Annotated in this window: 52 protein-coding genes (1 of these 52 running past the window's edge); 36 read left to right on the plus strand and 16 right to left on the minus strand. The window is 55.8% G+C overall.

Annotation, left to right across the window (positions count from 1 at the left end):
- Window positions 1-313, plus strand: a 313-nt coding sequence (locus AAF465_11140; GenBank protein ID MEM7083278.1) for a hypothetical protein, incomplete at its 5' end; no start/stop codon positions are given.
- 39 nt (window positions 314-352) lie between these two features.
- Here AAF465_11140 and AAF465_11145 read toward each other — a convergent pair.
- Window positions 353-1,561 (minus strand): Bcr/CflA family efflux MFS transporter, encoded by a 1,209-nt coding sequence (locus AAF465_11145; GenBank protein MEM7083279.1) that lies wholly within the window; start codon window positions 1,559-1,561, stop codon window positions 353-355.
- Window positions 1,562-1,670: 109 nt separating this feature from the next.
- Between AAF465_11145 and AAF465_11150 the strand changes: the two genes are divergently transcribed.
- Window positions 1,671-2,012, plus strand: coding sequence for a hypothetical protein (locus AAF465_11150; protein ID MEM7083280.1), 342 nt, complete (start codon window positions 1,671-1,673; stop codon window positions 2,010-2,012).
- Between the two features lie 37 nt (window positions 2,013-2,049).
- Here the strand turns inward: AAF465_11150 and AAF465_11155 are convergent, their stop codons facing one another.
- Entirely contained in the window at window positions 2,050-2,835 is a 786-nt protein-coding gene (locus AAF465_11155; protein MEM7083281.1) for a hydroxyacylglutathione hydrolase, read from the minus strand.
- A gap of 26 nt (window positions 2,836-2,861) precedes the next feature.
- Window positions 2,862-3,794 (minus strand): farnesyl diphosphate synthase, encoded by a 933-nt coding sequence (locus AAF465_11160; GenBank protein MEM7083282.1) that lies wholly within the window; start codon window positions 3,792-3,794, stop codon window positions 2,862-2,864.
- A gap of 64 nt (window positions 3,795-3,858) precedes the next feature.
- Between AAF465_11160 and mvaD the strand changes: the two genes are divergently transcribed.
- The 4 genes from mvaD to idi all read left to right on the plus strand — a co-directional run bounded on the left by mvaD (window position 3,859) and on the right by idi (window position 9,076).
- Window positions 3,859-4,869: a diphosphomevalonate decarboxylase gene (gene mvaD, locus AAF465_11165; protein ID MEM7083283.1), complete on the plus strand. Its 1,011-nt coding sequence runs from the start codon at window positions 3,859-3,861 to the stop codon at window positions 4,867-4,869.
- A gap of 21 nt (window positions 4,870-4,890) precedes the next feature.
- Entirely contained in the window at window positions 4,891-5,940 is a 1,050-nt protein-coding gene (locus AAF465_11170; protein ID MEM7083284.1) for a hypothetical protein, read from the plus strand.
- 196 nt (window positions 5,941-6,136) lie between these two features.
- Window positions 6,137-8,407, plus strand: coding sequence for a hydroxymethylglutaryl-CoA reductase, degradative (locus AAF465_11175; protein MEM7083285.1), 2,271 nt, complete (start codon window positions 6,137-6,139; stop codon window positions 8,405-8,407).
- A 60-nt stretch (window positions 8,408-8,467) separates the two neighbouring features.
- On the plus strand, window positions 8,468-9,076 hold the full coding sequence (gene idi, locus AAF465_11180) for an isopentenyl-diphosphate Delta-isomerase (protein ID MEM7083286.1): 609 nt from the start codon (window positions 8,468-8,470) through the stop codon (window positions 9,074-9,076).
- A 21-nt stretch (window positions 9,077-9,097) separates the two neighbouring features.
- On the opposite strand, the gene AAF465_11185 is transcribed toward idi, so the two are convergent.
- From AAF465_11185 to AAF465_11215, 7 genes are all read right to left on the minus strand, one after another.
- A complete protein-coding gene (locus AAF465_11185) occupies window positions 9,098-9,634 on the minus strand; it encodes an SRPBCC family protein (protein MEM7083287.1) in 537 nt (178 codons plus the stop codon).
- 49 nt (window positions 9,635-9,683) lie between these two features.
- Entirely contained in the window at window positions 9,684-11,153 is a 1,470-nt protein-coding gene (locus AAF465_11190) for an FGGY family carbohydrate kinase (GenBank protein ID MEM7083288.1), read from the minus strand.
- The gene (locus AAF465_11195; protein ID MEM7083289.1) at window positions 11,150-11,926 is read right to left on the minus strand and encodes a glycerophosphodiester phosphodiesterase family protein; all 777 of its coding nucleotides are present in this window, start codon (window positions 11,924-11,926) and stop codon (window positions 11,150-11,152) included. The genes AAF465_11190 and AAF465_11195 overlap by 4 nt, the downstream gene beginning before the upstream one ends.
- An 83-nt stretch (window positions 11,927-12,009) precedes the next feature.
- Window positions 12,010-12,660 (minus strand): response regulator transcription factor, encoded by a 651-nt coding sequence (locus AAF465_11200; protein ID MEM7083290.1) that lies wholly within the window; start codon window positions 12,658-12,660, stop codon window positions 12,010-12,012.
- Between the two features lie 260 nt (window positions 12,661-12,920).
- Window positions 12,921-13,262: a histidine triad nucleotide-binding protein gene (locus AAF465_11205; GenBank protein ID MEM7083291.1), complete on the minus strand. Its 342-nt coding sequence runs from the start codon at window positions 13,260-13,262 to the stop codon at window positions 12,921-12,923.
- A 112-nt stretch (window positions 13,263-13,374) separates the two neighbouring features.
- Window positions 13,375-14,022 (minus strand): glutathione S-transferase family protein, encoded by a 648-nt coding sequence (locus tag AAF465_11210; protein MEM7083292.1) that lies wholly within the window; start codon window positions 14,020-14,022, stop codon window positions 13,375-13,377.
- On the minus strand, window positions 14,010-15,059 hold the full coding sequence (locus AAF465_11215; protein MEM7083293.1) for a DMT family transporter: 1,050 nt from the start codon (window positions 15,057-15,059) through the stop codon (window positions 14,010-14,012). Before AAF465_11215 ends, AAF465_11210 begins: the two co-directional genes overlap by 13 nt.
- A gap of 167 nt (window positions 15,060-15,226) precedes the next feature.
- Here AAF465_11215 and AAF465_11220 point away from each other — a divergent pair, with 167 nt between their 5' ends.
- The 3 genes from AAF465_11220 to bfr all read left to right on the plus strand — a co-directional run bounded on the left by AAF465_11220 (window position 15,227) and on the right by bfr (window position 17,544).
- Complete coding sequence (locus AAF465_11220) at window positions 15,227-16,639, plus strand: PLP-dependent aminotransferase family protein (protein ID MEM7083294.1); 1,413 nt, start codon at window positions 15,227-15,229, stop codon at window positions 16,637-16,639.
- 74 nt (window positions 16,640-16,713) lie between these two features.
- On the plus strand, window positions 16,714-16,938 hold the full coding sequence (locus AAF465_11225; protein MEM7083295.1) for a (2Fe-2S)-binding protein: 225 nt from the start codon (window positions 16,714-16,716) through the stop codon (window positions 16,936-16,938).
- 123 nt (window positions 16,939-17,061) lie between these two features.
- Window positions 17,062-17,544, plus strand: a complete 483-nt coding sequence (bfr, locus tag AAF465_11230; GenBank protein ID MEM7083296.1) for a bacterioferritin — start codon at window positions 17,062-17,064, stop codon at window positions 17,542-17,544.
- An 8-nt stretch (window positions 17,545-17,552) separates the two neighbouring features.
- Here the strand turns inward: bfr and AAF465_11235 are convergent, their stop codons facing one another.
- From AAF465_11235 to AAF465_11250, 4 genes are all read right to left on the minus strand, one after another.
- Complete coding sequence (locus AAF465_11235; protein MEM7083297.1) at window positions 17,553-17,747, minus strand: hypothetical protein; 195 nt, start codon at window positions 17,745-17,747, stop codon at window positions 17,553-17,555.
- A 271-nt stretch (window positions 17,748-18,018) separates the two neighbouring features.
- Window positions 18,019-19,611 carry a hypothetical protein gene (locus tag AAF465_11240; protein MEM7083298.1) on the minus strand — a complete coding sequence of 531 codons (1,593 nt, stop codon included), beginning with the start codon at window positions 19,609-19,611 and terminating at the stop codon, window positions 18,019-18,021.
- Window positions 19,612-19,632: 21 nt separating this feature from the next.
- Entirely contained in the window at window positions 19,633-22,065 is a 2,433-nt protein-coding gene (locus tag AAF465_11245) for a LamG domain-containing protein (GenBank protein MEM7083299.1), read from the minus strand.
- A gap of 9 nt (window positions 22,066-22,074) precedes the next feature.
- On the minus strand, window positions 22,075-23,178 hold the full coding sequence (locus AAF465_11250; protein ID MEM7083300.1) for a hypothetical protein: 1,104 nt from the start codon (window positions 23,176-23,178) through the stop codon (window positions 22,075-22,077).
- 454 nt (window positions 23,179-23,632) lie between these two features.
- On the opposite strand from AAF465_11250, the gene AAF465_11255 reads away from it, so the two are divergent.
- The 17 genes from AAF465_11255 (at window position 23,633) to AAF465_11335 (ending at window position 41,085) form a co-directional block, all read left to right on the plus strand.
- Window positions 23,633-26,272, plus strand: coding sequence for a hypothetical protein (locus tag AAF465_11255; protein ID MEM7083301.1), 2,640 nt, complete (start codon window positions 23,633-23,635; stop codon window positions 26,270-26,272).
- Window positions 26,273-26,275: 3 nt separating this feature from the next.
- The gene (locus AAF465_11260) at window positions 26,276-27,010 is read left to right on the plus strand and encodes an SH3 domain-containing protein (protein MEM7083302.1); all 735 of its coding nucleotides are present in this window, start codon (window positions 26,276-26,278) and stop codon (window positions 27,008-27,010) included.
- Complete coding sequence (locus AAF465_11265) at window positions 26,980-27,660, plus strand: outer membrane beta-barrel domain-containing protein (protein MEM7083303.1); 681 nt, start codon at window positions 26,980-26,982, stop codon at window positions 27,658-27,660. Before AAF465_11260 ends, AAF465_11265 begins: the two co-directional genes overlap by 31 nt.
- Window positions 27,661-27,713: 53 nt before the next feature.
- Window positions 27,714-28,172, plus strand: coding sequence for a TlpA disulfide reductase family protein (locus tag AAF465_11270; protein MEM7083304.1), 459 nt, complete (start codon window positions 27,714-27,716; stop codon window positions 28,170-28,172).
- Window positions 28,169-28,399: a DUF4266 domain-containing protein gene (locus AAF465_11275; GenBank protein MEM7083305.1), complete on the plus strand. Its 231-nt coding sequence runs from the start codon at window positions 28,169-28,171 to the stop codon at window positions 28,397-28,399. Before AAF465_11270 ends, AAF465_11275 begins: the two co-directional genes overlap by 4 nt.
- Window positions 28,400-28,417: 18 nt before the next feature.
- Complete coding sequence (locus AAF465_11280) at window positions 28,418-29,554, plus strand: DUF3570 domain-containing protein (protein MEM7083306.1); 1,137 nt, start codon at window positions 28,418-28,420, stop codon at window positions 29,552-29,554.
- 14 nt (window positions 29,555-29,568) lie between these two features.
- Window positions 29,569-30,546: an FAD:protein FMN transferase gene (locus AAF465_11285; GenBank protein MEM7083307.1), complete on the plus strand. Its 978-nt coding sequence runs from the start codon at window positions 29,569-29,571 to the stop codon at window positions 30,544-30,546.
- Between the two features lie 20 nt (window positions 30,547-30,566).
- A complete protein-coding gene (locus AAF465_11290) occupies window positions 30,567-31,094 on the plus strand; it encodes an AraC family transcriptional regulator (GenBank protein ID MEM7083308.1) in 528 nt (175 codons plus the stop codon).
- A gap of 8 nt (window positions 31,095-31,102) precedes the next feature.
- The gene (locus tag AAF465_11295) at window positions 31,103-33,100 is read left to right on the plus strand and encodes a hypothetical protein (protein ID MEM7083309.1); all 1,998 of its coding nucleotides are present in this window, start codon (window positions 31,103-31,105) and stop codon (window positions 33,098-33,100) included.
- The gene (locus AAF465_11300) at window positions 33,097-35,925 is read left to right on the plus strand and encodes a tetratricopeptide repeat protein (protein MEM7083310.1); all 2,829 of its coding nucleotides are present in this window, start codon (window positions 33,097-33,099) and stop codon (window positions 35,923-35,925) included. Before AAF465_11295 ends, AAF465_11300 begins: the two co-directional genes overlap by 4 nt.
- The gene (locus tag AAF465_11305) at window positions 35,906-36,526 is read left to right on the plus strand and encodes a tetratricopeptide repeat protein (protein ID MEM7083311.1); all 621 of its coding nucleotides are present in this window, start codon (window positions 35,906-35,908) and stop codon (window positions 36,524-36,526) included. The genes AAF465_11300 and AAF465_11305 overlap by 20 nt, the downstream gene beginning before the upstream one ends.
- On the plus strand, window positions 36,519-36,917 hold the full coding sequence (locus tag AAF465_11310) for a hypothetical protein (GenBank protein ID MEM7083312.1): 399 nt from the start codon (window positions 36,519-36,521) through the stop codon (window positions 36,915-36,917). The genes AAF465_11305 and AAF465_11310 overlap by 8 nt, the downstream gene beginning before the upstream one ends.
- A gap of 28 nt (window positions 36,918-36,945) precedes the next feature.
- A complete protein-coding gene (locus AAF465_11315) occupies window positions 36,946-37,593 on the plus strand; it encodes a MotA/TolQ/ExbB proton channel family protein (protein ID MEM7083313.1) in 648 nt (215 codons plus the stop codon).
- Complete coding sequence (locus AAF465_11320; GenBank protein MEM7083314.1) at window positions 37,593-38,132, plus strand: biopolymer transporter ExbD; 540 nt, start codon at window positions 37,593-37,595, stop codon at window positions 38,130-38,132. Before AAF465_11315 ends, AAF465_11320 begins: the two co-directional genes overlap by 1 nt.
- A gap of 1 nt (window position 38,133) precedes the next feature.
- Window positions 38,134-38,646, plus strand: a complete 513-nt coding sequence (locus AAF465_11325) for a biopolymer transporter ExbD (GenBank protein MEM7083315.1) — start codon at window positions 38,134-38,136, stop codon at window positions 38,644-38,646.
- A 106-nt stretch (window positions 38,647-38,752) separates the two neighbouring features.
- A complete protein-coding gene (locus AAF465_11330) occupies window positions 38,753-39,787 on the plus strand; it encodes a TonB family protein (GenBank protein MEM7083316.1) in 1,035 nt (344 codons plus the stop codon).
- Window positions 39,788-40,200: 413 nt separating this feature from the next.
- Window positions 40,201-41,085, plus strand: coding sequence for a CoA ester lyase (locus tag AAF465_11335; protein MEM7083317.1), 885 nt, complete (start codon window positions 40,201-40,203; stop codon window positions 41,083-41,085).
- A 14-nt stretch (window positions 41,086-41,099) separates the two neighbouring features.
- Here the strand turns inward: AAF465_11335 and AAF465_11340 are convergent, their stop codons facing one another.
- A complete protein-coding gene (locus tag AAF465_11340) occupies window positions 41,100-41,666 on the minus strand; it encodes an NAD(P)H-dependent oxidoreductase (GenBank protein ID MEM7083318.1) in 567 nt (188 codons plus the stop codon).
- Window positions 41,667-41,870: 204 nt separating this feature from the next.
- Here AAF465_11340 and AAF465_11345 point away from each other — a divergent pair, with 204 nt between their 5' ends.
- From AAF465_11345 to AAF465_11385, 9 genes are all read left to right on the plus strand, one after another.
- On the plus strand, window positions 41,871-43,091 hold the full coding sequence (locus AAF465_11345; GenBank protein ID MEM7083319.1) for an efflux RND transporter periplasmic adaptor subunit: 1,221 nt from the start codon (window positions 41,871-41,873) through the stop codon (window positions 43,089-43,091).
- Window positions 43,091-46,324 carry a multidrug efflux RND transporter permease subunit gene (locus AAF465_11350; protein ID MEM7083320.1) on the plus strand — a complete coding sequence of 1,078 codons (3,234 nt, stop codon included), beginning with the start codon at window positions 43,091-43,093 and terminating at the stop codon, window positions 46,322-46,324. The genes AAF465_11345 and AAF465_11350 overlap by 1 nt, the downstream gene beginning before the upstream one ends.
- The gene (locus AAF465_11355; protein ID MEM7083321.1) at window positions 46,324-47,709 is read left to right on the plus strand and encodes an efflux transporter outer membrane subunit; all 1,386 of its coding nucleotides are present in this window, start codon (window positions 46,324-46,326) and stop codon (window positions 47,707-47,709) included. The genes AAF465_11350 and AAF465_11355 overlap by 1 nt, the downstream gene beginning before the upstream one ends.
- Before the next feature lie 134 nt (window positions 47,710-47,843).
- A complete protein-coding gene (locus AAF465_11360; GenBank protein ID MEM7083322.1) occupies window positions 47,844-48,404 on the plus strand; it encodes a porin family protein in 561 nt (186 codons plus the stop codon).
- Between the two features lie 81 nt (window positions 48,405-48,485).
- Window positions 48,486-50,003 (plus strand): AMP-binding protein, encoded by a 1,518-nt coding sequence (locus tag AAF465_11365; GenBank protein MEM7083323.1) that lies wholly within the window; start codon window positions 48,486-48,488, stop codon window positions 50,001-50,003.
- Between the two features lie 80 nt (window positions 50,004-50,083).
- Window positions 50,084-50,791 carry a CoA transferase subunit A gene (locus AAF465_11370; protein ID MEM7083324.1) on the plus strand — a complete coding sequence of 236 codons (708 nt, stop codon included), beginning with the start codon at window positions 50,084-50,086 and terminating at the stop codon, window positions 50,789-50,791.
- 2 nt (window positions 50,792-50,793) lie between these two features.
- Window positions 50,794-51,435, plus strand: a complete 642-nt coding sequence (locus AAF465_11375) for a CoA transferase subunit B (GenBank protein MEM7083325.1) — start codon at window positions 50,794-50,796, stop codon at window positions 51,433-51,435.
- A gap of 26 nt (window positions 51,436-51,461) precedes the next feature.
- Window positions 51,462-53,414, plus strand: a complete 1,953-nt coding sequence (acs, locus tag AAF465_11380; GenBank protein MEM7083326.1) for an acetate--CoA ligase — start codon at window positions 51,462-51,464, stop codon at window positions 53,412-53,414.
- A gap of 318 nt (window positions 53,415-53,732) precedes the next feature.
- The gene (locus AAF465_11385; GenBank protein ID MEM7083327.1) at window positions 53,733-55,220 is read left to right on the plus strand and encodes an FMN-binding glutamate synthase family protein; all 1,488 of its coding nucleotides are present in this window, start codon (window positions 53,733-53,735) and stop codon (window positions 55,218-55,220) included.
- Between the two features lie 159 nt (window positions 55,221-55,379).
- Here AAF465_11385 and AAF465_11390 read toward each other — a convergent pair whose 3' ends face one another.
- Entirely contained in the window at window positions 55,380-55,778 is a 399-nt protein-coding gene (locus tag AAF465_11390; GenBank protein ID MEM7083328.1) for a response regulator, read from the minus strand.
- A 266-nt stretch (window positions 55,779-56,044) separates the two neighbouring features.
- On the opposite strand from AAF465_11390, the gene AAF465_11395 reads away from it, so the two are divergent.
- On the plus strand, window positions 56,045-57,671 hold the 5' portion of the coding sequence (locus AAF465_11395) for an ATP-binding protein (GenBank protein MEM7083329.1). The gene runs 1,064 nt beyond the window's last position; only the first 1,627 of its 2,691 coding nucleotides appear in the window; the start codon lies at window positions 56,045-56,047; the stop codon falls past the right edge of the window.

Consider the following 57,671-nt stretch of genomic DNA (forward strand, 5'->3'; position numbering starts at 1 on the left):
ACGTGATCGTGTCGCAAACCTGACCGATCTACGCTTTATCTACCAGTTCAGTGCGCGAAGCTTTCTTCGGCTGACGGCGCAGTATCAGGATGTTGAAAGCAAGCCCGCTGGGGATGCGCTTACGCTGAACGCGCCGCCTCGAACCCGGAGCAAGGACTTTAACAAACAGTTGCTTTATTCATACAAAGTGAACCCGCGCACCGTGTTTTTCCTGGGGTATTCAGACTTGGCTGACGCCAATGATGGCCGCCCTGATTTGCAGATTCAGGAACGCGGTTTATTTATGAAGATTGGATATGTCTTTGACTTCTAGTTGTGGTCGGTTACCGACGCTTCTTGACCGATGATGTGGCTACGTCGTGTTTGAACGGGAAAAAATGTCGCTTCGAGTACGACAGAGCGTAAACAGCACCAGCCCCATCAATGACGACGCGAACGTCAGTACGCCGAAGGTCTGTAGATTATTCGAGTGAAAAACAGACAGCGCTACGCCAAATATGCCACCTATTCCGAAACGTAATGCACCGATAATCGCGTTGGCTTTACCGGTGTGGTCCGGATGCAGTGCGAGGTACACCGCCAATCCATTCGCCGTGATAATCTGCGTAAGACTTGCGGTCAGCATGATGAGCGTGTACATGAGCCACATGTTGCTGGCGCCCAACAACGCGTACAGCAAAGTGAACGCGGCGCTGATGGAGTGTATTGGGATACAGTACAGCAGCAAACGCCTTGGCTTAAAAACCACCAACAAACGGTGGTTAATGCGGTGAGCGGCCGCGAGCATTAAAACGCCGGCGCCGAACAGCCACGCGAAGGCGGTGGGGGAAAGGCCATAGAATTTGAGAAAAATAAACGATGAGTCGGCCAAATATAAGAAGAAGCTGACTGAGCTAAAGGCGAGTGAAAAGGCCAGCACGTTGCTCCATAAGGACGCGAGCACGTGTTGATAACCCTTACTGGCGACGGGTTTGCGGCGCAAGAAGCGAGTCTCGGGCATAAGCACCGCGAGCAGCGTGCCGACCAGAATGCCGTAGAGCCCGAGAAATAGAAAAATGGCCGGCCAGCCAAACGCCTCCAGTAAATAAGCGCCGATCAATGGCGAAACTAGCGGCGCGATCATCATGACCACCGCGATGTTGGCGAATAGGCGGGCGCTCTCCACCTCATCAAACAGATCGCGGACAATCGCCGCCGCGTTCACCACAGCTACCCCGCCTCCGAACGCCTGGATAAAGCGCCAGACTGTCAACTGCGCATCCGTTCCCACGCGTGTAATCGCAAAGCTCGCAACGACAAAAATCGCGATGCCGCACAAGGTGGGTCGCATTCGACCGATGCGATCCGACACCGGCGCACCGAGCAGATTGCCCAGCGCCACGCCCAGAAAGAACGACCCCATTGACCGTTCCAAGGCGTGTACCGTCGTGCCAAATTCCAGCGCCATCGCCCCCATCGCTGGCAAATAGGCGTCGATGGCAAACGGCCTTATCGATATCAGCCCGGCAAGCAACAGGGTGGCGCGCCCTGCCGAGAGGGTTTCTTTGGCCTGGTTAGACATGTCAACTCTATGAAATATAAAAGAATGTTACGTAGGGGTTCGAAGATGGCGGGCGGGTGATAAATGCCTCTATAATGAGGCCCAGATTATCCACTTTGAGGAGTATTTTGTGGAGAAAATAATTCGATCTTTGCTTGCTGTTGCGGTCACCTCGATTGCTGTGACCTCGCTGGCCTGTGATTATCCTGGAGATGCGGATTTTGTGGTGCCCAATGGTGCCAAGGCCACGAAAGAAGAAATGATCGCGACGCAAGGCAAAGTGAAATCGTTCGTAAGTTCTATCGAGGGGTATCTTACCTGTCTAGACGAAAAGCAGGCCGCTGCTGGCGATGAGTTAACCGAAGAGCAGCAAAGCATTTACTCAATGCGTTACAACGCGGCGGTCGATGCCATGGAGCAGGTCGCAGACCAGTTCAATACCGCGCTCGGCGCGTACCGCGACGCACAGTAACCCACCGGTTTTGCCGCCATCCGGTGGCGATTGAACGCTACCAGTGATTGCGTAGTTCACGCAGCTTCAAAAACACGCTCCGTGGATCAGCGTGTGGCGACATCGTGGCGTCTTCTTCGCACAACTTGTCAATGATGGTGCGTTCTTCGAGGCGAAAAAAGGTGTTGACCTTGCGTTCGAGCGCAATGGTTGTCACCAACGGTGCGGTCGGGTCCATGTCTAGCGCAAGTTCGAGCAATACCCGGGCTTCCTCATTGTCCGGTTCGCGATCGAGGGTGAACTGCAGGTTGTTGGCCAGATAGTCGTGGCCAGGGTAGATGGACATGTGTTCGTCGAGACGATGCAGCTGCTGTTCAAACGTCGTGAACAGCGCATCGGGATGGCCGCCGTTATGGCAATTACCCGCCCCTGCGTTGAACAGAGTGTCACCGCAAAACAGGGCGGATCGATCGCCGTGTGCGGTGACGCACACGTGCGCCATGGTATGACCGGGGGTGTCCATCACCTCCAGTTCCACCGTCTTCCCCACGCGCAGCGAGTCGCCTGCGCGTAATCCCTCAGACTGACCTTGAATGTCGGCGTTGTGATGCGCCAATACTTGTGCGCCGGTGGCCGCGACAATGGCATCGTTGCCGCCAATATGATCCCAGTGTTCATGCGTGTTGAGTATTTGACGAATGTTATAACCGGCTCGCTTGGCAACCGCTAAGCACTGCTTGTGATCGAGCGGATCAATGGCCAGTGCTTCACCCGTTTCTTCACAAACAATGAGATAGTTGAAGTTGCGATAACGGTTGTTGACCCAGAGCGTCTCAATTTTCATGATGCAACGTCGACCGATGGAGTAAGTTAGTGATTGCGCCGGGTAATGTAGTCGGCCATGAAGCGCAAAGGTGCTGTGTCGAACGGCAAACCTTGCAGCGCGGCGAGGGATTCTTGGTAGAGTGACTCAAGATGAGATTTGGCGGCGGCCATGCCGAGCACCGAGGGATACGTGGCTTTGTTTGCGGCCATGTCTGAGCCTTGTGGTTTACCAAGAGTCTCGGTCGTGCTTTCCACATCCAGAATGTCATCACATACTTGAAACGCAAGCCCTATGCGCTCGGCGTAGCATTGAATCGCCTCGCGCTCGTCATCGCCAAGTGTTTCACTCGCATCGCAGGCCATCATCACGGCGGCTTGAATAAGGTAGCCCGTTTTGCGTTCGTGCATGAGCTGCAGTTCGTGAGGTTCGAGCTGTTTCCCTTCTGCCATGAGATCCTGCGCTTGTCCGCCCGTCATGCCTGTTGAGCCTGCCGCGCTGGACAAATTGCGCATCATACGAATGCGCGAATAGGGCTGATGGTCGAGTGCCGTCGAAGAGGCCAATAGATCAAACGCGAGTGCTTGCAGCGCATCACCAGCGAGTATGGCCGTGGCTTCGTCAAACTGAATATGAGTGGTGGGTCGTCCTCGGCGCAGGGCATCGTCATCCATGGCGGGCAAGTCGTCGTGTACCAGTGAAAACGCATGAATGAGTTCAACTGCGCCGGCCGGTGCGTCCAGTAAATCCGGGTCGAGACTGAGTGTTTCGCCGCAGGCGTAGGTGAGCAATGGACGGACCCGCTTGCCGCCCCCTAGCACGGAATAGCGCATCGCCTTGTGCAAATGTTCTGGAAACGTCGCCCCATTGGGGATGACCTCATCAAGATACCGATCGATACGTGATCGAAAGTGATCGACGCGTGAGGCAAACGGTGATACGGCGGTGGCGGTAGACGGGTCGGCATCATGTTCAGGCATGCCTGCATTGTCCGGGCAGGCGTGTTTTTTAGCAAGTCATAGGCGTTCGCGGTAGACTGCTCGCGTGAATGTCATCGACCCAATCCGCTTAGAAAACGGGCGCACGGCAACGGCCGTCGCCCATCCCAATATCGCGCTCGTTAAGTATTGGGGCAAGCGCGACGCCGAGCTTAATTTACCGGCCGTCGACTCACTGTCTATCACGCTCGACACATTGACCACCACCACATCGGTTATGTTGACCGACGGGCCAGACGTGTTAAAGCTCAACGATCGATCCGGCAGCAAGAGTGAACAGCATAAGCTACGCTCGCTGGCGGATGCCTTTCGAGAGGCCTCTGCTACCCAATTTGGGGTGGCGGTAACCAGTGATAACAACTTTCCGACCGCCGCAGGTCTGGCCTCGTCAGCGTCCGGATTTGCGGCGCTGGTGGTGGCGCTTGATGAGGCGTTTGCGACACGCCTGTCGATGGAGCGGTTGTCGGTGTTAGCGCGTCGCGGTTCAGGATCGGCGCCGCGTTCGCTGTTTGAGGGCTTTGCCCATATGCATCGTGGGCAGGCGGCTGATGGCAGCGATGCGGTAGCGTCACCTGTTTTGGCCGTCAACGACTGGCCGCTTGAAGTGGTCGTTGCCATTACGTCTGAGGAGGCTAAGTCGATTTCATCGACCGACGGCATGGAGCGCACACGCACGACATCGCCGTTTTATCCCACTTGGCTCGAGTCGCAGCAGGGCGATATTGAGCGCGCATTGGCTGCCGTGGCAGCACGAGATTTTGACGCGCTGGCGGCGGTATCCGAGCACAGCTGTCTTAAGATGCACGGCTTAATGTTGTCTGCTAGGCCCGGCTTGGTCTATTGGAACGACGCGACGACCCGCTGTGTGCACGCGGTGCAGTCGTTAAGGTCGTCCGGGCTGCCAGTCTTTTTTACCATTGATGCCGGGCCGCAGATCAAAGCGGTGTGTCTGCCGCAGGCGACCGAGGCCGTCGCTGAGGCGCTGGCCCGGACTGAGGGCGTGCACCGCGTGTTGAAGACAGGTCTTGGGCTGGGTGCCCGTGCCGCATTCGTGTAGCAGTATGTTAGGCGTGATGCGTTGACGATTCGATCCGCGGTGAGTGTGCAGTCGCCGGGCAAGCTGTTTTTGCTCGGCGAATACGCTGTGCTGTTTGGCGCACCGGCTATCGTGCGTGCGGTTGATCGTTATGTGCACGTTCGCGTTGAGCCGGTGCTTGACCCAATGGCCAGTGACATTGAGGTCGTGAGTCGCGGACTAGCGGTGCCCGATCTCAATGCGAACTGGGACGATAAGCTGGTGTTTGTTAACGCCCGGCCCGAGCATTCACTCGTTACTCTCGTGCTTGGTGGACTAGCGCAAACAGGCACAATCCAGGCGCGCATGGGCAAGTGCCGATGCACCATCGATAGTCGCGAGTTGTTCTATGGTGACCGCAAACTCGGATTGGGCTCCAGTGCAGCGGTTACCCATGCACTGATTCGCGCGTTTACTGACTATACACGCGACACCGACCTGCCCAGCGCGCAGCCTTTGGACGAATTGGCGTTCACCCTTCACCGTGCGTTTCAAAACGGTCGTGGGAGTGGTGCCGATTTGGGCGCCGGAGTGTTGGGCGGGCACTATCGATTTCAACGCGTGACGGGCAAACATCTACCCGACCTGCGCGCCGTCGCTTGGCCGGATGGCTTACATTGCGCCACGCTTTGGGTGGGTCGACCAGCTTCGACCGCCAGTGCGTTGGCGGTGTTGAGTCGTTTCGAGCGGCAAAATCCGGGCGCCTTTACTCAGGCCGTGTCACCGTTGTTGGCGCTGGCACAGGCAGGTAGCGACGCCTTCGAGGAGGGTGACGTCGGTACCTTTGTCCGTATCTGTCACGATTACGCCCATACTTTGGCCGAATTTGGCGCTAAAGTCGGTGTTGACATCGTGAGTGCCGAGCATCGGTCATTACAGAGGTTGGCGACCGAGCATCACGTCGTCTACAAACCCAGTGGCGCAGGGAACGGCGATTTTGGTGTGGCGTTTAGCCACGATAAGCGCGCCCTAAATCAGTTTGCCGCCGCGGCTCAGAAGGGCATGGGCAACGCTCTCAAACTGGGCGTTGGCCGCCCCTGTCACCGTCTCTGAGCGCGCCTACGCCGATCGATAGGCTCCGGTGATCAATTGGTCCAATCGATGCCGTATGCGACGTCGGGAGCCTTCTGCGGTGGCGATCGATCGCGTGAGATCGTGGAGCATGACCGGGAGCCGCTAGTGATTGATTCGGGCGCCGGTTACAATATTGCGGCGCGATTAATCCGCCGCCCCATCAGGACACAGTAATTTGGACAAGTCTCGTATACCTCGTTTCTACAAGATGTCGATGAAAGAGCGCGTCGAGGCGGTGCGTGATCGCGGCATTATTGACGAATCGGACTATCGTGCACTGTCGAGCGGAGAGCATACGCTCAAGCTCGATGGCGCTGATAAGATGATCGAAAACGTCATCGGTGTGATGGGCTTGCCGGTTGGCCTTGGGCTAAATTTCTTGGTCAACGGTAAAGACTATGTGGCGCCGCTCGTTGTGGAAGAGCCGTCGATCGTCGCGGCGCTGAGTTCCGCCGCCAAGACGGTTCGCGAATCCGGTGGGTTTCAGACATCCAGTACCGATCCTATTTTGATTGGGCAAGTGCAGGTGGTCGGTGTGCCTCATATTCAGAAGGCCCGCGCACGATTGCTGGAGAACAAAACGGAGATTCTTAATCTCGCCAACAGTATGCATCCGAATATGGTTGCGCGAGGCGGTGGGGCGGACGATATAGAAGTGTACACGCACGCAACTGGCAACGAGATCGGTGACATGCTGGTCATGCATTTGCTGGTTAATACGTGTGATGCCATGGGCGCTAACCTTGTGAATACCATGTGCGAGGCCGTTGCGCCGCTGGTCGAGAAAATAACCGGCGGCAAAGTGTTTCTACGGATCTTATCCAACTTAACCGATCGCTCGATGGTGACGGCGCGCGCTACGATTCCGGTGAAGGCGTTGGGGGGTAAGGACTTCAGTGGCGAGCAAGTGCGTGATGGAGTGATCATCGCCAGCGAGTTCGCGCGGGTTGATCCCTACCGGGCCGCAACGCACAACAAAGGCATCATGAACGGCGTGGATGCGCTGGTCATCGCCACCGGCAACGACTGGCGCGCGGTGGAGGCGGGAGTGCATGCTTATGCCGCGCGCGGCACGCACTACACGAGCCTGAGTTCGTGGAGCAAAAATCGAAATGGCGATCTGGTGGGCTCGCTGACAATGCCGCTTAAAGTAGGAATCGTTGGTGGGCCATTACAATCCAATCCGACGGTGGCGATGAATCTGCGCATGACGGGCGTCCGGTCAGCGACGGAGCTGGCCGAACTGATGGGGGCCGTTGGCTTGGCGCAGAACTTTGCCGCCATCAAAGCGTTGGCCACTGACGGCATTCAAAAAGGTCATATGACGCTTCACGCTCGAAGCGTCGCCATGGCGGCAGGTGCCGGTAGCGACATCTTTGATCGGGTGGTGGATGGGTTGTTGACCAGTCGAGAGATTAAGATCTGGAAGGCGCGCGAACTGGTCGACGCGGCGCGCCGTGAACTCGATGGGTCCGCCGACGCCTCGTTGCCGTCTGCTGTGGCTGCCCCGACGACGATTGCACAGGAAGGGGCGGTGGGACATGGCAAAATCATCTTACTGGGTGAGCACTCGGTCGTGTACGGTCGACATGCACTCGCGCTGCCGGTGCCGCTCGCAATACGTGCGCGGGTCAAGCCCGGTGACGATGGTGTACGGCTGAGTATTCCCAATTGGGGCGTCGACTACTATCTCGAAAAAGATCCCGATAAGCGTCGCTCGTATGAGAAGCCGGCTGCGCTTATTCTCGAGCGCTTAGGTCTGGCCGACGAGGACATGACCCTTGAGGTATCACCAACGGTGCCGCGCGCCATGGGTTTGGGCGGTTCTTCAGCAATCGCTGTCGCCATCATTCGAGCGCTAAGCGATTATTATCAGCTGGCGCTGAGCGACGAGCGGATCAATACGCTGGCGTTTGAATCGGAGAAGATCGCACATGGTAAGCCCTCCGGTGTCGATAATACGGTGGCGACGTTTGGCACGCCGATGTTGTTTCGTCGTGGCTCGCCGCCCAGTGTGCAGTCGGTTGAGATCGGGTCCCCGATGACGATTGTGGTCGGCATGACCGGTGTCGAGAGCCTCACCGCTACCACCGTACGTCGGGTCGAGGAAGCGTGGCAAAGTCAGCCTGAGCGCTATGAACGCATGTTTGACGAGATGGATGCCTTAGCACGTGAAGGCGCCGAAGCCCTGACGGCCGGTGATTGGCACACCCTGGGTGCGCTCATGAACGTCTGCCAAGGTTATTTGAACGGATTGCAGGTTTCGTGTGTCGAATTGGAAGAATTGATTCAAATCGCACGAGATCACGGCGCGCTGGGCGCTAAGCTTACGGGGGGCGGTGGCGGTGGTGCCATGATTGCCCTCGTAAACGATGCGACGAAGGTCATCGGCGCCATGCAAAAGGCGGGCTATCGTGCCCTCGCCTTCACATTGGGTGATGGATAATAGTCGATGCTCGGATGAAGTCGTGAGCGTCGCCGTAATCCTAGAAAATGGGTCATAAGATTGTCAGAAGCAAGTAAAAAGCAGCCGGTGTTCTCTAACGATCACGATAAGGTTGTGTCGTTTGACTCCGAACAACTCATTCTGGTTGACCCGAGCGACCAGGAGGTCGGCTTTGCGTCGAAGGGCCGCTGCCATGACGAGGCCGGTATTTTGCATCGGGCCTTTTCGGTTTTCGTGTTTAACTCAAATAGCGAGCTGCTGCTGCAGCAACGCAGTGCGACTAAGCGTCTTTGGCCACTTTACTGGGCCAACACCTGTTGTAGTCACCCGCGGCGTGGCGAGACGATGGAGCAGGCGACACAAAGACGCATGGAGCAAGAGGTTGGCTTCAGTTGCGAGGTCGATTACTTATACAAATTCGAATATCACGCGACGTTTGGCGATCTGGGCGCGGAGCACGAACTGTGTTGGGTATACGCGGGTGTGTGCGATCCGATCGTTAAGCCCAATCGCCAGGAGATTGCGGCCTGTCGCTGGGTATCGGTCGCGCAGATTGAACGCGAACTGCTCGATTCGCCCGAGCAATTCACGCCGTGGTTCAAACTGGAGTGGGCGCAACTGCGCAAACGCTATCCGCTCGTGCGCGACGCCAAGCGCGACCAATTCTAAGCGGCAACGCTCTGGCGCTGTCTAGCGCGACTCCATGTTCGTTTTCAAATTGGCCAAGCCATCCTCGTAGTTTTTGGTGATCTGTTCCTGGATGAACGGTCCCATGAAGCGCAGGAAGAACGGTGACGATATGTCGCTTGCGTAACCCCACGTCACTCGCGTACCGGCGTTCATTTCGTCAAGCAGATACCAGCTTTTTGCTTCGCCATCGAATCCGTCAAAACCGAGCGTCATGTCGATTTTGTCGCGCCCGGAAAGACCGGCAATCTGCATCCAACCATTGCCTACATTCGGGTCGTTGCTTTTCCAGCTCATTTTCGATCCGATGCCCGATTCGGGGCCCTCATACGAATACTGGGCATCCGGATCGAGGTCATACCAAGGAGAGAACGAATTGAATGAACGCATGCGAATGAGTTCGTCGAAGATCTGCGCTCGCGGTGCGTTGATGGTAGTTGAGTGCTCAACTTCGAGTGTGGTGGACACGAATTGCCCAGCGACAAATACGGCCGTTACCAGCGCGATGACTAAGGCTAGCATCCATTTCAACAGTTTCATGATGATTCCCCAAACTGAAAGCACTGAGTATAAACCACTGCGACGGTGCTCACGTCGCGCGCGTTGCGTTTTGCATGGCGTCAACCCACAGACTATGACGGTGACGCAGTGCCAGATGATCGCCCGGCTCGAAGGTCGTCAGATCCGCCGGCCCCGGCCATTGAGTGTCACCGCTTAATAAAAACCCGACGCCCTTGGCCGTCGCTTCTCGCAGCGTCGAGCGTGCCGTTGAGCTGCCACTAATATCGGCCAAGCTCTGACACAAATAATCCACCGTGGCGAGGCCACCGGTCAGAATCAGCTGCTGCAACGCGCCGGTATGCGCTGCCGCCGCCTCGAGATTGGCGTTCAACAAAAACACAATGCTGTCGAGAATGGCGATCACGCCGCTTTGCGCGTCGGGGGCGCTCAGTACGTCACCGGACTGCGTGTCGATGAACTGCGAGTTAAACTCACTTAACCAGTACGGTGAGCCGAGTCCGGACACGCCATTTAGAAATACCGGCACTCGCGCGTGGAGGTCTGTGTTGTGTGTTAGCGAGTCCAGTGCGGTACCCACTAATGTTTTTGGGTCAGAGCCATGGCGTTCACTCCACCAAGACAGCGCACGCCCCGCACCGTTGACCGTGCCCTCTAGCACGTACTCGAGTTGCTGGTTGCCCTCAAAGACCACACTATTGAGTAGGCCAGCCACATCAGCCGTTTGGGCACCGATCGGCACCTGCATAAAGGCGCCAGTGCCTAAATTTATATAGGCGGCGCCATCCGTGTGGGCACCAAACGCGTAGATTGCGGCCGACTGGTCGCCGGTTAAGAGTGCCAGCGGTACGCGGTGATCGCCAAGCGATAGGTCACCATAAGGATAGCGAGTTGGTACGCTCGAAGGCAGTAAGGTCATGTCGATGTCGAAGAGCGCGCAGAGGCGTTTAGACCAGCCGCGGGTGTGCCGATTCCACAATAAGGTGCGACTGGCGTTAGCCGGATCGCACACGTCGTCTCCGCCGGTTAACGCGCGCGCGAGAAAACTGGCTAGCGGCCCTATCGTGAGGTTCTGTTCACGATAAGCCGTTTTTACGCTTGGCTCGTTATCCAGGCACCAGTGCAATTTGCTCGCGCCATAGTGAGGCGACATGGCGAGCCCCGTGAGTGACTCGATTAGAGGCCGATGATCCGATAGGCGCGCGATCGTGTTGGCTGCGCGGCGGTCTTGCCACGACAGCACCGGCGTGAGTGGCTTGGCGTCTGATCGCTGCCAGCACACAATTGATGAACGCTGTGTTGCCAGCCCGGCTTGTTGGATGCGCCGCGTATCGCTGCCAAGCGTGATCGCAATGGCGTTGCAACACGCTTGCAGCGAGTCGACCAACTCCTTTGGTTTGTGTTCGATGCGCACGTCGCTGAGCGCGTTGGTATGAATGGGTACCTGGGCTTTGGCAACGGTGTTACCGATGGCATCAAGTACCAGTGCTCGACTGGAATGACCGCCTTGATCCAAGGCTAAATACAGTGGCTCGCTCATGGCGCTCCTAGTAGGGGGCCGGCCAACAGTTTGCCGACGTTCATCGACTCGATCATTGCCGCGCCTCGGGCTCGCCAGTGTGCCGCGGTTGCGTCGTCCGTGATCTCATAGAGCACCCAATGCCAAGGTCCCTCCGGTAACGTAAGATCCGCGGGGATCTTGGTGTAATTACAGTAGACAAATTCCGGCTTCAGTGTGTCGAGCTGCGCTAGACTGTCGGCATTCCAGTCGCGTATCACCCAACCGGTACTAAACGCCGTGTGGGCGTTAGTGTAGGTCACCACATCGTTTCGAAAGGACAAAATAGTGAAGGGCGCGACGAGGGTTTGAATTGCGTCGAATACACGGCTCATCACCGTCTCGAGGCCAAAGTGTTCAACGCTCTGGCGCTTGATTTCGATAAACGTGTGCACGTTCTGCCATTGATTGAGATGCACGCACAATTGTTCGAGTGTCGTGGGTCGCACGTTGAACCGCCCACCCAGACGTTCGGGCTCGCCGACGTTGATCGTTGCGAGCTCCTGCATGGTGAGATCGAATACCGATTTATCGATGCCTGCCGTGCGCATCAGATCGGCATCGTGCATAAGAAAGGGCACGCCGTCTTTCGATAGCTGGATGTCACACTCGAGAAACGCAGCGCCGGCATCGACGGCCGCCGCCATTGCGGTCAACGTGTTTTCAGGAAACCACTGTGCGAAACCGCGATGGGCCACCAGTGCAGGTTGGTGGCGAAATTGCCAAGGTAACGGCGGGTGCGGCTCGTTGCTCATTGTGACACTCCTGAAAAGGGGGTGTCAGGAGTGTACCCCGAACGCGCCGCGTGCGAAGAGGGGGCGACGGGGCGGACGGGCGCTTAGCGTTCGGCGCGTGAGAGCTCGACCAGTCCGTGTCGAATCGCGTATCGGGTTAAGCCGGCCAACGTGTGGATGTTGAGCTTATCGATGATGTTCTTGCGATGACTGTCCACGGTCTTGCCGCTGATGCCGAGCTTCTCGGCTATTTCCCAGGTTTTGTAGCACTCGCCAATGAGCGTCACGATTTGGATTTCGCGCTTGGTGAGGACATTCGCTGGTGGCCGATCGGTTTTCTTGTCTTCTTGATGAATCTCAACCGAATTGAGTGATTTATCGATGTAGCGACCGCCAACCGCTACCTGGCGAACCGCGCTGGCCGCTTGTTCGCCCGAGCTTTCCTTCAACAGAAAGCCACGCGCGCCAGAGCGAAACGCCTGCTGCGCTTGCCACGGATCGGAGTAGGGTGACACCGCCATGATCCTGACGCCGGGCATCTCTTTTGATATTTGCCGAGTTGCGCGTAGGCATTCGTGTCCCGATTCGGGCACTTCCATAACGAGCACGTCGGGTTGATGCTCGCGAACGAGATTAATGGCTTCGGTGGTAGATGATCCGCGACCCGTGACCTCGAGATCGCTCTGTTCATTGAGGATGGAGGAGAGTCCATGTCGGAACAGTTTTTGACGGTCGATAATAACAACAGAATACATAGCGAGTCCTTTGCAACACCTGTTTTACATCGTCATCGCCTAAGTGGATTCGAATTCCTTATGCTTTGAATCGGGCAATGACGGATTAGGAACTACGCTTAGAATATACCTCAACTAATCCCTGTGTTACACAATTTGGGATATTTTTACCGCAAAAAGTTCGCGGATTAAGTTAAACGAATTACCTGTCTAATCAAGTAAGTAGGTATTTTCCCTGACGCATCGCGCGGGTTCTTCGGCATGCAGCCCGCGGTACAATGCTAATTCCAGCCGGTGTTGCCGAGCGGGCGGCCGCCGATCAGATGCAAATGAAGGTGATAGACCTCTTGGCCGCCGTGTTGGTTGCAGTTGAAGATCGTACGGAAGCCGTCCTCAGCAATGCCTTCCTTTTTCGCTAGGTCACGTGCGACCGTAAACATGTGGCCGATTAGCGGCGCATCGTCATCCTGGATGTCATTTACCGTTGGGATAGGTTTGCGTGGCACGATCAGAATGTGCGTGGGTGCCACCGGGTTAATGTCGCGAAACGCGACAACCTGATCGTCCTTATGAACAAAGTCACCGGGAATGTCGCCCGCGATAATTTTCTCGAACAAGGTCATGCGAATCTCCAATTGTGATGCGCCTAACCTAGCAGTTTGTGATCGACTTGAACACGCCCTCGGCCAATACTCGCCGCGCGGGCAAACGCTCGTAAGGCCCAGCCAAGGTCGATCAAAATTCCACGATGTCGCACACCCAAGGTTCGTCCGCGCCGTCTTTCGCCCACTGCTGCCAGGCGGGTAACGCTTCGATGGCATCGCAAAAACGCATCACCGCCGGGTGGCGAGTGAGTGCGTACGTACGCACGCGATTCACAACCGGTGCCAACATCGCATCGGCAATTCCGAATGTGCCAAACAGATAGTCGTCCTGATGCGACGCATAGCAATCGTCGATGAGCGATTCGATGCGCTTAATGTCGCGGTGGCAGTCGTCGCTGAGCGCCAGTGCGCCGACCGGACGCGCAAAATTCACGGGGCATTCCGTGCGTAGCGCCAAAAACCCACTGTGCATCTCATTGGCGACGCTGCGCGCCACGGCGCGTTGGGTGCGGTCGTTAGGCCATAGCGCGTGCTGAGGAAACAGCTCCGCAAGATATTCGCACATGGCCAGTGAGTCCCAGATCGTGAGCGTTTCATGCTGCAATACCGGAACCTTCTTGCTGGGCGAGAACGCACGGAAGTGTGCGTGGTTGGTTGAATGATCAAACGTCTCCAGGCGCTCCGTAAATGGAATACCCAGTGTTTTCATCACAAGCCACGGTCGCAGCGACCACGAAGAGTACTTTTTATTGCCGATAATGAGCGTCAATGACGACATGGTGAGGTTCCTTTTACCGTTTGACGATGGCGTCGCTGAGACCAACACTGCAGCGTTCCAATCAGGGATGGCTGAACAAAGGGCAGGTGTCGAATCGGTGTGCGGCCGGTGATCATCCGTTGATGCAGATTGCGACGAATCGCGGGGTTGATGCAGCAGAGTCCGACGAAGATCACGAGCATTCCCGCTAGTTGGTTGAGCTGCAGTCGCTCATCAAGAAACAGGGCGCTGAGCGCAATTGCGCTGATCGGAATGAGAAAAGCGACGAGTGAGGTAGTGGTCGCGCCGCTGGCGGCCAGGATGCGAAAATACAAAATGTAGGCAAGCCCAGTGCAGGCGATGGCAAGCGCTGCCAGCGCGAGCCAGGACGACACGCTGGGTATGGGCAGGGCGATCGGTTGATCGATCAGTAGTGCCACGGGCGTCATCATCACCGAGGTGCCAGCGAGTTGCCCGAACGCCACCTGCAGTGGCGTCATGCCCATCGCGTGGAATCGACGGCCGTAGACGGCGGCCAAGCCGTACGACGCGGCCGCCACAATGCAGGCGATCATCGCGATGAACTCGAGCGTCGTGCTCTTCCCGTGCGTTGCGTCTGGTCCACTCACCAGTAGCGCCACGCCGATAAACCCGAGCATCACACCGCCAAGGCGATATCGGTCAAGCGGTTCATCGCGCGTGAAAAAGTGCGCCGCCACGACAGTAAAAACCGGTACTAACGCATTAAAGATGGCGGCCAAGCCCGCGCCGATATGCAATTGGCCGAAGAACAGCAACGAGAATGGCACCAGGTTGTTGAGCAAGCCCATGGCGAAGCACGCCAGCCAGAGCGACGGGGATCTGGGGAACGCATGACCCGTCAGGCGCATAATGAGCGCGAGCGTGATGCACGCCAAGATCACCCTGAGCCACACAAGCGTCAGGGGCGGAAAATCCGCCAATGCAATCTTGGCGAAGAAAAACGAACCGCCCCACAGCAGCGACAACAGCACAAGCTGAATCCATACGGCGCGTCCGGTGTCATGGGTATCGTTCATAACAAACTCCTGCATCATCATCGACCAACAAGCGGGCTCTGGCGACCCGAATCTTGACCTCTGATTGGGTCGAGTCTCGGGGTGATGGACCGCAGTATGCGATTTAATTGGTCTATAGTATTGGTCCACTTTGATGATATATTGGTGATCCACTTAAGGAGGAAACAGTGGAAGAATCGCTCGTTTTTGAGCCGTTGGTCGATGGTGATCTTGGAGCGGGCCTTTGTCGTCAGCTACGGCAGATGCTGCGCGACGGGGTCATCAATCCGGGCAACAAGTTGCCGTCGACGCGCCGCTTGGCTAAGCAGCTGGCGATTTCCAGGGGCACGGTGGTGTCGGCATTGGAGACGCTGATTGCAGAAGGCTATCTGGAAACGCGGGCGGGATCGGGTACCTATGTGTCGTCGGGGTGTGCGCGACACCCTGTGATTCGTTTGGACACCGAGCCGCGACGGTTTAACTTGAACGTGCCACCGGCGGATGTCGACCCACCGTTTGAGGGTCGGATTAACTTTCAGGCGTGTCAGCCCTCCGTCGAGTTGTTTCCGCGCATGGCCTGGCGGCGAGCGATGGCCGATGCGGCGGGGCGGGCGCCGACCTTCGATTACGGGGATCCGCAAGGCGAGTTTCCCCTTCGAAAAGCCATTGCCGCCTATTTGTGTCGTGCTCGGGGCATGGATGTCGAGGCCGAGAACATTCTGATCTCCAACGGCGCTTTGCACGCGATGAATGTATTCGCCGGCGTGTACCTACGCACAGGCGATCGAGTTGCCTTTGAGGACCCCGGCTTTCCGCTTGCTCGCCAGACCTTTGCCGCGCAGGGCGCTGAGCTCTATGCGGTGCCCGTTGACGCCGATGGGCTTCAAGTCGACCGCCTGCCAACGCGTCAGGCCCGATGTGTTTACGTCACCCCCTCGCATCAGTTTCCGACGGGTGAGCGACTGACGCTGGCGCGACGGCAAGCGCTGATTCGCTGGGCGCATAAACACGATGCGATTATCGTCGAGGACGACTATGACGGGGAATTTCGCTATGACGTGGCGCCGTTACCACCGATGGCGGCGATGGTGGACGATGGTTCCATTCTCTATTGCGGTACATTCTCCAAATCACTGTTTCCCGCCTTGCGTATTGGTTATGCCGTTGGTGCTCGACCACTTATTCAAGCGATGACGGCGTATCGTCATGCCACCGACTATCAAACCAATACCCACACGCAGCTCGCGCTGGCGACGTTTATCGAAGACGGCGAATTCGAGCGCCACATTCAGAGAATGCGTAGACGATATGCCCATAAACGCCAAATGCTATGCGATGCGCTAAACGCCACTGCATTACCCGGGCAATTGACCGGGACGGATTCGGGGCTAAACGGCGTGGTGAGATTGCACCAGCCTATTGCGGCAACTGTGTCCGCCATGGCCCGGGAGGTGGGGTTAGGCGTCACGCCAGTATCGCGGTATGCGATGCGCTATCGGGACGACCATGCGTTGGTGTTGGGCTATGCTTCGATGTCGGACGCGGCCATTCGCGAGGGCGTGTCGTTGCTCTCAAACGTCGTTCAGCGTGCGAGCCAATGAGCGGTTTTGCATAAGAAAATGGATTATTGTTAATACAATTGACAATCATTCTCATTATCGTTTATCGTCACTCTATGTACGTGTGTTTATGCAATGCGGTAACGGAATCTGAGGTGCGGGAAGCCTGCGACCAAGGCGCCGAAACCCTGTCCGATCTCCAGGATTCATTAGGCGTCGCCATGGGCTGCGGTCAGTGCGCGCCCACCTGCTGTGCCATGCTCGAAGGCAAAGACGCGATGGCCGCGATTCCCGCGTCCGCCAGTACAGCGGTTTCTGGCAGCGTCATTCGACGCGCCTGACGCGAACGCAAATACTTCGCGTTAAGATTATAATTATTATATAAATCAATCACTTATTGATGTCATCAATAAGGGTGTCTATACTTGCCTCCCTGATCAAATCTCGCAATCGAGGAGGTAGTCGTGAAAGGCGACAAGCAAGTCATCCAGCATCTCAACGTGATTCTCAGAAACGAGCTCACCGCGATCAACCAATACTTTTTGCATGCCAAAATGCTCCAGGACTGGGGGCTGACAAAACTGGCGGCTGTTGAGCACCATGAATCGATTGACGAGATGAAGCATGCCGATACGCTCATCGAGCGCATCCTGTTCCTCGAAGGCATTCCCAATCTGCAAGACCTTGGACGTCTTATGATTGGTGAGAACACCGAAGAAATTCTCAACTGCGATCTGGCGCTTGAATTAAACGGAGTCGACGATCTCACCGCAGCGATCGATCATTGCCAAGCGGTAAAGGATTTTACGAGTAAGGAAATACTGAAGCGCATTCTCGAGTCGGAAGAAGAGCACATCGACTTTTTGGAAACGCAGCTAGGACTGATTGAAAAGGTGGGTATTCACAACTATCAGCAGTCTCAAATTGGCAGCTCGGAAAGTAGTTAGGCCCGTGCCTAACCCCGATCACCGCATCGGCCCAGCGCACTTGGTCCGGAAGACAGCAACCACGCACGACTGACCGAGAAATAGCACAGAAGGCTGATGTCATCGCCGTTGAGGTCGAACAACGCTGGACCGGCTGTCGGTGCCGTTGGCAATACGGGGGTTGAGTTTGAGCCAACATCGTCGGGCGTCAATATTATGGGCATCGCGGCATGATCGTACGCTGCCGACTAAAGTGCGATCAGGCGGGTTGATAGGTATCGCGTTTTCCACGTGTTTTCCCCGAGCCATCAGGGCGCTAGGGTCACACCGGTAACGAGTGAACTCGCGTGTTGAATGCGCCGCCTTGGGGGTTCGGCGTGGGTGAGCCGGTCAGTGGCTCACTATCGCGTCTCGACGCAAACCGCGCCGAGTGAAATCGTCCCGAGCCCGGACGGACGGCGCGGGCGTGATGACGAGAATGGTGAAATAGGAACGCTAACCGATCGTGCCGTTCACAATTGGATTGAACGCCGTCAAACTGTCTTGCAGCATGCTATTGCCCAGTCCATTGGTGGGGAACAGCGTAGAGAAACTGCCCTGATCTCCGTGTAGCGCCATGTAGTTGAGAATAACCGTTTCAACCAGAAGGTTGACGTTGTTGGCAGCCGGCGTCGCCGCCGTTTCGACCGAGGCATCCGGGCGCATGTAGCCAATTTGTTGATGTTGTTCAGGCGTGCGGTTGTCGCCTGAAAATAATTGCGGCCGACCGTTGGGGCTGTAGACCATAAAAAACGACGCGGCGGTGGAGGAATTGTCGCCGGTCCACTCTCCCTTGCCTCGACCGTCCACCGAATCGTCAATGCGACCGTTGCTGGCCACCGAGCCGTCACTAAACACGTACAGCATGAGAGGTGTGTTTAGACGTGCTGCGTATTCAAGACAAGCGCCCATGCAGCGTCCCGCGAGAAGATCGCGGATTTCGCCCGTGGCGCGTTCGCCTGTGTGGTAGTCGTAGCCGCCCATCTCAATAGTGCCCGCTCCGGCGAATCCATTGAGCACCAGCTTCATAACCGACGCGGTTTTTCGGAAACGACTCTCGTTATCCATTTCAGCCTGGGTAAAGATGCCGTTCGGTCCGACGATCTCTGGGTCTAAGTTAGGGTCCAGGGTGCTCGGGTCGCCAAATCGATCGCTCAGGTCAGCGGCTTTGACGTAGCCACAGCGAACGAGGTCCTTTAACACTTCGTCGGACGAGACCTGAGTATTGACCCGATCGAGTTTCATGTCGGAGATTCGTTGAATCGACTCCATGACCGCCACCGCATCGCTTTGGTCGAGCAAGCCCACTAGCTTGCCGGTGTCGACCAAGCCGGTGACGTCACTGGGACGATCGACTTTTGTGGGCCGCACGGTGGCGTCCAGCATCATGTCGGGTGCCATCGAATTGCCGCCTGAGTCTGAGCTTCGCGTGCCAATCAGCGTGAGCAGTTCGCCGTCGGCGCCCGCTTTATTGATGCCGTACATGGGATTGTGCGGATTATTGCCGGTGTCGTTTTCTGAGCGTGCGGGCAACACTGCGCCATTCATGTTGGCCAAGTTCGGCAGACTGATCTTCTCCAGCATGCCGCGCAAAAACGCGCTGTCCGTGTGAAACGCCAGGCCAAGATCTGTGTTAACAAAGTCGTTAACACCCGTATCGGGATTGGGTGCGCCGGGCACCATATCGCCGGGAAGACCCAATTTGCTGTAGCCCTGGGTACTGAGAAAATCGAGTTGGCCGTCTGCGCCGCCAACCAATACGTTCGAGCCGGCGATGTTGGCGCCGCCTGCCAAATCAATTGAAATGAATGGGATCTTACCGGCGCCCTGTACCGCGATGCCGCAGTCTTGGCGTAATGTTTCAAGATCACCCGACAGCGCGGCCCGCGCGCTGCGCGGATTGGCAAACAACGAATAGAGCGTGGTACCGGCTAAAATACCGGCGCCGCTCGTAAAGCCCTGAGCCAAAAACTCTCGCCGCGTTCGTGGTCGGCTGTGATCAGCGTGGCGAAGCGGTTCATGGCGTTTAAAATGTGTGCGTTTTTTCATTTCAATTGGACTCTTACAATTTTATTGAATAACCACCGCTGCGTTACCGAGCATGGCAGCGCAGGCGGCCTTGGCCACGGTTTCGGTTCGGTCGGCGCTACAGCTACTGCCGCAGGTCGTAAGTCGGTCAATGAGCGCATTGAGCTCACCGCGAGCGGCGGCTAAGTCTGGTTGGGATGTCACGGCGACGCCAAACACGTTGTCGAGCAGTGGGTCGAGCATCACATTTCGCGCTGTGGCGTTCGCAAACGCGCTCGCCGGGGGGGCGCTGAAATCAAAGCCTGGGAAAAACGCACTGCGCGCGGCAGTGGAGTTGACCAGTTCATTACAGTATTCGATCGACAGCTGTGCAATAGCCACTTGGTGGGATGCCAAAAATCCTTCGATGGACTCCACAGTCGGCAATTGCTGGCGGATGGTCGTGTACGTGGTCGCAACGTTGACATTACTTTGCGCGATACCCGTTATCACTGACATCGACGCATTGATTTCATCGAACGTACGCAGGCCGATAGCTGGGTCGCGTTCGACATCGGGCGGTGTGCCCGGCTGCAGCGGCGTCGGCTCGGTAAAGACATTGGCGTTGTCGCCCAATAGCTCAAACGTTAAGAAGAAGCTATCGCTCTCCGTGCCCTTTTCAAGTGGCACCAACGTGCCGAGGCGAGACAGTGACTGCGTGCTGGCGACAAAGTCGTTTTCATTGAGCATCACATCAAGATTGGCATACGCCTGGCTGATGTCTACCTCGGCACCGTTCAGACCGATACGCATGCCCTGTAGTGGGATATCGCTGGGGCTCGCCGTGGGGTCGAGCGAAATAAACCGCGGCTCCTCAAACAAGTAGCTGTAGTCATCGAACTGACTGACTTGGAAAAGCACGTAGCTTTGTGGCACATCGATTAGATGCGCAACACTGAAGAGCAAGAAGAATTTCTCGCCGACACCGGCATCAAAATTCTGCTGAATCTGAGTGTCGGTGAGCGCTCGGTTGTGTACCGAAAGGAACCGCACAGATCCTTGCCACAGACGATCGTTAGAGACTTCGTTGCCCACGACGAATGCGAAGCTGTCGTCCCAGTCGGCCAGCGAGCCGCCGCCGATGTCGACATCGTCAGTGAACACGCCATTTACATAGATTCGTCCACCATTAACCGGGTCATAGGTGGTAACCACATGTTGCAGGGTCGCCTGTAGGTCTTCATCGGCGTCGGCAGTAGACAAAGCGGGCATGCCGTTTCCATCGGTCTGAGAACTGCGCACCGCGAGGTCATAGTTATAGAGCGTTTGGCCTAATGTGAAGTTGCGGGCATCCACGCCGGCCGAGTAGCTGATGATGCGTGCCTCTTCTTGGCTCACGTTGCCAGGTACCACCCATGCTTCGAGTGAAAATTCACCGGTCGCTTTGATGAGATCATGCAGTTTCTTGCTCGAGGCGGTTGAGGCTTGGGCTTTACCGTCGTTTATCTGGAGACCAAACGCACTCAGCCACGCAACATTGCCGGATAAATTCAGGTTCATCGCGGGTTCCACGCCGCTCGTATCAAACGCAGTGAGACCGGTGCGGGTTTTGAATTCGTACGTTGCAATGGCGTTATTTTCATAGCGATTGCCGCCACTCGCAATCGTGCCATCGGCAAGCGTGAGTGCTTTGGACGTCACGAGCATCGGATCCACTTCCGTTGGCACGATTTGATTCGCAAACGCGTTAACGGCCGCAAGCATGTCGCCAGAATCAGAAGGACAGTCGCTCCAACAGTTGTGGAACTCGCTACCTAGGCGCACGACAAATCGTGACGCATCGGGATCATCCAATTCTATTTTCGTGCGTGCGGCCGCATAGGCTACGTCAATACTGGCTTCAGCAAAATATGGCTGCTGCGGAAATTGCGACTCGGAGCTGTGGCACTGCGCGCAGTAAGTGGTTACCAACGGGTAAATAGTCGATGCATAGAGCGCAGGGTCGTCTGGGAAACTCTTCGAGTCACCTGGGTCGCGAAGCGTCGGTGCGTCGAGGTCAATCTCACGACCACCGCCCGCGATGGCGTCACCGGCCCACGCGGTGATCCAGGTGGTCATGATGTCAGCACACGCGGCGTCACTGCTCAACCAGCAGTTATGACCGCCGCCCACTTTTGTCACGATCTGCGATTGGTCGGGGATTTGAAGCGTGACCAATGTGGTGGCTTCGGCATAAGCAAGGTTGACGTCGTCCTGGCGCACAAACATCGGGGCTTGGCCACCTTCCTCGGTATGGCAAGCACCACACCGGCTCGTGGATTTTAGGTTGTCCCAGACGTTTATGCGAAAGGACTGCACATCATCTGTGGCCGGCGGAGGGCCGGTGTACTCGGAAACCTGAGGTGAGTCAATTACAGGCGTAGGAACGGTTTCAGCACCACCGCCGCATGCTGCGACAAACGTAATCAAACCAATGGTAAAAATAAGTCTTTTCATCATCTACTCCTAGTCGCCCATGCAATACACAGCGGATTCAGCAAATACTTGCTTCAAGCTGTAGTTGGAGTTCTTGAATGAATTGACCATCAAGTCGATTTGATTCCGATCCTGCGTGTCGGCCGGCGCGCGGAAGCAGACATTTCGAAAAACTTTGGTTACCTGACACTGGGCAAAGGCATCGCTATTGGCCATTTCCTCGCCCAGCGACTTCGCGCCATTACCACTGCCTGGCAGGGACGCGTCCCAGCCTAGTATGGCGTTTTGTCCTTCGCGCCAATAATTTGACCAACTATCGTCGGGCGTGATGAAGCCGCGCTCAAAATTCGTTGAGTTAATGCCGTACTTCGGATCGACCACACCTTCTCGATACACCACGCGGTCGACCGTTTCGTCAAAATCGTAGTAGGCAAACGCCTGTGCGAGGGGGTCCATGCCGCTGTGGCAGCCCAGACAGCGGTTGAGGAAGATGCGACTGTCTCCTCCCGGACTGCGCGAGACATCTTGCCGAATGCGATCCGGTGGTCGCGTGCTGTCTTTCACTTGTTCCAGATCGTTGCACATGTGATTCATGAGCGTGAAGCGGAACATGGCACGGTTGGTGCCATCGATAAAAAACGCCTGCGCTGCGGCGCGCGTTGTCATGACGCCCGCCGTGGCGTTGGCAGGCAAATCGGTGATCTGACTTTGAGTTCGTCGTTGCAGAACGCTACTCAAGTCGATGTTCTGATTTTCAAGCGCCTCGTAATGCGCATTGTCTGTCATCGAATAGGCCGGTACGCCAGCAGACGTGCCGACATACAAAATGTCGGCAGACAGGACGGTATTAAAGGGTTCATCGTCACGCACCATGCCGATCACGGTGGCGGTGTAATCGTTCAACGGCACAAAGACGGATTGATCGCGGTTGGTCCATGGCGCGGCAAAGTTCTTGAGTGTGACGTTGTAGAAGTTGGGGTTATCGATCGCGGTAAATGCCGCATTAAGGGCGTTTCCGGCCGCGATATCCGCTGCCATATCATTGAGTACCGTAGCCGTGGGTGGAACGCCAGCCAGTCTGTCGTGCAGCGTTTTTGCTTGTTCGCGTTCGCCAGCCGTCGTGGCGACGTTCATTCCAATCGCGATAAGCAATGCACCTGCGCGCACCGAGAAACGTATTTTTTTAAGATTTGCTACAGACATCTTTGCCCTCTGTCGCGTTTCGAAAAGTTTCGGTGTGATCAGTCACCGTCGAAAGTTGAGTCGAGTATAGGACACACTTTTTTCGTTCTGCACATGTCGCGATTCAGCGACAATTGTTGCGTTTCGCAAAACAAGTAAGCTCACTTTGAGCGCGATACGTCGGGCGTTATCGAGTTTCGAAAACGCAGTTAGACGCAAGTTGCAGAATCCACAATATCTAACTGGGAGCTGCAAAAATATGTGATCAAGTTCACAGACTATAAAAGCGGCTGCTTCATGATGTGGAATTCCTGTGCAGCGTTTAACGCTTTTATTACAGTACTTTTAGGAACTTTGTGTAATTTTTCCAAGCGTTATGCAATATCCGCTGCAGGAATTTTGGGCGATGCAAAAATATTCTTTAAACAAATTTAATTCGGTTCGTTCTGTTGCACTTGTAACGCTTGTAGTGGTGTTGCTTGTTGGCTGTGGCGGCGGAGAAACAGGTGGCAATATCGGTTTTGCGGATGGGCAGCAACCAGATCCGGTTGTCATAGATGTCCCCATCGCGTACATCAAGCGACCGGTGCCAACCGACGAAGACATGATGCTTACGTTCGATGACGTGCGTGAGCCGGTGACGTTTAATGGGGGTGCCGATTTGTTTGTGCGCGAGCGAGCGTCGCCTACCGCACTGGAATCAAACGTCACGTTCGAAGTGACGGGTGGGGAGGGCGACGTTCAAGACGTCAGCATCAATGCGGCAGGCACGCGCATTGTCTTTGCGCTGCGCTTGCCCTTGCTTGAAGACGTTGATGACGACGAACAACCTACCTGGAATATCTGGGAGTACAGCCTCGAAACACAGGAGCTGCGTCGAATTATTACGTCCGATATCAATGCCGAGGCGGGGCACGACATCGCGCCGGCCTATTTACCGGACGATCGCATCGTATTTTCATCTACACGCCAACGACAGTCCAAGGCGATTTTGCTGGATGAAGGTAAGCCCCAATTCTCCGCGCTGGATGAGGACGAGAATGTTGAGGCCTTCGCGCTACACGTCATGAATGATGATGGCACCGAGCTTCGTCAAATCACATTTAATCAAAGCCACGATTTGGATCCGATGGTGCGAAGCGACGGACGGATTGTCTTTAGTCGCTGGGCGGCCAAGTCGGGCAACAACTCGATCGGCTTGTATTCCACGCGTCCTGACGGCACCGATGAGCAGTTACTGTATGGTGCGAACAGCAGCAATACGGGCAGTGATGGTACGCCAGTGCACTTCTTGAAGTCAGAAGAAATGCCCGATGGGCGGATCGGTGTGATGATGCAGCCGTTCGAAGCACCGCGACTTGGCGGACAGTTGACGCTCATCGATACCGATATGTATGTCGAGAACACGCAGGCAATGGCCGCCAGCGCCGGCGCACCGGGTCCGGCGCAGGAAGCCGCGACGGTCAATGACGTTCGCACCGACGAGGCGTTGTCGCCGGGTGGCCGCTACAGCGATTTCTTTCCTTTGTGGGATGGCTCAGACCGAGTGTTTGTCAGTTGGAGTCAGTGCCGGCTGGTGGTTGAGGAACAGATCGTGGCCTGCACAGAGGAATTGTTGGCCGAGCCTGGCGCAACCGAAGCAGATCCACTCTACGGTTTGTGGGTATACGACCGAACGGACGACACCCAACTACCGGTTGTGCCGCCGGAAGAGGGAGTGATGGTGACCGAAATGGTGGCCGCGCAGCCACGCCCCCTACCGGCCATCCTGTTTGATCAGGTGGCGGGCGTGGATCTCGACGTTCAACTGGTTGAGGAAAACGTCGGCATACTCAATATAAAGAGCGTATACGATGTAGAAGGTGCCGATAGCACGAATCCAGGCATTACAGCCCTTGCCGATCCGGCGCAATTTACAGCGGATGAACGCCCCATTCGGTTTGTGCGGGTGGTCAAGGCGGTGTCGCTGCCGGATGACGATTTAGTGGATCTCAATGGCTCCGCGTTTGGACGCGCCCGAGGACTTGGCATGCGTGAAATTGTCGCCTATGCACCGGTTGAGCCCGACGGATCGGTGCAGCTTAAGGTGCCGGCCAACACAGCCCTTGAGGTCAACCTGTTGGATGGCAATGGCCAGCGTGTGCGGCCGCGGCACGGCGCGTGGATTTCTGTTCGACCGGGCGAGGTCAAAACCTGTAATGGCTGCCATGACGGTACAAGCGGCCGGTCCCACGGTCGCAGTGGTGCGTACAATCTTGTCAACATCGGGGCGCAAACCACCAGCCTGCCGTTTCCAAATACAAACCCGGCGCTGTTTGCCGAATTCGGTGAGACTATGGCAGAAACCCGTGCTCGCATTAGCTGTGCGACAGGCTGCGAATCAATAACACCGTCGGTTGACATCAAATTCGAAGACGTTTGGACCGATGAGGTCGCGGCGGGCAGGGCGGCAGACGCTGCGTTCGAGTGGACGTATTCGGACCTGACGACACCGCAACCTGTGTCGAATGGCTGTGTGTCCGAGTGGAGCGCACTGTGCCGCACAGTGATTCACTACGAAGAGCACATCCACCCATTGTGGAGCGCCCCGCGTGTTGAATTGGATGTCGACATGGTGACTGTGCTCAGTGATAACACCTGCACCACCTGCCACACCCCTAACGACGCCATGGGAGCGATTCAGGTGCCGGCGGGACAGCTCGATCTCACCGACGGACCTTCTCCCGATAATGCCGACCAGTTCAAGGCATATCGCGAATTATTGTTTAACGATAACGAGCAGGAAGTCGAGATGGACGCTCTGCAGGACCGATTGGTGGAGATCGGTATAGACCCGGACACGATGGAACCCATTTTGGTAACGGTCACCGTAGCACCCTCTGTAATCGCCGGCGGCGCTCGCGTCTCGTCTAACTTTTTCTCACGTTTCGCCGAGGGCGGTAGCCATGCTGGCTATCTGAACACGGCGGAGCTCAAATTGATGTCTGAGTGGATCGATATTGGTGCCCAGTATTACAACAATCCGTTCGAGGTTCCCCCAAATTAGGCTATGAAACGCTTTGTATCGCTATTCTTCGCTGTGTTAATGCTGGCCACGCCCGTGCAGGCAAAGTCGGACGTGAAGCTCGTGGTCGAGGAACCCTTCATTGAAATGCGCACGGGCCCCGGACGTGGCTACCCTGTCTATCATGTGGTCGAGGCGGGCGAGAACATCACCGTTACCCGTCGACGCACAGAGTGGTTCGAGGTGATTGCTCCACGCGGTCAGAAAGGTTGGGTGCATCGTGACGAGCTTGAGCTCACGCTCGATCCGGAAGGGTTTGCCGTGCGAGTCGAGGATAGCTCATTTGGCACGTACTCGAATCGCCGCTTCGAGTTCGGCGTGCTGGATGGCGAATTTGGTGGTGCGGATGTCATTTCCGTCTATGGAGCCTATGCACTTACCCCAAATCTGTCGACCGAGCTATCGGTATCCCAGGGCATCGGAACCTTCGCGGACAATGTGTTCGCGACGGCGAACGTGACACACCAATTTTTCCCTGACAAACGCATTACACCGTTCTTTACGCTCGGTGGTGGCGTTTTGCGCACGTCGCCCAACGCCACGTTGGTCGAGGTCGAAGACCGCAATGATGAAATTGCCTTTGCAGGAATGGGCCTGAGACTGTACGCCACGCGGCGTATGGTGCTGCGGGCGGAATATAAAACGTATGTGATTTTTACAAGTCGCGATGACAACCAGGAGATCGACGAATGGAAAGCCGGCTTTTCGTTCTTTTTCTAAGCAAGCTGCCGCTACTCGCCCTCGGCGGGTGTCTACTGTTGCTTGGTGGCTGCAGTGTTTTCCAGCAGTCGGCCGATGAGGCGGCTGAGGAATTGCCGCCCGTCATTGATCCGGAAGTGGAGCGACGCGACATCAAGGTGCCCAAAATCGACTCGGAGAACTTTGAGGTGGGCCTTTATGGCGGCCTCATGAGTATTGAGGATTTTGGTTCAGATAGCGTGGTGGGAGCGCGCGTCGCGTTTCACGCGACCGAAGACTTCTTTTTGGAGGCGGTCTACGCGCAAACACAGGCTGGAAGGACCAGCTTTGAAGAATTAAGTGGCGCGGTTGAGCTGCTCACACCCGAGGAGCGCGACTACACCTACTACAACCTATCGTTGGGTTACAACGTGTTGCCTGGAGAGGCCTTCTTGGGGCAAAGCTGGGCGTTCAATACTGCGCTATATGCGATTGCGGGCGTTGGAAGCACCGAATTTGCCGGTGACGATCGGTTCACAATCAATGCGGGTTTTGGCTATCGAGTCATTCTCAATGACTTTCTGGCGCTGCACCTCGATGTGCGGGATCACCTCTTCGATATCGACTTGCTCGGCGAAGAAAAGACTACCCACAACATTGAATATCACTTTGGTTTTACGATCTTTTTTTGAGGAATATATCGATGAAAAGGACTGCAATTATCGTTGCTGTGATGAGCCTGTTGATGGGCGTGAGCGCCTGGTCGGCGAAATCATCGCTCATGCAAAAGTCAGCACCCGACTTTACGCTCAAGAGTCTTGAGGGTCCAAATGTGAAGCTCAGCGAGCTTCGGGGTGATGTCGTGCTGATCAACTTTTGGGCGTCTTGGTGCGGACCGTGTCGCCAAGAAATGCCACTGCTTGAGGAACTCAGCACGCAATACGCACCGATGGGCTTCACCATGCTGGGTGTCAACGTGGAAGAGGACAGCTCGGCCGCCAAAGCCATGCTCGACGAGCTTGGCGTGAGTTTCCCCATTTTGTTTGATAACGAAAATTCGGTGAGCGAAAGCTACGACGTGATCGCTATGCCGACCACGGTGGTCGTCGATCGTGACGGTAAGGTGCAGTATGTGCACCACGGCTATAAACCGGGTGACGAAGGGAAATATCAAGACGCCATCCGACGAGCGATCCGCCAATGAGAACGGCCGCTCTGTTATTGGCAATGGCGGTGCTCGGTAGTTCGGGTTGTGCCTCGGTGGAGGTGGAGCCCTGGGTTAAGCCCTATGAACGGGCGAACTTAGCCGATCCCATTATGTCTTTTGATCGCGATCCACTCGCGGCCTCTTATCTGCAACACGTATTCGAATCGCGTGAAGGCGCCCGCGGTGCCGCTGGTGGTGCCCACGGTGGCTGTGGTTGTAACTAATTTAACAAGCGTGAACGCATGAACGACTTACAATTTAAGCGGTGGCTTATTCTTTTTATGTGGGGCGTGATGGCATCGCCCTTCGCGGCGACCCTGCCTGAGGATCGCACCGATATTCTCTATCACGGTTATGAGGGTGGTGGTGCCGATATCGATGGCCCGGCGATCGTGGTCCGCAAGTCATTTGGCGATAAAGTGTCACTGAGTGGCAAGTACTATGTGGACAGCGTCAGCAGCGCATCGGTCGATGTAGTGACCACGGCGAGTCCGTATACCGAAGAACGCACCGAAACCAGTTTCGGTGCAAGTTACCTGTATGACGCCACGCAATTTAGCCTCAACGTAACAAACAGTGATGAAAACGATTTTCAGGCGAGTTCGTACTTCTTTTCGATCAGTCAAGAAATGTTCGGCGCGCTCACGACGGTGTCGCTAGGCTATGGCCGCGGAGACGACACAGTGGGTCGCAACGGCGATGCCGATTTCACCGACGAGGTCGATCGCCAGCACTATCAACTTGGCCTTACCCAAGTATTGACGAAAAATTGGATTGCGAGCCTCGACTATGAGGCCATCACAGACGAGGGGTATCTCAATAACCCGTATCGATCGGTCCGGTTCTTAGATGGTTCCGCGCGCGGATACGCGTATGAAAGTGAGATCTATCCGCGCACACGTACAAGCAACTCGGTGTCCCTGAAGTCGCGGTACTTCCTCAAGTATGGCGCAGCGCTGACGTTCGATTATCGTTTTTTCTCCGACACTTGGGATATACAAGGTCACACAGCTGGTATTGGCTACGTGCATAAATTTGGCGATGACTGGACATTCGAAGTTGGCTATCGCTTCCATACGCAAACCCAAGCCGAGTTTTACAGTGATTTGTTTGAGCGACCCCAGGCACAGAATTTTCTTGCGCGCGACAAAGAGTTGAGTTCTTTTTCCGATCACATGGGCCGAGTGGGCGTTACCTATGCGTTTCCGAGCAAGATTCTCCCGTTTGTTGATCGGGGTACAGCCAATTTGTATTTCAACCGCTTCCGATTTGATTACGACAATTTTCGCGATCTCACCGTCGACGCTCCAGTCGGCGAAGAGCCATTGTATGGCTTTGACGCGAACGTGATTCAGTTTTATTTGTCGTTCTGGTACTGACCCGGAGACCATCAATGACCCGAATAATTATTGCTGCCGCGTTGATGCTGTCTGTGTCGTGGCCTCTGTCTGTATCCGCCGAGTGGTATGGACGCACGGAGGGCATCATGGGCACCGAAATCAGCGTTCAGCTTTGGCATGAGAACGAAGCGTATGCGATGGCGAGTATCGACCGGGTGATCGGCGAAATGCATCGCATCGATCATTTGATGAGCACCTATAAAGACCATAGCGAAATCTCACAGATAAATGCCAACGCGCATGAGCAAGCGGTGGCGGTGAGCGACGAACTGTTCGAACTCATTAAGCAGGCGCTGGATTTAGGTCACGTAACGCGTGGCGCATTCGATATCACTTATGCAAGCGTTGGAAAGCATTACGATTTTCGCACCGGAGAAAAGCCCTCTGACGCACAAAAACAAACGGCGGTTGAGGTCGTTAATCTCGATAATGTGGTGTTGAACACATCCCAAAAAACGGTGCGGTTTCTGCGTGAAGGTGTGCGGATTGATTTGGGCGGAATAGCCAAGGGGCATGCCGTAGAAAGCGCGGTGACGTTGCTGCGCGAACGCGGTATTGAAAATGCCATTGTGACAGCGGGCGGAGACAGTCGCGTGTTAGGGGACCATCGCGGGCGCCCTTGGGCAGTTGGAATTCGCGATCCCAGGCAGCGCAACGGCATCGCGGCGCGTATGCCGGTGCAAGAGGAAGCGATTTCGACGTCTGGCGATTATGAGCGCTATTTTGAAGCGGATGGCGTTCGCTATCACCATATCATTGAGCCAACCTCTGGCGATTCTGCGCGGACCGTGCGCAGCGTCACCATCATAGGCCCGAATGCCATTATGACCGACGCACTGTCGACAGGTGTATTCGTACTCGGCAAGCAGCGAGGACTGGCGCTAATCGACTCACTTGAAGAATTTGAAGCCATTGTTATTGACCAGCAAGGGGAGATGCATTTCTCCCGTGGTCTTGAGCCTGACGCGTAGTTGTTGGGATGGGAAATCTTATGAAAACGAAGAAACTGTCTGTATGCCTCACCGCAATAGGTTGTCTGGCGATGGTGGCCCACGCTGAAGAACGCACGTCGTTTACCAATCTCGACGGCGAAGTACAAAACCTCAAAAAAGAGCTGATGAGTCTGAATCGAGATTTATTTATCCTCGAAGAGGAGTTGTTGTTTCCAGCGAACACGCAGGTGTCGGTTTTTGTTTCGATGGATGTTGGCGAGTACTTTGCGCTGGATTCGGTTGAGCTAAAACTCAATGGAAAGAAGGTGTCTAGCTACCTGTATACGGAGCGCGAAGCAGAGGCGTTGCTTCGAGGCGGCGTGCAGCGGCTGTTTGTGGGCAACCTCAAAGCAGGCGACCATGAGCTAGTGGCGGTGTTTACCGGTATGGGTCCCAATAATCGCGAGTATCGTCGCGGCGCTACGCTCGAGTTTGAAAAAACGCTTAGCCCGAAATTTGTCGAACTTAAGATCGAAGATCAAACGCGCAACATGCAGCCCGAATTCGCCGTGCGAGAGTGGGATTAAGTCCTTTTATGAGGCACTCATCGCTCCATTTACCGCTGCGTGATCGGTCCCGTCATCGCCTGTACTCGAAGGGTGCAGAATGGCTCAAGTGGATCAAACTTTGCAGTTTGTTGGTGTTGGGGTTTGTACTGCTGATTGCAGCATCTCCAAATGTAACGGCCGCTGAGCCCGTTAAAGACTTAAGCTACGGTGATGCGCTGTTCGAATTTTATCGGGGTGACTACTTTGGTTCGGCGACAAAGCTCTTGGTGGCCAAGCAGCAGCAAACACTCGAGCACCATCGCGATGACGCGGAGCTGTTGCTCGGTGGACTCTATCTGTCCTACGGTCAACAAGATCAGGCCGCGACCGTGTTTGAAGCGCTGCTCGATAAGGCTGAACCGAATGTTCGAGATCGGGCTTGGCTCTACTTGGCGGAAATTGCTTGGCAGCGGGGCAACAACGTGCGCGCCAAAATGGCCCTCGACGGAATGGGAGATAAACTCGACGATGAGTTTGTCGCGCGCAAACAATTGCTTGAATCGCGTATTGCCATTGATGAAGAGCGTTTCGACGATGCCATTACGCTATTGGAAGAATGGCAGGGCGGCGATCAACTCGCGGCCTATGCGCAATTCAATCTCGGCGTGGCGATGGTGCGCCATGGCAATGTCGATGAGGGCAGTCGACAGTTAGCACGAATCGGGAAGGGCAAGATTCGTCCACCCGGCTCATCGATTTTCCGTCTTCCCGAGCGCTGGCGTTTCTGGTCCGCGGGAAGTCGCAAATCGGTCGAAAAACATAGTGAACACCAGGCGCTGCAAGACAAAGCGAATCTAGCCTTGGGTTTCGCGCAGCTTCAAAAAGAAAATGCGGCGCAGGCTGGCGAGTATTTGCGGCGCGTGAGTAGCGCGAGTGCACTCAATTCAAAGGCGCGCCTCGGCGCCGGATGGGCGGCGGTCGAGCTCGGAAATTACACCACGGCACTCGGACATTGGAACCGTCTCAAAGGCGAAGATCGCCTTGATCCGGCCGTTCAAGAGGCGTTGCTGGCCATACCGTTCGCGCATCGCCGATTAGGCAAAGATCAGCAGGCGATCAGTGAATATCATCAAGCGATTTCGCAGTTTGAGAGCGAAATCGAGCATCTTAATTCGTTTCAGCAAAGCTTGGACCACGGTGATTTTCTCAACGCACTGCTGGCGGACGACACCGCCGGCAAAGTGGGTTGGTTTTGGCGCTTGAAAACCGTGCCGGATTCTCCGCAATCCCGCTATCTTTATCATTTGGTTGCCGATCATGCGTTTCAAGAAGGTCTCAAGAATTATCGCGACGTGCTGTATCTCAAGGAAAACTTGCTGGAATGGAAAAACAACCTGGGCGCCTTCCACACAATTGTCAATGCACAACGCGATCGATATACCGAGCAAATGAACCGCCAGCCTGGCGAAGGCCTGGACGGACAGCTACAGACGCTCACTGCGCGTGTGGCGTCGGCGCGTACAGAATTGAATCGCATTCAGCGAGCTAACGACGTAGTGGCGCTCGCGACGGAAGAAGAAATGACTACTTGGGCGCGACTAAAAGCGGTTGAGCAGAAACTGGCCGGTCTCGATTCGCGCGCCGATGAGGCGCGCCGCAAACACGCGTTCTTAAAAGGTGTTATGCAGTGGAATTTGTCGCAGGCCTACCCGGCGCGTGCTTGGGAAAAAACCAAGCAGATACGCGCACTCGAGGAACAATTGTCATTGGGACAGGAACGGCTCGCCCGTTTGGATTTGGCGAAGACGCTATCGCCAGAGCGCTTTGATGGATTCGATCGGCGAATCGAGCTGGCTGTGCCTCGGATCGACCATCTACTCACGCAGGCCGATAGAGCGTTAGGCGCGCATCAAGCGTATCTTGCGGGACTCGCCGGCGAACAATTTGATGCGCACCGTCAACGCTTAACCGCTTACCTAACCGAAGCGCAATTCGCGCTCGCCAGCGCATACGATCAGTCTGCGCTCGCACAGGAGGGACCATGACGCCCTTCCGTTCTTTGCTCGTTCTTTCGTTGCTGATCATGCTGATGCCGCTCAGTGCGGCGCAGTCCGATGAGGATGCCTCGGCGAGCCCGGCGCGAATGACGGTGGATGCCAAAGCCCGCGCGCGGGCGAGCTATGAGGCGTTTTTGGCGCTTGCCGCGCTCGATGACCCACGCCGGCCGGGCGCTTTGCGCCGACTCGCGGACATGGAGCTCGAACAGGCGGAGAGCCTATTGATTGACGGCGCGCATGACGAGCAGGCCAAAGGTCTTTATGAGCAGGCCATTCGTTTATATCGTGATTTGTTGTCTCAGTATCCAGGCCACGATGGTAACGATGCCGTCTATTATCAGCTGGCGCGCGCGCAAGAGGCAGTGGGTGATATGGATGCGGCGCGCGACACGCTGTCGCAACTCGTAAAAGAACAGCCTGAGTCAACGTATGCCGAAGAGAGTGAGTTTCGGCGCGGCGAGACATTGTTCTCACAGGGGAATTATGAGCGCGCGGCAGAGGCCTATGCGGCGGTCATCCGACGCAGTGGCGAGGGCAGTCAGGGCGCGTTTCTTGAGCAGTCTTGGTACAAACACGGTTGGTCGCTGTTCAAGCTTGCGGACTACCCTGAAGCGCAAAGTGCTTTTTTGAATTTGTTGCGTCACCAGCTGCTCGCGCAGGGGGACTATCAACGCGACGCTATTAATGGCCTGTCGCCCGGCGGGCGCGAGATGTTGCTCGATGCATTACGGGCAATGAGTCTCTCATTCGCGTATGGCGAAGGCGTAGCCGATCTCAATGCGTTGCTCGACCGCGATACGGCACCTGGTTTCGAACATCTACTGTTTACGGATCTCGGCGAGCTGTATCGCAAGGAAGAGCGCTATCAAGACGCGGCCGCCGCCTATCGGGCGTTTGTCGCGCGACTCCCCAATGCGCGTCACGCTCCGCATATGCAGCTTGCCGTAATCGATACCTACCGTGATGCGGGTTTTTTCGAGCAAGAGATGAGTGCGAAAGAAGCGTTTGCACAAGAGTATGCGCTGAATCGCGGCGGTGATGATTATTGGTCCCAGCATGCGATTGATGACTCCGACGATATTGTGGCCGCACTAAAACTCCACTTGACCGAACTCACTCAGTTTTATCATGCCGGTGCGCAAACACTTAAATCAGCCCCATACACTACCGAACGCGACGCGGCCTATGATAAGGCGGTGCACTGGTATCGCGCATGGCTGAGTTCCTTCCCCGCAATCGACGAAACACCGGAAACGCACTTTTTGCTGGCTGAACTGCTGTTCGATCAAGGTGAATTTGAGGCAGCGGTTATCGAGTATGAAGCCACTGCCTATGGGTACGAGGCGCACACGCGATCGGCTGAGGCTGGCTACGCGGCGTTGTTGGCTTACGCGAAACAGGAAGGCCAGATCGACGATCCACAAACGCGCTGGAACGTAGAGCGCGCGTCAATCGATAGCTCGCTCAAGTTTGCGGATTCGTTTAGCGAGCATGCCGAGGCCACACGCGTGCAAACCGACGCCACCGAGCGACTGTATGCCCGTGGCGATCTCAATGATGCGTTAGCCGCAGCCAACGACTTGCTGGCCTGGCAGCCTCCGGCTGCCCTTGAAGAGCAGCGTATTGCCCTTCTTGTCGCGGGCAATACACACTTTGATCAAGATAATTTCAGTGGCGCCGAAGCCGCATTCAGTCGCACGCTGGCACTCAATGTCGAGGGTGGTGCGGATGCCGCTTCCCGTCAGGATGTGGTTGAGCTGCTGGCGGCCTCGGTGTATCGGCAAGCCGAAGCGGAACAACAAAACGGTGAACTCGCTGACGCGGCTGAGCACTTTTTGCGGGTCGCTCGGGTAGCGCCTACCAGCTCGCTGATCGCCACCGCCGAATACGAGGCGGCGTCAGTGTTGATGGACGTCAAAGATTTCACGCGGGCGGCAAGTGTACTGCAGGCCTTCCGAACCAACTATCCGGATCACGAACTGCAGCGTGATGTCACACGAAACTTGTCGGTGAGCTATCTTGAATCGGGTAATAAAGAAGGGGCGGCCAGTGAACTTATGCGGCTGGCGCGGGATCCGCTCAATGACAGCGACACGCGATTGTCGGCCAACTACCAAGCCATCGATATTTATCGTGAAAGCAACGATCCCAGTCAATTACTCGAGAGTTATGTTTACTTGATCGAGGCTCAGCCGCTGTCGGTCGATGAAAGCATCGATGCTCGTGAGGAGATTGCCGGCGTTTATCAAAAAATGGGCAATGAGTCGCAATATTTAGATTGGGTTAGGTCGATCATAGAGGTTGATAAGGCGGCCGGCTCGAACGCCACGCCACGCAGCCGTACTGCCGCAGCACGCGCGACACTTATGTTCGCGAAACAGGCTTGGCAGCCGTTTGCCGACGTGCGACTTGAAGAGCCACTGCAGGACAATCTGAGGCTCAAAAAGTCGCGCATGGAAACCCTGCTTAGTCAGTTAGGCGTCGCCAGTGGCTACAACATTGCGGATGTGACGACGGCAGCCACTTATCAGATGGCCGCGGCTTATGCCGAGATGGCGGATGCGCTGATGACCTCGGAACGACCGGGCGGACTCAACGCCGATGAATTGGAACAGTACGAATTCTTGCTCGAAGAGCAGGCTTTTCCATTTGAAGAGCAGGCTATCGAGATACATGAGACCAATATTAACCGCATTGAAGACGGTTTATATGACGCCTGGATGCGACAGAGCTTCAAAGCGTTGGCGGAACTGATGCCGGGTCGATACCAGAAAACAGAGAAGGGAGTCACCGTTGCTGAACTCAATCCCTAAGCACCGCCGATTGGTCGGCGTGATGGTCGCATCACTGTGGCTGGGCGCCTGTGCAGGCACCGGTCCGGTTGCGAAGAAAACGGCGCCGTTGTCAGAGAGTGTCGATCCAACGTCGACCCTCTATTCCGATCAAAAACCGGCTGCGCCGGATGCTGCTGATGTCATCGCCCTACTCGAGAAACAGGTGGCGAGTGCGCCGGGTCAAGCAGAAGGCTATCTGCGGCTGGGTGTCGCCTATCGCCACATTGAACAGTTTGATCTGGCGGCACAGATGTTTGAGCAAGCGGCCGCGCTCAGCGAAACACCGTTTGTGGCGCGCAATGAGCTCGGCATTTTGCATCGCGTAAAGGGCGAGTTCAAAGAGGCCGAAGCTGTTTACCAACGCATTTTGGCCGATGCACCTGATTTTCACGATGCACACTTTAACTTGGGCATTCTTTATGACTTGTATTTGCGCCAGCCGCGCGCGGCACAAAAGCACTACCAAGCGTACATTCAGGCGGCGCCTGAAGCCGACGAACGGGTAGAGAAATGGTTGGTTGACCTAGAGCGCCGACATCAGATTGACGCCAGTGCGTCGGCGGGAGTGGTTGGTGATTAATCCCCTGCTGCGGGCGCTGTGTGTGCGTCTAATGCGATGGACGACGTTAGCGGCGACTGGCTGTCTACTGCTGACGCCGGCGATGGCGCAGGACGCAGCAGAGTCCGAGACAGCAGAAGAGATTCGTCCGCTGTCGGCCAATAACACCTCAGAAGCACGCTCCAGCATTCAACTGAAGACGACGTCTGTGACGGGCAGTCGCGAGTTACCCAAAGTGCTTGTGATTGTGCCTTGGAAAACGTCCGAGGCGATTGGGCCCGGCGAGCGCCCGCTGTCGAGCCTGGTAGAGGACGCACTGACTCCGGTCGATCCTGACGTGTTTCGTCGGCAGCTTGACTATTACACCGATTTGAAAGAAGCCGCGGCCGAAAGCCGCGGTGATGCTCAATAACCACGACCATACTGACGAGGAGAGTAACGTGGACGCTTACAACACAATTGTCCGGTTTTTTCAGGACGGGGGTTTGTTTATGTACCCCATCATGCTGGTGCTTGGCATCGGTCTAGCCATCGCAATTGAGCGCTGGTTTTACTTGTCGGCCAGCAAGACCCGAAACCGCATGATCTGGAAAAAACTGTCGCCGCTTTTGAAAAAAGGTGGCTATAAAGAAGCCGCGAACATCACGAGTCAGTCGAAGTCGGCGATTGCGACGATTCTCTCGTACGGTTTCGCTCGCATTGAAACGGCGCGTCGTCGCGACGACATCGAAAAAGCCATGGAAGAGAGTCTCATGGAAGTGATGCCACGCCTAGAAAAGCGCACGCACTACCTGGCCACATTTGCCAACATTGCAACGTTGCTGGGTTTGCTCGGTACCATTATCGGTCTAATCCGCGCGTTTACCGCGGTGGCCGCCGCCAACCCCGCAGAAAAAGCCGACTTGTTGTCCGCGAGTATTTCGGTGGCGATGAACACGACCGCGTTTGGCTTGATGGCAGCCATTCCACTACTTCTCATGCACTCTGTCCTCACCACCAAAACCACTGAGCTTGTCGACAGTCTGGAGATGGTGTCCGTGAAGTTTCTCAATAGCGTATCGGAACCTCGTGGTAAGCAGGTAGCCTGATGAACTCACGTCGCTGGCGTCGTCGCCATAATACGGAAACCGCCGAACTCAACATTACGGCCTTTATGAATCTTATGGTGATTCTAGTGCCTTTTTTGTTGATTACCGCCGTGTTTTCGCGGCTTACCATTCTGGAGCTGACCTTACCTGGTCCAGGTGACGGCGCGACCGATGCAGACACACCTTCCCTGCAGCTGGAAGTCATTTTGCGTGCAACAGGGGTTGAAGTGGCCGACACGAAAACCGGACTGCTCAAGGTGCTGCCAAAACGTGACAATCAGTCTATGTACGATCTCAATGCACTCAGCGATTACCTCAAGCAAGTGAAAGCCAATTATCCGGACATTACCGCCGCGACGATTCTGCTGGAGCCGGATATCGACTACAACACGCTGGTTCAGGTGATGGACACCGTGCGTGTGTACTCAGCCCCTGGGCTTGTGATGACGCCTGCTGAACTCTTTCCGGATATATCGATCGGTGATGCAACGGTTGCGCCGTTAAGTGCACCGGTCGCCAGTCTTGAGGGAGGTCAATAATATGTCCATGTCCCGTCGCGCTGTGCGCATGGAGCGTAAGCACAAGAAATCGAAGATGCCGAGCCTGAACCTCGTCTCGCTCATGGACATCTTTACGATTCTCGTGTTTTTCTTGCTCGTGAATTCCTCTGATGTGGAAACGCTTCAAGCCAATAAAGGCGTGCAGTTGCCGGAATCGGTTGCGGAGCAGAAGCCCCGTGAAAACGTGGTTGTGATGATCACCGCCACCGATATTTTGGTTCAGGGCGAGCCCACCATATCGCTGTCGGCCGTCACTTCTCGTGACGACACGCTGATTCCGGAGCTTAAGAACAAACTTCAGATTCAGGTCGACAAACTCATCGCTGAGGCGGGTGAGGATGAGCGAGCCAATCGAGAAGTCACAATCATGGGTGACAAAAGCGTGCCGTACAGCGTGCTCAAAAAAGTCATGGCAACGTGTACCGATGCGGATTATGGGCGGTTGTCGCTTGCCGTGATGCAGCGAGGCGCTCCCGACGGGGGCGAGTCCTGATGGAGTCTGTATTGATTGCGCTGACCGTGGTGCTCTTCACCGCTCATTTTCGCGACACACCGCGACGCCAGAAACTACCCGTGCGCGTGCATAGGAGAGGCCAGCCGTGAGCGTAACTGCCAACATATTCTCAATGCGCGATCCAAACTATCGACGCTATGACCTGCCGTGGACGCGCGAAGCGGAAGAACACACGCGACTGCGAAAAATCACGACGGGTGTCATGGGCACACTACTGGTGCTGTCCGTTGTTATTCCGTTCTTACCGGTGAGTGATATCGAGCGAAACGCCGCTACCGATATTCCCCCGCGCTTAGCCAAGCTCGTGATCGAAAAGAAAGAGCCTCCTCCACCACCACCGCCAAAAGAACCTGAGGTGATAAAAGAGGAAGTGGCTAAACCCAAACCCGAACCCAAACCCGAGCCGCCACCCGAGGTGAAGCCTCCCCCCCGTGTTGCAAAGGTGATCACGCCGCCTAAGCCTGAGCCGAAGCCAGTCGAGCCTGAGCCAACCCGCCAAGAGGTGGTGGAAAAAGCACGCGAGAAGGCGAAAACCGTGGGGTTGATGGCCGTCGCAGACGATCTGGCCGACCTACGTCAGAACAGTGCGGTGCAAAATACCAGCGGTCGCAATCTGTCCGCATCGGTGTCGGATGGGGATGTGACACAACGTTCGCTCATCACGAGCAAGAGCAGCACGCGAAGTGCGGGCGTGAAAACGGCTAACCTCAGTCGCAGCACCGGTGGTGGCGGGCTGGCTGGCCGAACCACGACCGCCGTGGCCGCCCCGGTCTACGCCACAGCAACAGGCCCGACCGGATCGGCGTCAGGTGGTCAGTCCGATTATGCTGGGCAGCGAAGTCAAGAAGAAATTGAGACTATTTTTGATAAGAACAAAGCGGCCATTTACGCGCTGTACCGTCGCGCTCTTCGCAAAGACCCGACGCTGCAAGGCAAGCTCGTTTTAGAGCTAACGATCGCGCCTTCTGGGAAAGTGGTCAGCGTCTCGGTGGTGTCATCGGAACTGGGTTCGGATGACTTTGAAAAGAACCTTCTCCGCCGGGTCAAGATGTTCGATTTTGGTGCCCAGGATGTGGATGAGGTGACGACCACTAAACCGATTGATTTTTTCCCAGCGTAATTTGACGCCCGCGTTGTTGTTGGTCCCGCCGCTGTGTTCGCCACTCGCGCCGCGGATTCACAGGGACCACTGACGCGGCGAAGGCGCATATTTGCGTCGAAACCATGGCAATCACCACACATTTCGTTCACCCGGCGCTGTCGTCGCCCATTGGGTCTGAAATGAGCTGCCTAAATCGCATCCCGCCTCGATGGCGTCAGAGTGCGTTCACCCGCTAAAGCCGTTCCGTCGGTCGGCCACGACAATCAGCCAGGTGTTGTGCCCACCTCCCAATTTTAGGCACTCCGCCATGCCCAAGCACCTGCGTCGCTGTGGTTAATCCGTTCCGCCCGTCCGCCGACGTTACGCGTGATAGACTATCGATCTGATTGTTTGATTATCGCTGCAAACGTGACACCACCTGGGGAAGCCTGATGCTGATGCGTTCCGTACTGTTCGTGCCTGGCGGCAATGACAAGATGTTGGCGCGCTGTGAGCAGCTCACCGCCGATGTCATCATGCTCGATTTGGAAGACTCGGTAGTGCCGGCTCAGAAAGCCGCGGCGCGCGATAAAGTGGCCGGACTCATCGACAGCGCTGATGAACGCTTGCGCCCCAGACTTTGGGTGCGAATCAACGCCTGGCAGAGTGGGCTGCTGGAAGAAGACCTCGAGGTTATTGCGCCATTGATGCCGACTGGCTATTTGTTGCCCAAAGCCCGCTCTGCCAAAGATGTATCGGATCTGGATCGCCTACTGGATAACCTCGAGTTGGCCGATGGCTACCATCGCTCGCGCATTTTGGCGATGGTGACCGAGGTGCCGGAAGCGCTCCAAACTCTAGACTCCTATCGCACGGTGCTGCCGCGATTTGAAGGCATGTCGTGGGGTGCTGAAGATTTGTCAGCGGCGCTGGGTGCCAGTGCCAATCGAGATGCCCAAGGTGAGTGGCTGCCGATCTATGAGCAGGCGCGCACGCAGTGCCGTATTGCAGCGGCGAGTGCCGGTGTGAAAGCACTGGATACGGTCTACACCGATTACAAAAACCTAGACGGACTCAAACAGTACGCCGCGAACGCCGCGCGCGATGGGTTTGACGGTATGCTCGCCATTCATCCAGCACAGGTTGAGCCGATAAATTTAGCCTTTACGCCGAGCGAGCAGCAGGTGGCCCACGCGCAGGCCGTGGTGGCGGCATTTGCCGACAATCCTGAGGCGGGTGCGATCGGACTCAATGGCGTGATGCTCGACTTGCCGCATCGTGTGCAGGCTGAACGCGTTCTGTTGCGGCATCGGACCATTACCGAGCAGACTGCGTAACGACGACCGTTCAGCTAGCTCGATGTTTCTTTCCGCTCTAGATGGGCGAGCAACGCCTCCACGGCCTCGCGGTGTTCGCCGTTAAACGTCGGATCGGAAATCACTTCGAGCTGTTCGTCAAAGTGTTCCGTAAATTTTGGCAATGAAAAGGTTGCGATCACCTCACCACCAAAACGAGGTGCAGCACTCGTGGCGAGATCCAGTACGCTCTTGCCGCCTCGACCTCCGGGCGATGTGGCCATGAGCAGCATGGGTTTTTGTTGATAGACATAGCGCTCGAGCCGCGATGCCCAGTCGAACAGACTCTTGTACGCCGCCGTATAGAGGCCGTTGTGCTCAGCAAACGAAATGACGATCGCGTCAGCACTGCCCAATTTGTCAAGAAATGCCTGAGCGGCCGCCGGCACGCCGTCGCGCTCCTCCAGATCGATACTGAAAATCGGCATATCGTAGTCGGAAATGCCAATGACCTCGACGGTGGCCGCGTCGTGGGTGTTTTCGATGAGCGACGCGGTATAGCTCACCAATCGGGCGTTGATCGAACGGCTGCTGTTACTGGCCGCAAACGCGATGATATTCAATGGTACACTCCGGACTGTGCCAGGATGGTAGAAAACTCAGGCGTGTGCCCGAAACGGATGCGGCCAAGACTACACGACCAACGCGTTCATCGTCTACGGTAATCAACAGTCTCTTCGATATGGCGGTCTCTAGCGTTTACCCGCGTGGCCGGACAGACTGTGCGTCCTATTGGGCGTCACCCATGCTCTCTACGGTTGGTAATCATGCGTAAAACACATCCCTCTATAACTCGACGTTTCGCGCCGCCGTCGCTGGTTTTGGCGATGGTGCTGATGGGCATGCCGACCGGCTGTGGCGGCGAAGCGAGCGATCAGAATGGTGCCGCACAAGGTCCGCCACCCGCCGACGTCAGCGTCGCGCCTGTGGTTCGTCGTGCGGTGAAAGACTGGGATCAGTTCAATGGGCGCATTGAGGCGGTTCATCTGGTAGATATTCGACCGCGCGTGGCGGGTTATTTGAATACCGTGCATTTTCAAGAAGGCGCATTGGTTGAGAAGGGTGACCCGTTGTTCACTATCGACACGCGCGAGTACCAAGCGGTGGTCAATCGCGTGCGGGCGAGTCTGGCGAGTGCCGAAACGCGTTTGACGCTCGCTCGACAGGAAGCTCAGCGCGCGCAAAACCTGATTGACGTGCAGGCGATCTCCGCCGAGGAGTTCGATCAACGACAAAGCGATGTGGCTCAGGCCAAAACACAGATTGCGGCGGTCAAGGCCGAGCTTGAACAGGCCGAGCTCAACCTCGAGTTTGCTTTGATCACAGCGCCGATTGCCGGACGTATTGGCGAGGCACACGTCAAGACGGGGAATCTTGTGCAACCGGGCGAACAATTGGCCACACTCGTGTCAGTTGATCCGGTGTATGTCGTATTTGAAGGCGATGAGAATATTTATTTGAAATACCAAGAACAAGCGCGTCGTGGCGATCGACCCAGTTCTCGTGAGTTTCGTAACCCGGTGCGCGTGGGGCTGGTCAATGAAGAAGGCTATCCGCATCATGGCGAGATGGACTTTGTCGATAATGTCCTTGATCCGAGTACCGGGACCATCCGAGGACGAGCGGTTCTACCCAATCCGAATGGGAAATTCACCCCGGGGCTCTTTGCCCGCGTACGACTGCTCGGCAGTAGTGAGTACGAAGCGTTGTTGATAACCGATTTGGCGGTACTGACCGATCAAGACCGCAAATACGTTTACGTGCTGAGCCAAACCAATACCGCCGAGCGACGCGACATTGTTCTCGGTCGGGAAGTCGACGGACTGCGTGTCGTGTTATCTGGCTTGTCAGAGAACGATCAGGTGGTGGTCAATGGTGTTAGAAAAATATTTTTTCCAGGTGCACCACTCGCGCCGACCACGGTCACGATGGATGATCCGTTGGCGTCGGGTGCGATGTCGCGGCCTTCTGAGACGACTGAGCGCTGATGGACTTATCACGAGTTTTTGTTGATCGTCCGATTTTCGCGGCCGTATTATCGATCCTGATCTTTGTCGCCGGATTGATCGCAATCCCCAATTTGCCGATCAGTGAATACCCCGAAGTGGTGCCGCCATCGATCCAAGTAACGGCCACCTTTCCGGGCGCGGACCCAAAGACCATTTCTGAAACGGTAGCCGCGCCGCTCGAAGAAGCGATGAACGGCGTCGAGAACATGATTTACATGAAGTCCGCGTCGAGCTCAGACGGCGTCATGTTGCTAACCGTGACGTTTGCTGGCGGGACCGATATCGATCTGGCGGCCATCAAAGTTCAGAACCGCGTGGCACAAGCGCTGCCGCGCTTGCCAGAGGCGGTTCGGGCGCTGGGTGTGACCACTGAAAAAGCCTCGCCGAATCTCACCATGGTGGTGCATTTAAAAGCTGTGGATGGGCGTTACGACAGCCTGTATCTGGCCAACTATGCGGATCTTCGTGTGCGCGATGAAATCGCTCGCATAGCCGGAGTTGGCCAAGCGATCATTTTCGGATCGGGCGATTACGCGATGCGCATCTGGATTGATCCGGAAAAGGCGGCCTCGCGTGATCTGACAGCCGGCGATATCGTGCGCGCGATTCGCGAACAGAATGTACAGGTTTCCGCCGGGGTAATCGGTGGGCCGCCGATGCGTCAAGCGTCGGATATACAGCTGTCAATCAACGCGCAGGGACGCTTGTCAACGCCCGAAGAGTTTGGCGAGATTGTCATTAAAACGGGCGACGACTCGGCATTGACACGATTGCGCGATGTCGCGCGTATTGAATTGGGAGCCAGTGCCTACGCATTGCGTTCGCTGCTCGACAACGAGCGCGCTGCAGCGATTGCCATTTTCCAAACGCCGGGCGCGAATTCGATTGCGCTGTCCGATACTGTGCGCGCCACGATGGCTGAGCTTTCAAAACAGTTTCCTCAAGGCCTGGAATGGCAAGTGGCGTATGACCCGACGGTGTTTGTCCGCGACTCGATCGCCTCGGTGGTGACGACACTACTCGAAGCTGTGTTGCTGGTGGTTATCGTGGTGGTGATTTTTCTACAAACCTGGCGCGCATCGATCATTCCTCTGCTTGCGGTGCCGGTGTCGATTGTCGGCACGTTTGCGGTACTTTGGGTGCTCGGTTTTTCGATTAATGTGCTGACGCTATTCGGTCTGGTATTGGCGATTGGCATTGTGGTGGACGACGCGATTGTTGTGGTCGAAAACGTCGAGCGACATATCGAGGATGGAGAGACACCGCTGGTCGCGGCCCATAAGGCCATGGCCGAAGTGTCGGGCCCGATCGTTGCGATTTCATTGGTGCTTGCCGCGGTGTTTGTGCCGCTGTCCTTTATCGACGGTGTGACCGGTCAGTTTTATCGGCAATTTGCGGTGACCATTGCGGTATCGGTGCTGATTTCGGCGATCAATTCTCTAACGCTATCGCCAGCGTTGTCGGCCATTTTGCTAAAACCGCACGGCGCTCCTAAGGACCGGTTAAGTCGGCTGATTGATCGCGTGTTTGGCTGGTTTTTCCGTTGGTTTAATCGCCTGTTCCAGCGGCGCAGCGATCGCTATTCAAATGGAATCGCGGGTGTCATTGGGCGCAGTCGCCGTTTCTATGTTATGTACCTTCTGCTCATCGGGCTCGCCTTTCTCAGCTTTCGTTCGGTGCCGGGCGGATTTATACCCGAACAGGACAAGCAATATTTATTCGGTGTGATGTTACTGCCTGAAGGGGCGTCGATCGATCGCACGGAAAAAGCGATTAATGAGATGTCACAACTGGCAATGGCTGTTCCGGGTGTCACCGATGTTGTGGCGTTCCCGGGGCTGAACGCCGTGCACTTTGTCAATACACCCAACATTGGCACTGTGTTTTTAGGCATCGAGCATGCGTCTAACCGAGAGGCGACGGCAGCCGAACTGGCGGGGGAGTTGTCCGGTCGCTTTTCGACGATTAAAGAGGGACTGGCGTTTGCACTCATGCCACCGCCGCTTATCGGCATAGGCAACTCATCGGGTATTGAAATGTATCTGCAGGACCGCGGTGGCCTCGGGTTCGGGGCGCTGTCCGATGCGGTCAATCAGTTCAGCGGTGAACTTCGGCAAACACCGGGAATCGACGGGTACTCGGTGTTGAGTTCGTATCAACCAAACGTGCCCACTCTCAATGCCCGCGTTGATCGCACTAAAGCCAAAGAGCAGGGCATTGTGCTGACCGACTTGTTCGACACGATGCAAGTCTATCTTGGGTCGGCCTACATAAACGACTTCAACATGTTTGGTCGCGTATACAGTGTGTATGCTCAGGCCGACTCAGACTATCGCAATGAAATCGAGGACATTGGCCGACTCAAAGTGCGCAATGGCACCGGCAATATGGTGCCGATTGCAAGTGTTGTTGACATCGAGCAAGCGTTTGGCCCGGATCCGGTTGTGCGCTATAACGGTTATCCAGCGGCGGATCTGTCGGCCGGCATTATTCCTGGACAGCTCACATCAACCGAGGCGGTGCGCGAAGCTGAGCGCATCGCCGGCACCACGCTACCACAGGGCGTGTCGCTCGAATGGACCAACCTTACGTATCAGCAGGTGACGCAAGGCAATGCGTCTCTCGTGGTGTTTCCGTTGGCGGTATTGCTGGTGTTTTTAGTGCTCGCCGCGCTCTACGAAAGCTGGTCATTACCGTTTGCGGTCATCCTCATCGTGCCGTTGTGTTTATTGTCGGCGATCGGTGGCATCTGGCTTCTCAATACAGCGCGAGGCGCGTGGTTTGGTCTGAGCATCAGCCAAGGATGGATTCCACCGCCACCGATGTCCATTCCACCGACGTTCTTAGATAACAATATCTTTACTCAAATCGGTCTGGTGGTGCTAATGGGATTGGCTTGCAAAAATGCGATTCTCATCGTTGAGTTTGCTCGCGACCTTGAAAAGCAGGGGCGCACGATTGTTGATGCCGCGGTCGAAGCCTGTCGGTTGCGTCTTCGGCCGATTCTCATGACGAGTTTTGCCTTCATCGCTGGGGTGCTTCCGCTGGTGTTCGCCAGCGGTGCAGGCGCCGAAGTGCGGCATGTTATGGGTGTCACCGTGTTCTTTGGAATGCTGGGCGTCACAGTCTTTGGCCTGTTCTTTACGCCGGTGTTCTATGTCGCAATTCGCAAACTCGCTAGCCGAGCGTCGTCGACGGTAAGGGAGGTGTGATGGATTGGCATCGACTCGTCGGTTTGCTCCTGCTGTGGTTGACCGGGTGCACAGTGGGTCCCGACTATGTGCAGCCAGAGGTCGCGGTGCCAGAGCAGTTTGGCGAAGGCGGCACGCCGACTGTTACCCACACCGCGGCACTTTGGCGGGACTTTGAGGACGACGCGCTGTCGGCGCTGATCGACCTTGGATTGGCGCGCAACTTCGATATCCAGTCGTCACTGGCTCGCCTCGACGAATCGCGCGCGTTGAGTGGCTTGAGTAAATTTAGTCTGTTCCCCACGGTCACCGCGTCGGCGTCTTCCGAGCGCAACCGCCAAAGTGGACGTGATCCGTTTACCTTTGAAGGCCTGGGTGTGTCCGAGGTACACCAATTTCAATTTGATAGCGTGTGGGAAATCGATTTGTTCGGTAGCCTCAAGCGCCAAAATCAGCAGATTGTCCGGCGGGTTCAAGCTGATCAAGCTCGCGCGCAAGACATGCGTCGCATCATCACCGCTGAGATTGCGCAAAGTTACTATTCGCTGCGAGGGGTTGAGGCGCGACGGTTAGTGCAGCAGCGGGCGGTCGACACGCAACAGGAACGTGTGGCAATAATTGAGCGCGCGTTGTCCGCGGGCCGAGGTACGGCGTTGGATCTGGCCAGAGTGCGTACTCAAGAAAGTGTGCTTCGAGCCACCCTCCCACCGCTTGAGGCGGAACGCGAACGCGCGCGGCAGCGCCTAGCTGTTTTGATCTCGGACAATGTGTTCAAAGTAGACGAACTTTTGGCGCTCAGTCAGGTAGCCAATGACATGGTGTTTCCAGAGGCGCTGGCAATCGGAACGCCAGAGGAATGGCTTAAGCGACGACCAGATGTACGCGTTGCCGAACGAGAGCTTGCTATCGCCTCGGCAACCATTGGTGTGCAGACCGCGGAGTTTTATCCGAAACTCAATTTAGTGGGCAATTTCGGCTATAGCGGCACGGCCTTATCCGACCTTGGCGAAAGCGACGCAACGAAGTGGCGCATTGGTCCATCTTTGCAGTGGCGGTTTCTCGACTTTGGTCGCGTACGTCAACGCGTGATGGCGGCCGAAGCGGCGGAACGCCGTGCCTTAGCGGATTTTCGCGTGACGTTACTGCGCGCGCTCGAAGATATGGAAAATGCACTCACTGCGTTTCGCACGACGAGCGAGTCGGTTATCGCGTTAGAACAGGCCTATCGGCACAGTCTAACGGCCACTCGTTTGGCTCGCCTTCGTTTTGATAACGGAGCATCCGGGTTGCTTGAGGTGCTCGATACCGAGCGTACCGAAGCGGATATCGCCAATCAGCTTGCACAAGCGAAAACGGTTCGGGCGACCGCGTTGGTGGCCGTCTATAAAGCGTTAGCGGCAAACTGACCGCAAGTCCTGTTGTTCTGCCTATGGGGCATATTGGCCACAGCCAAATCCGTAATGGTTCAGTCTTCATTCAGCTAGTTGATGTCAGCATAACGTTCAACTTCCTTACACTGCTTTGAGCAAGGAGATGGACGATGAACGCAGCCATTACTCTATCCATGAAAACCGTCCGAATAGCATTAGCGACGGTGTCGATCATGTTGGCAACCGCTCTGGTCTATGCCGACGAGACCATTTATGCGGGTACCTCGTTTGGTCGCATTGATCTGAATGAATCAATCGATTTTCCAATTGACGATGATGGCAGCGCATTCCGTTTCGACGTGGGGTACGGTTTTGCTAACAACATAGCAATCGAAGGGAGCTATATTAATCTTGGTGAATTCACCGGTAATAGCGGTCTTGACTCGATCGGTGTGAGCGGCGACGTCGAAGGGTTGGGGTTGTCGGCGGTTTTTACGCTGCCGCTTAGCGATCATTGGTCTGCTCAGGTTAGCGGCGGGCTGTTGGCATGGGAGTCTGAGCTAACAACGCCACTATTTCGCGAAAAACGGGACGGAACCGATCCGTATTACGGAATCGGTGTAGAAGGCCGCTTCAACGACAACCTGGCCATCACGGCGGATTATCAACGCTATGACTTTGATGGTGCCGAAGCCAACGCATTGTATTTTGGCGCACGCTTTCGTTTTTAATTCATTGGAGCGGCCACTGAGGAGCCCGCCACACACTTCACTGGTTTAATTCCCCGTATAAGTTGCGTAAGCTGTCGCGCGATGAATCTCTTCGCCCAGTTTACCCAGCACTATCACGCTCGCCGCGAACACGTGATGTTCGAAGAGGACGACGGTCGCCGGTGGACGTACGATGACGTGATGCGGATCAGTAACCGATTGCTGGTCGCATTGGATGATTGCGGGCTTAAACACGGCGACCGACTGCTCGTGCAAACGGGCAAGTCGGTTGAGGTGGTGGTGCTGTATCTCACGTGTTTGCGTGCCGGCATAGTGTTTGTGCCACTCAACACCGCTTATCAACGCGAAGAACTGACGTATTTCATCAACGATGCCGATCCAGCGCTGATCGTAGTTGACTCGCCCGATGTGTTGACCACCTCAAACCGACCGGTCCGCACGCTAATGGGCGATACGAACAGTCTGCTCGGCACCAAACGGCCACGTGGCGATGTCGATTGGGTGACGGCTGAAAATGAGGAGCCACTATCGGCGGCGTCTGTCGCTGACAAATCGATCGACGCCACCACGGCTGCGGTGATTATTTATACGTCAGGCACGACCGGCCGCTCGAAAGGGGCGGTGTTGTCTCACGGTAATCTCTTTCATAACGCCAGTGCGTTAGTCGAGTCATGGGGTTTTTCGACCCGTGATACGCTGTTGCACATCCTGCCCGTATTTCATGTGCACGGGCTCCTTATCGCGCTCAACACGGCGTTTCTAAGCGGTGCGAGCGTGCGGTTTTGTGGGCGATTCGAACCGGAGAGTGTGTGCCGATTGCTGCCAGCGTGCTCGGTCTTGATGGGGGTCCCCACGCACTACACGCGGCTTCTCGATGTGTCGGCATTTGGTCCCGCCTGTTTACCGTCCATTCGCGTTTTTATCAGCGGATCGGCTCCTCTGCAGCCGGAGACGTTTGCGCGTTTCGAGGCACGCACGGGCCATCGCATTCTTGAGCGCTACGGGATGTCCGAAACCAACATATTGTGCAGTAACCCATTAGCTGGTGAACGTATCGCGGGGACCGTCGGATATGCACTGCGCGATACCGAAATACGCATTGCTGACGACGAAGATGTTGCGCTGGATAGTGATCAAAGCGGCCACGTACAGGTGCGTGGTCAAGGAGTGTTCAAGGGGTACTGGCGGCGACCCGAACTCAATGCGCGCGAATTTACACCCGATGGTTTTTTCCGCACCGGAGACTTGGGTGCACTCGATGAGTCGGGTCGGCTGCGACTGGTTGGTCGCGCGAAAGATCTGATCATAAGCGGTGGGCTGAATGTCTACCCAGCGGAACTCGAGCAGTTTCTCGATGCGCAGCCAGGCGTCGTCGAGAGTGCCGTCATCGGTGTTGCTGACGCCGATTTTGGTGAACGGGTTGAGGCCTTTGTCGTGGTGGACACAACAGGGCCAGCGAGTGTCGGCAAACTGGCGGAGGCGTGTCGAGATGGGTTGGCTAATTTCAAGCGACCGAAGGCCTTCCATTTGATTGAAAGTCTGCCGCGGAATACCATGGGGAAAGTACAGAAAACGATGTTGCGAGCGCGGCGCCAGTAGCCTCGAACGCGTCGCGCGCTGCAGCAAACGCATCGCCGCTGTCGAACCTATTGTGCGTCGGCCGCTAGACAGGAAAATTCATGAAAAAAGTGTACAGCTCGGCACGTTCAGCGCTCGACGGTCTGCTGAACGATGGCCTCATCATCATGTCAGGCGGTTTTGGCCTGTGTGGGATACCCGAACATCTTATCGCCGCCTTGCGGGACTCTGGCGTCAAAGATCTCACCGTGATCAGTAATAATGCCGGCGTTGATGATTTTGGATTGGGGCTTTTGCTTAAGACGCGCCAGATAACCAAAATGGTGTCGTCCTATGTTGGCGAAAACAAGCTCTTCGAGCAGCAGTATCTGGCGGGTGATTTGGAACTTGAGTTCAACCCCCAAGGTACGCTTGCCGAGCGCTGTCGCGCGGGCGGCGCAGGCATTCCGGGCTTTTACACTAAAACTGGCGTCGGCACGCTGATCGCCGAGGGCAAGGAGCACAAGGAGTTCGACGGCGAGACGTACATTCTGGAAACGGGACTGCGCGCCGATTTATCGTTGGTCAAAGCGTATATGGGCGACACCGAGGGGAACCTCGTTTACCGCAAGACGGCACGCAACTTCAATCCCGTTATGGCGACCGCGGGCAAGACGACCGTGGCGGAAGTGGAGCATTTAGTCGAAGTGGGTGAGATCGATCCGGATCACGTGCATACGCCTGGCATATTCGTTGATCGCATTGTGCAAGGCGACGCCTTTGAAAAACGCATCGAACAACGCACCATACGCACCAAAGGGGAGGACTAGTCATGCCCTGGTCACGCCAACAAATCGCAGAACGCGCGAGTCGCGAGTTACAAGACGGCTTTTACGTCAATTTGGGTATCGGCATTCCGACCCTGGTTGCCAACTACATTCCAGAAGGGGTTGAGGTCACGCTCGAAAGTGAAAACGGTATGTTAGGAATGGGACCGTTCCCCTATGACGACGAGGTGGATGCCGATTTGATTAACGCCGGCAAACAAACGATCACCGAGCTTGCGCACACCAGCTATTTTTCCAGCAGCGACAGCTTTGGCATGATTCGCGGCGGCCATATTGATTTGTCGATTCTCGGCGCCATGCAGGTCGCGCAAAACGGCGATCTGGCCAACTGGATGATTCCCGGCAAAATGGTGAAAGGCATGGGTGGCGCGATGGATCTGGTGGCGGGCGTTAAGCGCGTGGTCGTGATTATGGATCACTGTACGCGTGACGGTTCGTCTAAGCTTTTGCCGGAATGTTCCTTGCCGCTGACGGGCGCCGGTGTTGTCGACCGCTTGTATTCGGACCTGGGTGTGTTTGATTTCGATGATCGCGGCGTGACGATGGTCGAACTCGCGCCGGATGTGTCAGTCGATATGGTAAGAGACAAAACTGAGGCGGTGCTTCATATCGCCGACGGCCTGTAAGAACAATACGCAATAAGGACGACGCTATGAGCGAAGAAAAGGTGTATCCCGTTCATCCTCACGTGCTGGAAAAAGCCACGCTCGACGACGAGTCGTATGCGCAGCTCTACACCGCGTCCATTGAGAGTCCGGAACAGTTTTGGGCCGATCACGGGCAACGTCTCGAATGGATCAAACCGTATTCCCATATAAAAAACACCTCCTATGCCCGCGGCAACGTTTCCATAAAATGGTATGAAGATGGCGTGCTGAATGTCTGCGCTAACTGTGTCGATCGGCATTTGCCGACGCACTATGATCGCACAGCTATTATCTATGAAGGGGACGACCCCGCTGATAGTCGACACATCTCTTACGCCGAGCTGCACGAGCAAGTGTCGAGACTGGGCAATGCGCTTAAGTCGCTTGGTGTAGGCAAAGGCGATGTGGTGACGATTTATATGCCTATGGTGCCCGAGGCAGCGATGGCCATGCTGGCTTGCGCACGGATTGGGGCGGTGCACTCGGTAGTGTTTGGCGGCTTTTCGCCAGAGGCGCTGGCCGGTCGCATTGAGGATTGTCGCTCGGAGTACGTGATTACAGCTGATGAAGGGATTCGTGGCAATAAACCCATTCCTCTGAAGGCCAATACCGATGCGGCGATCGCAAAGCTGTCGCCCGGCGCGGTCAAGAAAACGCTGGTGGTCAGGCGTACGGGCGGCGACATCGAGTGGGACTCAGGCCGAGACGTGTGGTATCACACCGCCGTTGAGGCAGCCTCTGTGGACTGTCCACCCGAGCCCATGAACGCGGAGGATCCGCTCTTTATTCTGTACACCTCGGGTTCGACGGGTAAGCCTAAAGGCGTATTGCACACGTCGGGTGGCTATCTGGTTTACGCCTCCATGACGCATGAATATGTATTCGACTACAAGCCGGATGACGTGTACTGGTGTACCGCGGACGTGGGCTGGGTGACCGGACACAGCTACATTGTGTATGGGCCGTTGGCAAACTGCGCTACCACGCTAATGTTTGAGGGCGTGCCAAATTACCCCGATTACAGTCGTTTTTGGCAAGTCGTGGATAAGCACAACGTATCCATTTTTTATACGGCACCGACTGCGATCCGCGCGCTCATGCGCGAAGGCGATGAGCCGCTGGCGAGTACATCGCGCCAAAGCTTGCGGTTGCTCGGCTCAGTGGGTGAACCGATAAACCCGGAAGCCTGGGATTGGTATTACCACAAAGTCGGAGAAGGGCGTTGCCCAATTGTCGACACCTGGTGGCAAACCGAAACGGGTGGCGCCATGATTACGCCCATACCGGGCGCCACCGCGCTCAAGCCCGGATCGGCCACCCGTCCGTTTTTCGGCGTGCAGCCTGCGTTGGTGGACGGGGATGGCAACTTATTGGAGGGAGAAGCAGAGGGGAATCTGGTGATTCTCGACAGCTGGCCTGGTCAGATGCGTACGGTGTATGGTGACCATGAGCGTTTTGAGCAAACCTATTTTTCGACTTTCGACAATGTCTACACCACTGGTGATGGGGCTCGGCGAGATGCCGATGGTTACTATTGGATTACGGGGCGCGTCGACGACGTGCTCAATGTGTCCGGCCACCGCATGGGCACCGCTGAAGTGGAGAGTGCACTGGTCGCCCATGAGGCGGTTGCTGAGGCGGCGGTGGTGGGCTACCCGCATGACGTGAAAGGGCAAGGAATCTATGTGTACGTGACGCTGCTGGCCGGTGTCGAGTCGAGTGATGCGCTTCGCACTGAGTTGCGCAACTGGGTGCGTCAAGAAATTGGCCCCATCGCATCGCCTGACAAGTTGCAATGGGCACCCGGACTGCCCAAAACCCGTTCGGGAAAAATCATGCGCCGTATTCTGCGCAAAATTGCAGCCAATGAGTTTGATCACCTTGGCGATACCTCGACGCTGGCTGACCCTGCCGTCGTGGACGACCTGATTGCCAATCGTGTTGTTGACCCGTCATAGCGTGAAATAATTTCCGGCTTGCGCGGGTCGGCGCTGACGTTGTCGACAGCGCCGTAGATGACATACCAGTCGGTGTGTTGCCGCATTTTATTTGATGGCTGAAATAAAGCGGCAAGCGGTGCGGTCTTTGATGACACAACGAAACGTCGCGATGAGTCGGGTCGGTGTTTACAGCGTATGCGCGACGACATCAATGTGTCGGGGCGACCTGCGTGGCGACACTCAATCGATGATCAGACTCGCCGCGTGCTGTTACGTGATCGGCGGCGTACTTTCGAAACTAAACGTCTTTCTGAACGGGCGACAGGGGGCATCATCATGAGTTACGTAGGGCAGGTTATTCAGCTATTGGCATCGCTGTTCGTGCTGGCACTGGGTGTAGGGGCATTTGCCGTTGTGGTGATGTATGTGCAGGACAAAACGCAAACGGCATCAACCGTGCGGCGAAATTTTCCTGTTGTTGGTCGCTTTCGTTTTTTGTTTGAACACCTTGGCGAGTTTTTTCGGCAGTACTTTTTTGCCATGGATCGGGAGGAGCTGCCGTTCAATCGAGCCGAACGTTCGTGGGCGTACCGGGCGGCGAAAAACGTGGACAGCACCGTCGCGTTTGGATCGAGTCGAGACATCCGTCGGCCGGGTACACCACTGTTTGTGAATTGCCCCTACCCGCAGCTTCCTGAAGAACGCACGCCGCCAGAGCCGCTCTTAGTCGGACCATACTGCAAAACGCCGTATTCCACCGTGCACTTTTTTCATATTTCCGCGATGAGCTATGGCGCTATTTCGCGCCCGGCTGTGCGTGCGCTGTCGACGGGTGCGGCAAGGGCCGGTTGTTGGTTAAACACAGGAGAGGGTGGGCTGTCGCCTTATCATCTGGAGGGCGGCGCGGATATTGTGTTTCAGCTCGGTACGGCCAAATACGGTGCGCGCACCCCCGATGGCCGACTCGACGAGGACAAGCTGCGCCGGGTGACCGCGCACGAACAGGTAAAAATGGTAGAGATCAAGCTTAGCCAAGGTGCTAAACCTGGCAAAGGTGGCATTTTGCCGGCGGCTAAGGTCAATCAGGAAATATCGGAAATTCGGGGTATACCCGTACACACCGATTCGATCAGCCCCAATCGTCATCCCAATATCAACAGCGCAAGCCAGTTGCTGGAGTTTGTCGCGCGCGTACGCGATGTCAGTGGCAAACCGACGGGCATCAAGAGCGTCATCGGTGCCACGGGGTGGGTTGATCAACTCTGTGAAGAGGTAAAACGCCGTGGCATCGAATCGGCGCCTGACTTTATCACCGTCGACTCCGGCGATGGCGGCACAGGCGCGGCGCCTATGGCGCTTATGGACAACGTGGGTTTACAAATTAAGGAAAGTCTGCACATTGTGGTGAACCGATTGACGCATCATGGATTGCGTGATCGGATCAAAATTGTTGTAAGCGGCAAATTGATCAACCCTTCCGAAGTCGCTTGGGCGCTCTGCGCTGGTGCCGATTTTATCAATTCAGCGCGTGGCTTCATGTTTGCGTTAGGTTGTATTCAGGCGCTTCAGTGCAACAAAAATACCTGCCCTACCGGTATCACCACGCACGATAAAAAACTGCAGCGTGGCCTGGTGCCTCAAGACAAAGCCGAACGCGTCTATCACTATCATAAAAACATGGAGAAAGAGGTCACCATTATTGCGCACTCGTGCGGTGTCAATGAACCTCGAAATCTCAAGCCCATGCACTGCCGCATCGTGCAAGACAACGGCGGCTCGATACCAATGGACGATTTACTGATTCAACGTTTCGCTACGGATTGAGTGCGCGCGGCTAAGATGCGGCTTGGCGGTGGATTTCGCGTCTAATCGATCGCGAGTCTTTCCGAATCTTTGCGAGTGCGCTGGCGGATTGAGAGGGTGTTTGGACCGTTTACTCGCCTTGCACAATGTCGCTCGGAAAATGAGGCCAAGGATTCGTGCTCAGGGTCGCCTGGCCATTGCGTCATTCAGCGTGTTTTTCAGTACTTGCGGGTCAAACGGCTTTTGGAGATAGCCGACAATGCTGTCGTAATCGAGTTTATGGGATACCGTGCTTTCATCATGCGCGCTATAAACGATGATCGGCAGCGTCGGCCATTGTTCGGCAAGTTGCATAATCACTTCCTCGCCGGACATGCCTGGCATTGACAGATCGAGTAACACGCAGGCAATCGTGTGTGGTTGTTGCAGTGTTTCGATGGCTTCAGTACCGGATGAGACGGCAACAATATTGAACCCTTCACGAATGAGCGAGGACGCCACCATCTTTCGCACGAGCGCGTGATCGTCAACGATCAGTACGTGTCCGGATTGATTCGCATTCGTATTTTTTTCAGACATGTTTAGACAAGTTTTAATTTAAAACGGTGAGCGAAACATAGCACGATCACGGTGTGTAGTTTGCGACGAATTTTATATAGATGTCGACCTTTGATTAAACAAGAACGAAAAGAAATCGGAAGTTTGCTTTCGAGGGTGTACACTTAGACACGAAGTGCATCTCGCACTGGGGTTCGAAATCACACTGTTACTGTCGTACTGACAGAACAGGAATCTGTGGGATAAATATCCCAACTCGAAAAGTAGAGAGTGTTTGCACAATGTCCATGAGCTGCAAAGTCGCGTGCATCGTGTTCGCGTGCTGCGTGTTAGTGCCGACGAAATTGCTGGCCGTTCAGGCTGCTCATCGAACTGAGCACAGTCTGTGGTCGCAAACGCGTGCGCTCACCGAGTCGGAGCTCGCCGCGTTAGTGAGCCGTGAAGCGACCTCAAAAGAGGCGCAAACCGCGCGTATACGAGCGCTGTTAACGCAGTCCGATCGGGCAATTAATCGGTCGGTCGTCGATGCAACACGCTATCTCGAAGAGGCCGAGGCGCTGATCACCACTCAAGAGGATGCGTCGGTGGTGGCTCTAGCGATCCGCTGCCAGTTGGCGCATCGCCAATCGCTTCCGGGCGCAGCCCAAACATGCCAACAACTTACGCAGAATGACCGTTCTCAAGATGCGTTTGTCCAGGCTTTTGCCATGACAACGCGTATGTACTATCTGTATCGGGAGGGTTCGCATCAGGAATCGATCAATGCGGCTGAACACGCTTTGAGTCTCGCTATGGTGGTGGATGATCCGGCGCTGATTGCCTCGGCGCACAACATGATGGGCTTGTACTTTTCGACCCGGCTGCGCCCGCGTATGTCGGTACCACACTACGAGATCGCGCTTGAGCAAGCATCGCGCGTGCCGTACGCGGAACTTAAGACAATTACTCAGCTCAATCTAGCGTCGAGTTACAACTATCTTGGTCGCTCGCGCGAAGCCCTCACGATGCTTTATGAGTCCCGAGGATCTCAGGTCGTGCAAATCTATCCGACGAGGCGTCTCGTCGTACAGTCCATGATCGGGCAGGTGCGGGCGGCCTTGGGTGAAACAGATGGCGCTGAAGAAAATCTTCAACGTGTAATTGACGAGGTGGGTGAAACGGTACTGCCCGATGGCATGACGTATGGGTATACCGGCCTGGGGGTTATTCAGTTGGCCGAGAACCGGCCGCTTGAGGCGCTGGATAACTTTGATATGGTGCTGGCACTGTCTGGCAAAAGCCTCGAAACCGATCTCGATTATTCCCGCATTCAGTTGATGGCGGTGCCTTACGCAAGAGCGTTGCGGATGGCTGATCGGCTCGCTGAGGCGCGCGATCTCGTCTTGCGAATTATCGCGTCCGTGCCGGGTGACCAACCCGATCAACAACTGCTGGACGCGTATCTCGAGCTCGCTGTCACGCTCGAAGCGCTGGGCGATTCAGAGGGTGCTAAGGCGGCGAATGAGGAAGCGACTCGGGTTGAGTCAACGCTGTGGGACGCCAGTTTCAAATATCAGGTTGAACGACTAAGCGTGTCGCTCGAATCAGATCGCCGCGCGCTCGAGTTGGCGCGCGCCCAAGAGCGAGAGGTGGCGCTGCTGAGTCTGGCCCAGCGCGAATCTCGGCTTCGTCGGCAAACCTGGATTATCGGTGCCATGATCATTGCGGTGATTGCGTTGTTCTTTTCTCGTCGTGCGCAAAAGCGAATCGCCGACGCGCAGCGCTCCGCGAGTTTGGCGTTGGAAGATCAAGTGCGCGAACGCACTCGGGAAATGGAAGACGAAATGGCGCTTCGCATGACCGCGGAGGTTGATCGGATTAAATTGACTGAGCGTGTGATGGAGGGAGAAAAGCTGCGGGCAATGGGGCAGTTAA

This window comes from Pseudomonadota bacterium (assembly GCA_039028935.1).
Lineage (GTDB): Bacteria > Pseudomonadota > Gammaproteobacteria > Steroidobacterales > SZUA-146 > SZUA-146.

Bases quoted from the DNA above. Each gene is read 5' to 3' on its own strand.
- AAF465_11145 (MEM7083279.1), bottom strand. From the start codon at position 1,561: ATGTCTAACCAGGCCAAAGAAACCCTCTCGGCAGGGCGCGCCACCCTG.
- AAF465_11155 (MEM7083281.1), bottom strand. From the start codon at position 2,835: ATGAAAATTGAGACGCTCTGGGTCAACAACCGTTATCGCAACTTCAAC.
- AAF465_11160 (MEM7083282.1), bottom strand. From the start codon at position 3,794: ATGCCTGAACATGATGCCGACCCGTCTACCGCCACCGCCGTATCACCG.
- AAF465_11185 (MEM7083287.1), bottom strand. From the start codon at position 9,634: ATGAAACTGTTGAAATGGATGCTAGCCTTAGTCATCGCGCTGGTAACG.
- AAF465_11190 (MEM7083288.1), bottom strand. From the start codon at position 11,153: ATGAGCGAGCCACTGTATTTAGCCTTGGATCAAGGCGGTCATTCCAGT.
- AAF465_11195 (MEM7083289.1), bottom strand. From the start codon at position 11,926: ATGAGCAACGAGCCGCACCCGCCGTTACCTTGGCAATTTCGCCACCAA.
- AAF465_11200 (MEM7083290.1), bottom strand. From the start codon at position 12,660: ATGTATTCTGTTGTTATTATCGACCGTCAAAAACTGTTCCGACATGGA.
- AAF465_11205 (MEM7083291.1), bottom strand. From the start codon at position 13,262: ATGACCTTGTTCGAGAAAATTATCGCGGGCGACATTCCCGGTGACTTT.
- AAF465_11210 (MEM7083292.1), bottom strand. From the start codon at position 14,022: ATGTCGTCATTGACGCTCATTATCGGCAATAAAAAGTACTCTTCGTGG.
- AAF465_11215 (MEM7083293.1), bottom strand. From the start codon at position 15,059: ATGAACGATACCCATGACACCGGACGCGCCGTATGGATTCAGCTTGTG.
- AAF465_11225 (MEM7083295.1), top strand. From the start codon at position 16,714: ATGTACGTGTGTTTATGCAATGCGGTAACGGAATCTGAGGTGCGGGAA.
- AAF465_11235 (MEM7083297.1), bottom strand. From the start codon at position 17,747: ATGCCCATAATATTGACGCCCGACGATGTTGGCTCAAACTCAACCCCC.
- AAF465_11240 (MEM7083298.1), bottom strand. From the start codon at position 19,611: ATGAAAAAACGCACACATTTTAAACGCCATGAACCGCTTCGCCACGCT.
- AAF465_11245 (MEM7083299.1), bottom strand. From the start codon at position 22,065: ATGAAAAGACTTATTTTTACCATTGGTTTGATTACGTTTGTCGCAGCA.
- AAF465_11250 (MEM7083300.1), bottom strand. From the start codon at position 23,178: ATGAACGTCGCCACGACGGCTGGCGAACGCGAACAAGCAAAAACGCTG.
- AAF465_11255 (MEM7083301.1), top strand. From the start codon at position 23,633: ATGCAAAAATATTCTTTAAACAAATTTAATTCGGTTCGTTCTGTTGCA.
- AAF465_11260 (MEM7083302.1), top strand. From the start codon at position 26,276: ATGAAACGCTTTGTATCGCTATTCTTCGCTGTGTTAATGCTGGCCACG.
- AAF465_11265 (MEM7083303.1), top strand. From the start codon at position 26,980: ATGGAAAGCCGGCTTTTCGTTCTTTTTCTAAGCAAGCTGCCGCTACTC.
- AAF465_11270 (MEM7083304.1), top strand. From the start codon at position 27,714: ATGGGCGTGAGCGCCTGGTCGGCGAAATCATCGCTCATGCAAAAGTCA.
- AAF465_11275 (MEM7083305.1), top strand. From the start codon at position 28,169: ATGAGAACGGCCGCTCTGTTATTGGCAATGGCGGTGCTCGGTAGTTCG.
- AAF465_11280 (MEM7083306.1), top strand. From the start codon at position 28,418: ATGAACGACTTACAATTTAAGCGGTGGCTTATTCTTTTTATGTGGGGC.
- AAF465_11285 (MEM7083307.1), top strand. From the start codon at position 29,569: ATGACCCGAATAATTATTGCTGCCGCGTTGATGCTGTCTGTGTCGTGG.
- AAF465_11290 (MEM7083308.1), top strand. From the start codon at position 30,567: ATGAAAACGAAGAAACTGTCTGTATGCCTCACCGCAATAGGTTGTCTG.
- AAF465_11295 (MEM7083309.1), top strand. From the start codon at position 31,103: ATGAGGCACTCATCGCTCCATTTACCGCTGCGTGATCGGTCCCGTCAT.
- AAF465_11300 (MEM7083310.1), top strand. From the start codon at position 33,097: ATGACGCCCTTCCGTTCTTTGCTCGTTCTTTCGTTGCTGATCATGCTG.
- AAF465_11320 (MEM7083314.1), top strand. From the start codon at position 37,593: ATGAACTCACGTCGCTGGCGTCGTCGCCATAATACGGAAACCGCCGAA.
- AAF465_11325 (MEM7083315.1), top strand. From the start codon at position 38,134: ATGTCCATGTCCCGTCGCGCTGTGCGCATGGAGCGTAAGCACAAGAAA.
- AAF465_11335 (MEM7083317.1), top strand. From the start codon at position 40,201: ATGCTGATGCGTTCCGTACTGTTCGTGCCTGGCGGCAATGACAAGATG.
- AAF465_11345 (MEM7083319.1), top strand. From the start codon at position 41,871: ATGCGTAAAACACATCCCTCTATAACTCGACGTTTCGCGCCGCCGTCG.
- AAF465_11350 (MEM7083320.1), top strand. From the start codon at position 43,091: ATGGACTTATCACGAGTTTTTGTTGATCGTCCGATTTTCGCGGCCGTA.
- AAF465_11355 (MEM7083321.1), top strand. From the start codon at position 46,324: ATGGATTGGCATCGACTCGTCGGTTTGCTCCTGCTGTGGTTGACCGGG.
- AAF465_11360 (MEM7083322.1), top strand. From the start codon at position 47,844: ATGAACGCAGCCATTACTCTATCCATGAAAACCGTCCGAATAGCATTA.
- AAF465_11365 (MEM7083323.1), top strand. From the start codon at position 48,486: ATGAATCTCTTCGCCCAGTTTACCCAGCACTATCACGCTCGCCGCGAA.
- AAF465_11370 (MEM7083324.1), top strand. From the start codon at position 50,084: ATGAAAAAAGTGTACAGCTCGGCACGTTCAGCGCTCGACGGTCTGCTG.
- AAF465_11375 (MEM7083325.1), top strand. From the start codon at position 50,794: ATGCCCTGGTCACGCCAACAAATCGCAGAACGCGCGAGTCGCGAGTTA.
- acs (MEM7083326.1), top strand. From the start codon at position 51,462: ATGAGCGAAGAAAAGGTGTATCCCGTTCATCCTCACGTGCTGGAAAAA.
- AAF465_11385 (MEM7083327.1), top strand. From the start codon at position 53,733: ATGAGTTACGTAGGGCAGGTTATTCAGCTATTGGCATCGCTGTTCGTG.
- AAF465_11390 (MEM7083328.1), bottom strand. From the start codon at position 55,778: ATGTCTGAAAAAAATACGAATGCGAATCAATCCGGACACGTACTGATC.